The 57,671-nt window shown below is 35.8% G+C and carries 44 protein-coding genes, 1 tRNA gene and 1 pseudogene (1 of these 46 only partly in view); 35 read left to right on the plus strand and 11 right to left on the minus strand.

Annotated elements, in window-relative coordinates; translation table 11 throughout:
• Window positions 1-35 precede the first annotated feature (35 nt).
• From BUA72_RS09215 to BUA72_RS09340, 25 genes and pseudogenes are all read left to right on the plus strand, one after another.
• Window positions 36-386, plus strand: a complete 351-nt coding sequence (locus BUA72_RS09215; protein ID WP_072922700.1) for a plasmid mobilization relaxosome protein MobC — start codon at window positions 36-38, stop codon at window positions 384-386.
• The gene (locus BUA72_RS09220) at window positions 383-1,906 is read left to right on the plus strand and encodes a relaxase/mobilization nuclease domain-containing protein (protein ID WP_072922701.1); all 1,524 of its coding nucleotides are present in this window, start codon (window positions 383-385) and stop codon (window positions 1,904-1,906) included. Before BUA72_RS09215 ends, BUA72_RS09220 begins: the two co-directional genes overlap by 4 nt.
• Window positions 1,907-1,996: 90 nt before the next feature.
• Complete coding sequence (locus tag BUA72_RS09225) at window positions 1,997-2,653, plus strand: ParA family protein (RefSeq protein WP_072923144.1); 657 nt, start codon at window positions 1,997-1,999, stop codon at window positions 2,651-2,653.
• 37 nt (window positions 2,654-2,690) lie between these two features.
• A complete protein-coding gene (locus tag BUA72_RS09230; RefSeq protein ID WP_072922702.1) occupies window positions 2,691-3,227 on the plus strand; it encodes a hypothetical protein in 537 nt (178 codons plus the stop codon).
• Between the two features lie 118 nt (window positions 3,228-3,345).
• Window positions 3,346-3,666 (plus strand): DUF4134 domain-containing protein, encoded by a 321-nt coding sequence (locus BUA72_RS09235; protein ID WP_072922703.1) that lies wholly within the window; start codon window positions 3,346-3,348, stop codon window positions 3,664-3,666.
• A 3-nt stretch (window positions 3,667-3,669) separates the two neighbouring features.
• Window positions 3,670-3,984: a DUF4133 domain-containing protein gene (locus tag BUA72_RS09240; RefSeq protein WP_072922704.1), complete on the plus strand. Its 315-nt coding sequence runs from the start codon at window positions 3,670-3,672 to the stop codon at window positions 3,982-3,984.
• Window positions 3,956-7,036, plus strand: coding sequence for a TraG family conjugative transposon ATPase (locus BUA72_RS09245; protein ID WP_072922705.1), 3,081 nt, complete (start codon window positions 3,956-3,958; stop codon window positions 7,034-7,036). Before BUA72_RS09240 ends, BUA72_RS09245 begins: the two co-directional genes overlap by 29 nt.
• A complete protein-coding gene (locus BUA72_RS09250; protein ID WP_072922706.1) occupies window positions 7,023-7,676 on the plus strand; it encodes a hypothetical protein in 654 nt (217 codons plus the stop codon). The genes BUA72_RS09245 and BUA72_RS09250 overlap by 14 nt, the downstream gene beginning before the upstream one ends.
• Window positions 7,677-7,729: 53 nt before the next feature.
• Window positions 7,730-8,410: a hypothetical protein gene (locus tag BUA72_RS09255; protein WP_072922707.1), complete on the plus strand. Its 681-nt coding sequence runs from the start codon at window positions 7,730-7,732 to the stop codon at window positions 8,408-8,410.
• Window positions 8,411-8,416: 6 nt separating this feature from the next.
• A complete protein-coding gene (locus BUA72_RS09260) occupies window positions 8,417-9,082 on the plus strand; it encodes a hypothetical protein (protein ID WP_072922708.1) in 666 nt (221 codons plus the stop codon).
• 4 nt (window positions 9,083-9,086) lie between these two features.
• Window positions 9,087-9,917 (plus strand): hypothetical protein, encoded by an 831-nt coding sequence (locus BUA72_RS09265; protein WP_083544168.1) that lies wholly within the window; start codon window positions 9,087-9,089, stop codon window positions 9,915-9,917.
• Window position 9,918: 1 nt separating this feature from the next.
• Window positions 9,919-11,166 (plus strand): type IV secretion system protein, encoded by a 1,248-nt coding sequence (locus BUA72_RS09270; protein WP_072922709.1) that lies wholly within the window; start codon window positions 9,919-9,921, stop codon window positions 11,164-11,166.
• Between the two features lie 22 nt (window positions 11,167-11,188).
• Window positions 11,189-11,803 carry a conjugative transposon protein TraK gene (traK, locus tag BUA72_RS09275; protein ID WP_072922710.1) on the plus strand — a complete coding sequence of 205 codons (615 nt, stop codon included), beginning with the start codon at window positions 11,189-11,191 and terminating at the stop codon, window positions 11,801-11,803.
• Window positions 11,804-11,805: 2 nt separating this feature from the next.
• Window positions 11,806-12,159 (plus strand): hypothetical protein, encoded by a 354-nt coding sequence (locus tag BUA72_RS09280; protein ID WP_072922711.1) that lies wholly within the window; start codon window positions 11,806-11,808, stop codon window positions 12,157-12,159.
• 34 nt (window positions 12,160-12,193) lie between these two features.
• Window positions 12,194-13,408 (plus strand): conjugative transposon protein TraM, encoded by a 1,215-nt coding sequence (traM, locus tag BUA72_RS09285; protein ID WP_072923146.1) that lies wholly within the window; start codon window positions 12,194-12,196, stop codon window positions 13,406-13,408.
• A 4-nt stretch (window positions 13,409-13,412) separates the two neighbouring features.
• Entirely contained in the window at window positions 13,413-14,282 is an 870-nt protein-coding gene (gene traN, locus BUA72_RS09290) for a conjugative transposon protein TraN (protein ID WP_072922712.1), read from the plus strand.
• 12 nt (window positions 14,283-14,294) lie between these two features.
• The gene (locus BUA72_RS09295; protein WP_072922713.1) at window positions 14,295-14,657 is read left to right on the plus strand and encodes a hypothetical protein; all 363 of its coding nucleotides are present in this window, start codon (window positions 14,295-14,297) and stop codon (window positions 14,655-14,657) included.
• Entirely contained in the window at window positions 14,657-16,645 is a 1,989-nt protein-coding gene (locus tag BUA72_RS09300) for a type IV secretory system conjugative DNA transfer family protein (RefSeq protein ID WP_072922714.1), read from the plus strand. The genes BUA72_RS09295 and BUA72_RS09300 overlap by 1 nt, the downstream gene beginning before the upstream one ends.
• Before the next feature lie 4 nt (window positions 16,646-16,649).
• Window positions 16,650-17,534, plus strand: a complete 885-nt coding sequence (locus tag BUA72_RS09305) for a M23 family metallopeptidase (RefSeq protein ID WP_072922715.1) — start codon at window positions 16,650-16,652, stop codon at window positions 17,532-17,534.
• Between the two features lie 11 nt (window positions 17,535-17,545).
• Window positions 17,546-18,256 carry a hypothetical protein gene (locus BUA72_RS09310; protein ID WP_072922716.1) on the plus strand — a complete coding sequence of 237 codons (711 nt, stop codon included), beginning with the start codon at window positions 17,546-17,548 and terminating at the stop codon, window positions 18,254-18,256.
• A 69-nt stretch (window positions 18,257-18,325) separates the two neighbouring features.
• Window positions 18,326-20,296, plus strand: a complete 1,971-nt coding sequence (locus tag BUA72_RS24615) for a hypothetical protein (protein WP_228407856.1) — start codon at window positions 18,326-18,328, stop codon at window positions 20,294-20,296.
• A 71-nt stretch (window positions 20,297-20,367) separates the two neighbouring features.
• Complete coding sequence (locus BUA72_RS09320; RefSeq protein ID WP_072922717.1) at window positions 20,368-21,048, plus strand: hypothetical protein; 681 nt, start codon at window positions 20,368-20,370, stop codon at window positions 21,046-21,048.
• A pseudogene (locus tag BUA72_RS24820) lies at window positions 21,041-25,410 on the plus strand (helicase-related protein). The gene BUA72_RS09320 and the pseudogene BUA72_RS24820 overlap by 8 nt, the downstream one beginning before the upstream one ends.
• Window positions 25,411-25,513: 103 nt before the next feature.
• Complete coding sequence (locus BUA72_RS09335; RefSeq protein WP_072922720.1) at window positions 25,514-27,421, plus strand: ATP-dependent nuclease; 1,908 nt, start codon at window positions 25,514-25,516, stop codon at window positions 27,419-27,421.
• Complete coding sequence (locus BUA72_RS09340; protein WP_083544169.1) at window positions 27,402-29,408, plus strand: UvrD-helicase domain-containing protein; 2,007 nt, start codon at window positions 27,402-27,404, stop codon at window positions 29,406-29,408. The genes BUA72_RS09335 and BUA72_RS09340 overlap by 20 nt, the downstream gene beginning before the upstream one ends.
• 185 nt (window positions 29,409-29,593) lie before the next feature.
• Here the strand turns inward: BUA72_RS09340 and BUA72_RS09345 are convergent, their stop codons facing one another.
• Window positions 29,594-30,409 (minus strand): HNH endonuclease, encoded by an 816-nt coding sequence (locus tag BUA72_RS09345; RefSeq protein WP_072922721.1) that lies wholly within the window; start codon window positions 30,407-30,409, stop codon window positions 29,594-29,596.
• Between the two features lie 470 nt (window positions 30,410-30,879).
• On the opposite strand from BUA72_RS09345, the gene avs1a reads away from it, so the two are divergent.
• From avs1a to BUA72_RS09370, 5 genes are all read left to right on the plus strand, one after another.
• Window positions 30,880-32,076 carry an AVAST type 1 anti-phage system MBL fold metallo-hydrolase Avs1a gene (gene avs1a / locus BUA72_RS09350; protein ID WP_072922722.1) on the plus strand — a complete coding sequence of 399 codons (1,197 nt, stop codon included), beginning with the start codon at window positions 30,880-30,882 and terminating at the stop codon, window positions 32,074-32,076.
• Window positions 32,073-37,913 (plus strand): serine protease, encoded by a 5,841-nt coding sequence (locus BUA72_RS09355; RefSeq protein ID WP_072922723.1) that lies wholly within the window; start codon window positions 32,073-32,075, stop codon window positions 37,911-37,913. Before avs1a ends, BUA72_RS09355 begins: the two co-directional genes overlap by 4 nt.
• Complete coding sequence (gene avs1c / locus BUA72_RS09360; RefSeq protein ID WP_072922724.1) at window positions 37,897-38,139, plus strand: AVAST type 1 anti-phage system protein Avs1c; 243 nt, start codon at window positions 37,897-37,899, stop codon at window positions 38,137-38,139. Before BUA72_RS09355 ends, avs1c begins: the two co-directional genes overlap by 17 nt.
• Window positions 38,129-38,347, plus strand: coding sequence for a hypothetical protein (locus BUA72_RS09365; RefSeq protein ID WP_072922725.1), 219 nt, complete (start codon window positions 38,129-38,131; stop codon window positions 38,345-38,347). Before avs1c ends, BUA72_RS09365 begins: the two co-directional genes overlap by 11 nt.
• A 513-nt stretch (window positions 38,348-38,860) precedes the next feature.
• Window positions 38,861-38,934: transfer RNA gene (locus tag BUA72_RS09370), tRNA-Asp, on the plus strand.
• A 118-nt stretch (window positions 38,935-39,052) separates the two neighbouring features.
• On the opposite strand, the gene BUA72_RS24430 is transcribed toward BUA72_RS09370, so the two are convergent.
• Complete coding sequence (locus BUA72_RS24430; protein WP_175548874.1) at window positions 39,053-39,586, minus strand: helix-turn-helix domain-containing protein; 534 nt, start codon at window positions 39,584-39,586, stop codon at window positions 39,053-39,055.
• 666 nt (window positions 39,587-40,252) lie between these two features.
• Between BUA72_RS24430 and BUA72_RS09380 the strand changes: the two genes are divergently transcribed.
• Both BUA72_RS09380 and BUA72_RS09385 read left to right on the plus strand, forming a co-directional pair.
• On the plus strand, window positions 40,253-42,382 hold the full coding sequence (locus BUA72_RS09380) for a fibrinogen-like YCDxxxxGGGW domain-containing protein (RefSeq protein ID WP_072922726.1): 2,130 nt from the start codon (window positions 40,253-40,255) through the stop codon (window positions 42,380-42,382).
• A 116-nt stretch (window positions 42,383-42,498) separates the two neighbouring features.
• Window positions 42,499-42,936 carry a hypothetical protein gene (locus BUA72_RS09385; protein WP_047456272.1) on the plus strand — a complete coding sequence of 146 codons (438 nt, stop codon included), beginning with the start codon at window positions 42,499-42,501 and terminating at the stop codon, window positions 42,934-42,936.
• 450 nt (window positions 42,937-43,386) lie between these two features.
• Here the strand turns inward: BUA72_RS09385 and BUA72_RS09395 are convergent, their stop codons facing one another.
• Window positions 43,387-44,067, minus strand: a complete 681-nt coding sequence (locus tag BUA72_RS09395) for an aspartate/glutamate racemase family protein (protein ID WP_072922727.1) — start codon at window positions 44,065-44,067, stop codon at window positions 43,387-43,389.
• A gap of 311 nt (window positions 44,068-44,378) precedes the next feature.
• On the opposite strand from BUA72_RS09395, the gene BUA72_RS09400 reads away from it, so the two are divergent.
• Window positions 44,379-44,795, plus strand: coding sequence for a hypothetical protein (locus BUA72_RS09400; RefSeq protein ID WP_072922728.1), 417 nt, complete (start codon window positions 44,379-44,381; stop codon window positions 44,793-44,795).
• Between the two features lie 115 nt (window positions 44,796-44,910).
• On the opposite strand, the gene BUA72_RS09405 is transcribed toward BUA72_RS09400, so the two are convergent.
• The 8 genes from BUA72_RS09405 to BUA72_RS09440 all read right to left on the minus strand — a co-directional run bounded on the left by BUA72_RS09405 (window position 44,911) and on the right by BUA72_RS09440 (window position 55,704).
• Window positions 44,911-46,215, minus strand: coding sequence for an HlyD family secretion protein (locus tag BUA72_RS09405; protein WP_072922729.1), 1,305 nt, complete (start codon window positions 46,213-46,215; stop codon window positions 44,911-44,913).
• Window position 46,216: 1 nt separating this feature from the next.
• Complete coding sequence (locus tag BUA72_RS09410) at window positions 46,217-48,418, minus strand: peptidase domain-containing ABC transporter (protein WP_072923148.1); 2,202 nt, start codon at window positions 48,416-48,418, stop codon at window positions 46,217-46,219.
• Window position 48,419: 1 nt separating this feature from the next.
• Window positions 48,420-49,265, minus strand: a complete 846-nt coding sequence (locus BUA72_RS09415; RefSeq protein WP_175548875.1) for a thiopeptide-type bacteriocin biosynthesis protein — start codon at window positions 49,263-49,265, stop codon at window positions 48,420-48,422.
• Between the two features lie 5 nt (window positions 49,266-49,270).
• Window positions 49,271-51,475 (minus strand): lantibiotic dehydratase family protein, encoded by a 2,205-nt coding sequence (locus tag BUA72_RS09420; protein ID WP_072922731.1) that lies wholly within the window; start codon window positions 51,473-51,475, stop codon window positions 49,271-49,273.
• Window positions 51,444-52,334, minus strand: coding sequence for a CPBP family intramembrane glutamic endopeptidase (locus BUA72_RS09425; RefSeq protein WP_072922732.1), 891 nt, complete (start codon window positions 52,332-52,334; stop codon window positions 51,444-51,446). The genes BUA72_RS09420 and BUA72_RS09425 overlap by 32 nt, the downstream gene beginning before the upstream one ends.
• An 8-nt stretch (window positions 52,335-52,342) precedes the next feature.
• A complete protein-coding gene (locus tag BUA72_RS09430) occupies window positions 52,343-53,479 on the minus strand; it encodes a quinone oxidoreductase family protein (RefSeq protein WP_072922733.1) in 1,137 nt (378 codons plus the stop codon).
• 58 nt (window positions 53,480-53,537) lie between these two features.
• Entirely contained in the window at window positions 53,538-53,741 is a 204-nt protein-coding gene (locus BUA72_RS09435; protein ID WP_072922734.1) for a class I lanthipeptide, read from the minus strand.
• Between the two features lie 265 nt (window positions 53,742-54,006).
• Window positions 54,007-55,704, minus strand: a complete 1,698-nt coding sequence (locus BUA72_RS09440) for a helix-turn-helix domain-containing protein (RefSeq protein WP_175548876.1) — start codon at window positions 55,702-55,704, stop codon at window positions 54,007-54,009.
• 225 nt (window positions 55,705-55,929) lie between these two features.
• On the opposite strand from BUA72_RS09440, the gene BUA72_RS09445 reads away from it, so the two are divergent.
• Both BUA72_RS09445 and BUA72_RS09450 read left to right on the plus strand, forming a co-directional pair.
• A complete protein-coding gene (locus BUA72_RS09445; protein ID WP_034730035.1) occupies window positions 55,930-56,112 on the plus strand; it encodes a hypothetical protein in 183 nt (60 codons plus the stop codon).
• A gap of 52 nt (window positions 56,113-56,164) precedes the next feature.
• Window positions 56,165-57,671 carry the 5' portion of a prolyl oligopeptidase family serine peptidase gene (locus BUA72_RS09450; RefSeq protein ID WP_072922736.1) on the plus strand. The gene runs 680 nt beyond the window's last position, so only the first 1,507 of its 2,187 coding nucleotides appear in the window; the start codon lies at window positions 56,165-56,167; the stop codon falls past the right edge of the window.

The raw sequence follows: 57,671 nt of genomic DNA on the forward strand, positions 1-57,671 counted from the left end.
TTATTTATCATAGGAAAAATTGAAAATGGAAAAAGATGGAAAAGGAAGTACGGATTTACATCAGAATTCAAAAATCCAGAAAAGAAAACTGGAAAAAAATCTGCTCAGAAAAGCAGATCTCTTTAACCAGCTTGATTATCCATTCGGTAGAGAAAAGGATTCTGGATGATGAAAGACGAAAAGTACTTGCTTTCATTGAAAAGCAAGACAACATCTTTATCAAGATAGAAACCAACATCAACCAGGTTGCAAGAATTGTAAATGGTCAAAAGTTTATTTCCGAAAAAGAATTGAAGGATTTCCTGAGTAAACTTTCCGAAATCGAAAAGCTGAAGGGGGAACAGAATCTGATTTTCTCCAGGATTTATTCAATGCTTGGAAAATGATTGTCAAGATCATGGAACCTGCGGGTTCCGGCTTTCCCGGAGTACAGTATAATGATAAGAAAGTAGAGAAAGGGGACGGTGAGCTGATGCTGATGAAAAATTTTCCTTCCTTCATTAACGAAAATAGCAGTCAACAGGAAGTTCGGAATTATTTAAAATCCATATCAAAGAATGAAAGGGTAAAAAAGCCTCAGTTTCATGCTGCTATTTCCACGAAGTTTCGGGAACATACCAAAGAAGAGCTCACAAAGATTGCAGAAAATTTTATGGATGATCTGGGGTACGGAAAGCAGCCCTTTATTGTGGTGTTCCATAATGATACAGAAAATCATCATGCCCATATTGTTTCTACCCGTGTCAGTAAACAGACCGGTAAGAAAATCAATGACAGTTATGAAAAGCTTAAAGCACAGAAAGCATTAAGCAGAGTCATGGAAAAGCTGTATGGATTAAGTACACAGGAGCAAATAGAAAAATTACTGAGCTACCGATACAGCTCTTTAAAGCAACTGGAACTGCTTTTGGAAAGAAACGGATTCCGGCTTTCTCAGAATAAGAATGATGAGGGCGCTTTGGATATCCTAAAAAACGGCGCTTGGGAAAAAACTATTAATGCAACCCAGCTGGGCTTCAGCAGTCATAAAAATGATTCCAGAGCATGGCAGTTAAAAGCAATTTTTTTAAAATACAAAGAACTGTACTCTTGCAAGGTGTTCAGGATTGAAAACCGCAGGGCTCAGGAAGGCGTGTTGCCAGAGGAAAAGCACAACGAGAACCGGAAGCCGAAAATTGAATTCGAGAGTGAACTTCAGAAAAAGTTGCGGGATGTTTTCGGGGTGGATGTGGTATTTCACTACAAAGAAAGCGAACCACCTCTAACAGAGGATAGCAATAAGAAAACCGGAAGCGGCACTGCCGCCGCCCGACCTTTCGGATATACCTTGATTGACCATAAGACAGGATCGGTGTATAAAGGAAGTGAGATTATGAAAATGAATGAATTGTTTGAGTTCACTTCCGATATCATAGACAAAAGGCTTTTTGAAAGTTTAAAGGATTACAATATAGTAGATGAAGCTTCCAAACAAGTTCTGATAGAATATGTAAAACGCCAAAACCCTGACCATGCACCAAAATATTTTATGCTTTTTGAAACTAAAAAAAGGAAGAATAAAGAAATATTTGGCTCGGTCAGGAGCGAAGTTAAGCAATATCTCAAAACACAGAACCCAAAAAACGTTCACATTATAAGATCTGGAGAGGGTAAATATTATGCTGTCCACTCAAAATTGCACTATGTAGGAGAGCTGGAACAGCTGATCGGCGAAAAAGATTATCAAAAGTTCCTAAATCCGGCTGAAAACCAGCAGCAAGTTTCAGTAATCCAAAATGAAAGACTTTCAAAAGAACTGAACAGAAGCATCAATGATTTGATTTTTCAATTCAGTAAATCCTCAGGAGGAACTGGAAAAGACCCCGGAGAAGATGCGCTTAAAAAAAGAAGAAAAAAGAGAAAATAGAGTTAATGGTTATCAGTTTGATCGCCAATAAAAAAATTAACCAGCACCTTTAAAATGGATAACCATTACCCAACAGCTAACAATCAAACTATGATTATCACCTTTGCCACCCAAAAGGGCGGAGCGGGAAAGACCACGCTTGCCATTGCATTTGCCAATTACCTTACCGAGGTTTCCCAAAGAAAAATCAAGGCGTATGATTTTGACTTTCAGAAATCCTTTTTCAATAAATGGAAAGAGGACGAATATTCAGAGCTGCCCAAGCTTTATGAAGTGGAACTCATCGGAGATGATGAAGAAGAAGACCAGCCTTTTGCAGATTTGGAAAAAATTATTGGTCTTAAGGAAAGCGAAGCAATATACCTGTTTGATTTAGCAGGTACACTCGATCAGAAATACAGTGACCTATTGATTTACAGTGATTTTATCATCATTCCTTTCGAATACTCCGATGTATCGGTAAAATCAACCCTGGTATTCAAGAACCTGCTTGGTTTACTCGAAAGCGAAGCAGAGCGGATCTTTATCCGTTCCAAATATGACAAGGGCTATAAATACCTCAACCAAAAGGAAATGGATATCGAGATATCAAAATACGGAACCTTGATTGAAAGCCCTGTATACAAAAGAAACTGCTTGCAAACGATTAATACGAGGAAGCTTACCTACGAGCAGCGATATGCGATAAAAAAGCCATTCAATGAAATCATTGAACAAATAAGTGAAGCATTACAAATTACCTTTTAAGGCTGATTCCAAAGAAAAACAAAATAAAAAATGAAATATGATAAAGTATTCACTCATCCTGTTAGCAGCTTATTTCCTGTATTATGCCGGAAATATCCTGTACGACCTTTTCTTAAAAAAAGAAAAGATCACACACGTCGATCTGACCGAAGAATTTTCACTTAGTGACTTTTCAAGAACTAATGAACATCTTCCAATCCCAATCGGAATTGAAGATGTTGAAAATGTCAGTACGCCCAAATCTTTTTTGAAAAAAGAACTTCATTTCCCAAAACAATCGTCAACTGATCAGCAGCCGGATTTGGAGGAGCTGAGAAGACGATTTGAAGCGGAGCAGGATATTGGCGATATGCCTGTACCAGTGAACGATACCAAAGCAGCACCGGTAGAAGAGAGCCCTTCCGACAACACAAGCCATCCTCAGGATATGCCTGGCAAAGCAGAAGAGCATTTCAATGGTGAAAAGACTGAGCCTAAAAAATCCCATTGGAAGGAGCTCCTGAATTTATCGGAGACCACCGTTCAAATGGTCGCTAACTACGATGGGCAAAAGGTTTACCATTCCATCATTTAAACAGTAATAAACACTTCAAAATTACCCCATCTCATCCTATCAATTGATACGGATAGCATACCCCTTAAGCCAATTTCTAAACACAAAAATCTAATTCTAACCATAAATATTAATCATTATGAACCACAATTTTAAAAGCCGTCAGGCTGTAAAAAAGATATTGCCCGCTTGTATGATTCTCCTCGCTGTCACACCCGCATTTGCCCAGGGCGGAGCAACAGCCATCTCCAATGCGGCAAGTGATATTAAGGACTATTGGGATCCCATCAAACTGATTTTGAAAGCCGTGGGTGGACTGGTCGGCTTCATCGGAGGTCTCAGAGTATATAACAAATGGACTAATGGAGATCAGGATGTCAACAAAGAAATCCTTGGTTATGGGGGAGCCATGATCTTTCTGATTGTCGTTCCGGAATTCGTAACCGCTTTCTTTGCTTAAGTTATGGGATTCTATCTCTACAAGGGGCTCAAAAAACCCCTTGTATTCTTCGGACTCAAGGGAAAATACATTTTTTATGCCGTGGGTGTTATCGGAGGCGGAGTCATTGCAGCACTCATATTATCCAGGTTCGGATTATTAGGCTCTTTACTAGGGCTTGCAGTCACCGGAGGCGGTGTATATCTCATTTTCAAAAGACAGGACACCCATGGTCTGTATGACAAGACTAAAAATTTCGATCAGATTTTCATTTTCCCTAAAAGGTTGAACAGCAAAAGATTTTTAAAGCATGGCAACAAAAAAAAAACAAGCATTTAGTATTCCTTTCATCGGCTATGATTATGGAAAAGATCAGCATTGGGATTTTGATGTCCTTTTCGGGCAGTATGGAAATCCCATCATTGGTATCAGAATCAGAAATATCGTTGAACAGTATTCAGCAGACCCGGATTATTATCTCCATTTTCATACGGTTTTGAATCAGGTCGTGTCCATCATCGGGGAGGGGAGAATTGTTCAGAAGTTAGATATTTTCTCAAAAAAGAAATATTCAGCCGAGCTTTCCAAGGAATTCCTACAACAGAAATATTCTGAGCATTTTGACGGAAGGCTTTTTAAAACCATTGAAACGGTATTACTGTTTACAGATATTATTGATGATAAGCTGAAAAAGAAAAATAAATACTACAATTTCTCTGCAAAGAGCTATAAAGAACTTAGGGACAAATGTCAGAAGGTGTTTATGCTTTTGAGGCAAAGTGACTGTGAGGCGGAGTTCTTATTCGAGAAAGATTTTGAGTATTATATATCCGGAGCTTTATCGATGCAGTTTTCGGGTACCCCGACTTTTGACAATATCAGAAGTACCAATGAATATCTACAGATCGGAAACCGCTTTGTTAAAAATATCTCTTATGTCGATGTTGAAAATATTGATCTGCCTTCCGAAATAGAACCTTATTCCATCCTGGGAGGTAACGGAGCCGCAGCCGAAACGGCAGTAGATAATTTTACCTTTATTAATGAACTGGAAGATTATGAAACCATTATCTACAACCAGGTCATTACCATTCCACATCAAGCTTGGCAGCAAAGGGAATTGGACAAGAAGAAGAAAAAGCACGAAGGAGCAGCGAACAATTCCCCTTCCAATGCCATTATTGCCGAAGAGATTCAGAGTCTCCTTCATCATATCGCCATAGACGGACAGTTGATTGTCAATGCCCATTTTTCCCTAATATTTTCAACAAACACTCTGGAAGAAATGGAAGGGACACAGTCCCTGATTGAAAATAAGCTGTTTACCAAGGGGATCATAGTTTCAAGAAATGCCTATAACCAGTTGGAGCTATTTCGGGCAGCCCTACCGGGTAACGCCACAGAACTCAGGGAGTATGATCTGTTTATGACGACGAGCGAAGCGGCGTTATGTTTTTTTTTTAAAGAAAGCTACCCCGTGAACGAAGAAAGTGGCTTCTACCTCAGATTTACCGACCGGCAGGGCGTTCCCCTAAAAGTAGATCCCTCGGATTTACCGATGAAAACCGGAAGAATCAATAACCGTAACAAGTTTGTGCTGGGTCCCAGCGGTTCAGGCAAGAGCTTTTTAATGAATAACATCGTGGAACAATATCTCACCTACAATTATGATGTCGTGATCGTGGATACCGGAGACTCTTACTCAGGAACCTGTAGGTACAAAGGTGGAAGATACATCCAGTATACGGAAGAAAAACCCATTACGATGAATCCTTTCCTGATGGATAAAAAAGAATTCAATATTGAAAAAATAGAGTTTTTAACCAACCTGATCTTTTTGATCTGGCAAGGTCCTGATGCGACGATGTCCTCAGCACAAAAATCCATATTGGATAATGTCCTGATGTCTTATTATCACGGGTATTTTAATTCTGGAACGAAGTGGTACGAAAATAAAACCTCGGAAGAACTCATTCTCTATTTAAGTAAATATAATATTCATGAAGAAGATGTTTATGCAGTATACGAAAAGGAATCTAAGGGGCAGTATACCTATTATGATATTCTGGGAATTGCCTTCGATGCCGGCTTTGATGAAGTGAAAGAAGCCTTTAGAAAACTCGCTATTGAATACCATCCCGATAAAAATCTGAATAATCCTGATTATGACAACGAGAAATTCTATACAATCTATGAGGCTTATGAAACCCTGAGTGATCAGGGAAAACGTAAAGCCTATAATGAAACCCAGCTGATACTCATTCAGGCTAATGAAATCATACAGCAGCCCAAAGATGCTGCAGAGTGGGATGAAGCATTTAGGAAATCCATTATCAAAAAAATTAAGGAGCTCGAAGAAAAATTAGAAGTAAAAGAACTTTCCTTCAATGGGTTCTATGAGTACTGTGACAAATTTCTCCCTATTTATCTGGGTAATAAAAAGCATAAAATCACGGAAAGGGAATTTAACCTAAGAACATTCCTGTTCGTACTGAAGGATTTTTACAAAGGCGGAAGATACGGGACCACCCTCAATGAAAGTGCTGACAATACCTTATTCAATGAGCCCTTCATTGTATTCGAGATTGATAATGTCAAGGATAACCCAAAACTTTTTCCCATTGTGACACTCATCATTATGGATACGTTCATCCAGAAGATGAGACTGAGGAAAGATCGTCGAAAAGCTCTTATAATAGAGGAAGCGTGGAAAGCCATTGCTTCAAAATTAATGGGTGGATATATTTTATATCTCTACAAAACCGTAAGGAAATTCTGGGGCGAAGCGGTAGTGGTTACCCAGGAACTGGACGATATTATTGGAAATGCTGTAGTAAAGGACAGCATCATCAATAATTCCGATACGTTTATCCTTCTGGATCAGACCAAATTTAAGGACAACTTTGACCGGATAGCCGCTCTGCTTTCCTTGAATAAAGTAGAGCAAAACAAGATCTTCACGATCAATAACTTAAATAATAAGTTCGGGCGAAGCCGCTTCAAAGAATTTTATCTCAAACGGGGTTCTAAAGGAGAAGTATACGGCAACGAAGTGGCCCTTGAGCAATATTTAACCTACACCACGGAAAAGCCTGAAAAGTCGGCTGTTGAATATTACGTACAAGAGTACGGGAACTATGATAGAGCCTTAGAAATCTTTGTAGAACAGGTGAAAAGCTTCGGGGATGATATGGGAAGCATGGTCTCCTTAGTGAACCTCTATCAAAAACCCTTGGACTCAAAAGTCCTTGCGTTCTACCACGGATTTAAGAACCGGAAGGCGAACCTTGGTAAAAATATCTTCAAAACCATCACACAGGAATTAGAAGATCATAACATCAGTCTTTCGGAATTAATTAACAGACAAGCCTATACCTATGAAAAAGTTTAGTTTATTTTTTTTAGGATTTGGAAGTTTAGTATATGCCCAAAACACCTACATAGACCCTACCGTAACGGCAGCGATGATCCTGTATTCAGAAAACCTGAAAGCCAAGCAGAATGAAGTCATAAATGAAACTTCCAAGCTGAAAGATGCTCAGACTTGGGTAGGAACCCAGATGGTAGCCGCCAATGATATCCAGAATAAAATACTCAAAGGCTTAAAAGAAGTTTCCGGAACCCTGCAAAACGGAATTCAGGTAAAAGAAATTTATACTGAGCTCAATAAATGCTACGGGTATTCTTCTGACGTTGTCCAATTGGCATCACAACATCCCCAGTATGCGATTTTCGGGGCTAAAGCCTCGCAAAAAACGTATGAGCAAAGCCTGAAAATCGTAACGGATGTATCGGACATCCTGGCTTCAGGAGAGCTGAACCTTGCCACAGCGGGAGATCGCTATAAGATACTGCATAACATTTCCGGAAACGTAAAAAATCTAAAGCTGTGGCTATTGGCAATAAAACTGAGACTTGAAAAAGCCAACAGACTGGGATTCTGGAATTCCATTAATCCCTTTGCGGGGTATATCAATACGGATAAAGCTATTGTTGAAGACATTATGAACCGATATAAACGCAATTTTTAATTTTTTTTAAGATGAAATCGAGGGACGAGATTCGCCGACCTAATGGAGGCAAAATGAAAATTTTTCTAAGCTTATTGATCCCGGCAGTTTATGTGGTATTAATTTCTTCAGGAGGAGGATCCACACCCGCCTGGCAAAAAGAAAATGTTTCCTTTCCGATGATGGATTTGGAAATCAATGCCACGATGAAGGAGCATAATAGGCAAAAGGAAATGAGGCAAAACCAGACGCTGAATGCAGGTATTGAGACCGCCAACAGAAGCCAGTGGAACGACTTCAAAGACAAAGTTACCAAGATTCAGGATCGATTACGTATCGTATCATTTGCTATCCAGGCAATTCCAACAGGAGTGGCGATGAGCCGTGAGATTGGTAAGATCACTCAAAACCAGGCTGTCATTATTGACGAAATTGAAACTGCGCCTTACTCCATTGCAGCGGTCCTGCCTTCCGGAGTACAGTATGTGGATGATTTACAAATGGTACTCCGCTTAATCACCGGAATTATCCTCTCTTATGGAGCCATCAACCAAATGGAAAAATCGGAACGTAAAATTTTATTGGATTATGCACTGGGTGAAGTCAAAACCCTAAGCAGAAATTCCACCCATATGCTGTTGAAAATACGGGATATTAAAACTAAAGTACTGCGCAATAAAAGGGCTTTCCAGTATTACGTCAACAGGGATAAACAAGTGGTGGAAAACATTATGAAGAACATTAAATCCTTTTAATAAAAAATGAAAAAGATAGTAACCTTCGGAATTGTAGTGTTTTATACGGTTTCCGTAAAAAGCCAGCAGATCGTGATCAATGATAAATTGTTGTCCCAGATTACCGTCAATCATGGGGTTCGTTTAGGGAGCGAACAAGCCTTTTTGGACTCTTATGAAAAACAAAATGAACTGTATAACGAGATCAAAAATAAAACCGCTCAGGTGATTGCCATTCAGGAGTATATCTATCAGCAGCTTAAAAATGTCAATTCAGCCCTGACCCAAAGTAAAAAGCTCATCTATCTCTATCAGTATCTGGGAAAAATCGTAAGCAACTCCAATACCATGCTGGATTTATCCATGCAACATCCGGAATATGCCGTACTGGTTTCAAAATATTATGCAGCCATAGGACAGCAAACACTGAAGCTCCAGCAGGAGATCACACAGGATATTCTGAATGAAAACAAGGATTTTCTGATGGATGCTATGGATCGGGAGATGCTTATTGAGAAGGTATTGACAAGGGTCAGGAATATCAACGGCAATATTCTCTATATCATTTTACGGTTAGAGAATGCAAAGAAAATCCCTTATCTCTATCAAGTGCCTGTCCTTAGGAATTACATCAATATCGATAGAGCTATTGTGGGAGACATTATTCAGAAATACAAATACATTTTTAACTAAAATAATGGAACATTTATTCATAAAATTAATCAGGCTGCAATTTCTGCTTGTCGTCACTGTCGCATCCGCACAATTGAGTGTAAAACGGCTCAATGATCCTGCCATCGTTGCCCAGCACAAGCGAATGGTCTTTGAAAGCTGGGGAGACTGGCGCCCTTATCCCAAATATTTCCTGGGAGTCCAGACCAATTTTACCTACGCCACGGTGTGGGGGATGTGGGCTCCCAAAATTAACAGGGATTATAAGGATGGAGATGACATAAGACCCTTAAAACCCACAGGAATACAGAATCAGCGATTTGCCCAATTGAAGTACGAAGAAGAAGAAGCCAAAAAAATAAAAGCAGCTTCCGATACCATCTATAAAAGGAATGTCCAGGATTTTGCCCATTGGACCTCTGCTACCGTAGATGCAGATCCGCTTTGGCTCTTGTATTACAAGCGCATGTTAAAGCCGATTACTGAATTCCCTGATACCCCTCAAAATTTTATGGAATGGCGACTTAAAGATCAAGAGACCTACGAAACGCTTACTACTATAGGAACCTTAAAAAGGCTTCAGCAGGATCTGGATCTCATTAAAGAAAAATATACGATGTCCCGGTCTATGGATATGCCTAGGGGAAAACGTTTCCTGATGTACCACGAAACCCTTTTGCGTTGGAGAAAATTCGCTCAGGAGTTAAGGAAACATAATAACAAGACGACCCTTCTTCTTGATTATAAAAATATCCTGAAAAATCATTCTCCTTATGCTTTGCCTACAGCCTGGAGTCCGTCGTCGGACGGACAGGTCGTTCAAAATATTATGAATCAATACAAACACCGATATTAAAATGAATAAAACACTCACTTTATGCTGGTGTCTCCTGACACTTTTATTGCCGGTAATGGGCTTTGCCCAGACCGATGGTGATTACAGCAATTTACTTCAGTTCCTGAAAGGTGACGGAGCTTTTGAGAAATGGTTCATGGAGGTTTTTACCAAACTGGACACCAGTGTTCAGGATAGTGCTAATGATGCTGCATTGGTCGGAAAAGCCATAGGTGGATTAGGGGCTTTGATGTATCTAGGGTATATGGGATGGCAGATGGCTGCCGGAGACCGGGAATGGGAAATTACTCCTATGCTGAAACCTATTCTGATCGGATTTACCCTGATATACTGGACAGGTTTCGTCAATCTGATACAGGCTCCCTTTGAAGCCATTGCAGAGCCGGGAGTCAGCATTTTCAGTGATATAGAATCTGAGGTCAATGACCTTCGTGTTGAGAGGTTCAAAAAGCAGCAGCAATTATTGGATGCGATCATCAAACTGAAAGCAGATGAAGATGCCAAGCAGGAGGTCATTGAGAATACCGGAAAAGATGCCGATGATTCCTGGTTTGATATCAGCGATGGATTGGATAAACTCATCCAGCCTATCAAGGAATGGCAGATCAGGATGCAGTTCCAGATGCAAAAATTAGTAGCTGAAGTGATTGAGTTTATCTGCCTTTCCATTCTTAGAATTTGTGTCTACCTGATTTTCTTTATCCAGAAAATCTGGGCATACATCCTTATTATATTAGGCCCGATTACTGTGGGGATGGCACTGGTTCCCGGATTTGAAAATTCTTTCTACAGCTGGGTTTCCAAATTCATCAATATTAATCTGTACACTTTTGTGGCGTATATCATTATCAACATTGGGCAACAACTCATTGCTTCCGGCTATATGATGGAAATAGAAAGATATGACACGCTTTTAAGTAATGGAACGGTGACCAATTTAGATGCCCTAATGGTATATGTCAGCAATTCGGGAATGATTTATAACCAGCTTTTTACCTGCGTTGCCTATATCGTTACCGGAATCGGGGTTTTGATGACCCCTACCATTGCAGATACCATTGTGTCGGCAGGAGGAGCCGGAGCCATGACCAAGATGAAAAGTGCTGCGGGAAAAATGGTTAGCAGTGCAAAAACTGCTGTGCTGGCTACTAAAACAGGAGGAGCTTCTGTAGCCGCAACAGCCGCCAAATCTGCTGCGACAGGTTCTGCATCGGGAAGAGTTCAGCAGGCCATGAAAAATAAAAAATAATCTCAAAAAATATTACAATACAATGCTTATCAAAAATATAGAACAAAGGATAAAGGTGAATAAGATCGTTTCTCTGGCTGCTATCGCTTTTGCTGTTTTCATTGTTATCGGAGGCTTTTTCTTCGCCTATAAAATGATTGAAGATTCCAGAAAATCCATTTACATTCTGGATAATGGAGTTCCGGTTTTGGTGAGGCAAACCGATGTTTTACTTAACAGACCTGTTGAATACAAAGCCCAGATCGAACTTTTTCACAGGTTATTTTTCACATTGGCTCCTGATGATACCTATATCAAGGATAATATTCAGAAATCATTGTATCTCATCGATGATAGTGGAAAGAAAGAATATACCAACCTCAGGGAAAAAGGCTTCTATAATCAGATCATTGCCTCCAGTTCCATGGTCAGTATTCATACCGATTCGATTAAGCTTGATATGGAACAAAAGAAATTTGTTTTTTTCGGGAAACAGATGATTACAAGGAAATCATCCATTATTACCCGAAAGCTCATCACCGAAGGTTTCTTTGAGGACATCATCCGAAGTCCCAATAACCCACACGGGGTGATCCTCAAAAACTGGCGCATCCTTGATAATGAAGAAATTTCCAATCAAACCAAAAATTCGTACTAACAATGAACGCTTTTTTCAAACATGCCCGACAGAAATGCTTACAATGGATCGTCCATCATCCTAAAAAGTTTTTTACCTATTCGATGATTTTTTTGTCAGTGTCATTTGCAGGTTCCCTGATCTTGGGGATTTTCTTTCCCAAGGAAACCATATTTACCATTAAGCCACCTGTCCTTTACTCCAAAAGTCAGATGGCTCAGAACCCTACTGTAAACAACGAAAAAGAGATGAAAAAGATTGTAGAAGAGCTGGGTACTTTAAAGGTGAAGAGAGACCGGAAACAATTACAGAAAAGGGACAGCTTGAGGATTGAATATTTGTTTAACCAATACCAGCAATTAAAAAATGACCAGTAGCACCGGAGGCAATTTATCTAAAAATCAAAACTCAATGAAAAAACTTAATTTCAAACAGAAGAAATACATCCTGCCCCTTTTGGCATTGCCGTTTTTGCTGCTTTTTGTATATGTAGGAGCACAGTTTACGGGAGAAGAACAGCCCAAGGACAAGCCCAAAGAGCTTTCCCTTTCCCTCGGTGAGTCGCATGATTCCATTATGAGTAAAAATGATGCTTACGATGCATTTTTCAAAAAAGAGGATAACAGGACGATTCTCGAAGGGCTGGACAAAGAAAAGGACAGTTTGTTAAACTACGAAGACCAGCTGTCATTAGTGCAAAAGAGAAAAATCGATTCGCTCAAAGCAGTATCGGGAAGACAAAACGGGTACCAGTCGAAAGGAAATCTATCTTCTTACTATAACCCGAAACAAGGGCAGAATGATGACAGGGATTACAAAAGGTCTTCGGAAATTATCCGGATGCTGAACGATAAATCTTACGGCAAACCGGAAAGTGACTATGCTTCAGAGAATCCAAAAGTAAACCATCAAAATAAAGAGCAAACCCTTGATCCGGTCAAATATCTGAAACAGCAGATGCTGGTAATGGATTCTTTGGAAAAAGCAAGAGACCCCGAGTACCAAAGTAAACTGGCAGCAGAGGAAAAACTCAAAGCCAATAAAGAAAAAATGGAAGAATTCCTCAATTCAACCTTCAATGTCAGCAAATCAGGTATCAATAGCGAGTTCAATGCCTTTTACAAAGAAAAGGAAAACAGCTTTATCAAAGCGGTCATTGATGAAAATAATAAAGGGTATTTGGGGAGCCGGATCCGGCTAAGATTATTGGAAGACATTTTTGTGGGGAACAAAAAGCTCAGCAAAGGTTCCATTCTCTATGGCCAGATTTCAGGATTTGCGATGCAAAGGGTTAATCTCAGTATCGTATCTGTATTCACCAAAGGAGAAATCTATCCGGTCAACTTATCGGTTTACGATGTCGACGGCATGAAAGGATTGTATGTTCCGGAGAGTATTTTCCGGGAGATGATCCGGGAGATGGGAAGCAACTCCGTACAGGGAACGCAGATGGATATGGGCGGACAGGGATTTTTTACCAGCATCGGCTCTAAATTATTTACATCCACATCCAAGTCTATTGCTAACCTGATTAAAACCAACAAAGCCAAATTGAAGTACAACTCTTATGTATTTCTTATTAACGAAGAACAATTGAAAGATTCACAAAACCACCAAAAAAAATAAAGAAATGAAAGCCATATTGTATACTTTATTGATTTTCATCACTCAGCTTTTTACTGCACAAACAGCTACTAAAGAACAACTCATTTCGGATTTGCCGGAACTCGAAATTACCGAAGGTATCAGTCTTCATATCATTTCTCCGGAGCCCATTCAATATGTGGATCTGTCGACTAAACAGCTCACCGGGGATTTACCTTCGACCCAGATTGCCCGGATTAAAATTGGCGATAAGCCCGAAAGCACCGAAAAAGAAAAAATCAAAAATTTATTTTCGTATTCCAACGGAGATCAAATCGGGGTAATCACGGTGGTAGGTCAGTCCTTTATTGCCCAATACAAAGCCGTTTACAGAAATCCTGAAAACCTGAATACTGTTACCAATATCCATATCCAGTCGGAAGAAATGCAGCCCATAGAATTTGATAAGATGGCATTCTCCAATCTTGAGCTGAGAAAATTTGCGATGGACATCATCAGGAAAAAATCAGAAAAAAATCCGATCCGGGAAGAAAAAAAATTGGGGCTTAGTGTTCAGCTCAATAATGTCTATGTCATCAGTGACTATATATTCCTGGATATGACCTTTAAAAATAATTCCAACTTAAGTTATGACATCGAAGCTTTGAAATTCTCTGTAGAGGATAAAAGAATCCATAAGGCGACCAACAACCAGAGCATTGAAATGACCCCGCTGTTTCAACTGAACCCTCAAAAGCATTTCAGGAAGAATTTCCGGAGTATCTATGTGTTCAAAAAATTCACGTACCCGAACTCTAAAGTGATGATGATCCGCCTGATAGAAGAGCAGCTCTCTGGAAGAACCATCGAGATGAAGGTCAATTATTCTGATATTTTAAAAGCCGATACTTTTTAAACTATTAATACAATGGACAATTTTAAAATTATCGCCATTATAGTTTTTGGACTCATGCTAATTGCAATTATCTATTATTCTGTTTGTATAAGCATTTTTGAAAAAAAGCGGAAAGAACTTATAAAAGATTATGAACAATTATTAATCCTTAAAGACTGGTATGAGAAAATACCTGAAGAGGCAAATCGATCATATATTTTAGAAAGGATTGAAAAGAGAGGACGTCAATTAATTGACCAATTGAATCTGTTAAATGCCAATCTTGTTAAAATACAGGAAGATCATGAAAAATTACAGCAACAGCAACAGAAGCTGCACAACAAGCTATTGGAGGAGCATAAACTACTGAATGAATACTTTGAAAATTATTCCTAATGCAAGAGCAACAACATCAGATCAAAATTTACGGATTCCTGCAAAAGGCGGTATATGCCGTTGTGGCGCTGGATTGTATATCACTCTTTTATCTACAAGCCAATATTCCGGTGGTATCTAACTTACTGAAGAATTTTTCTAAGATGAGTTTCATTTATCCTCCTGTCAATGCCAAACTGGCGACACTTCTATTGATAGGGTTAGTGGCGATTGGAACAAAAGCTAAGAAAAAGAAAGACCTTAATATCACTATGGAAATAGTCGTTCCTATGATATTGGGATTAGTGATGATGTTTTCCTCTTTGGTTTTGGAGGATGAAGCCGGAAACCCTTCACTCCCTAAAATCTTTCCGGGAATGAATCTCTATCAGGTGGTTTATGCTTTTCTTTCGTTTTTTGGGGCGGTTATCCTTCAGATGGGTGCTGATAGTATCTCCAAGCTAATACAGCAGAAAATGGGTAAGGATCGATGGAATGTAGAAGAAGAGTCTTTTGACCAGAACCAGGAACTTGTAAATACCGATACCTCTATCAATATCCCATATATTTTCAGATATAATAATAAAATCTATAAAGGATATATCAACATTGACCCTTTTCGAGGTACCATGGTAATTGGAGTTCCAGGTTCAGGAAAATCGTTTGGTGTGATTAATCCTGCCATTCGGCAGATGATTGCCAAAGGTTTTTGTCTTTGTATTTACGATTTTAAATTCCCTGATCTGGCTCAGATTGCCTATTATCATTACTTACTGAAAAAAAGTAAAGAGTCCGATTATAATTATAGTTTCCACGTGATCAATTTGAATGAAGTTGAGAAATCCAGAAGAGTCAATCCGTTTAAAAAAGAATATGTGAAAACATTAGCCGAAGCACAGGAAATGGCTGAAGCTATGGTGTCTTCTCTACAAAAAGGCAGTACCAGTTCCGGAGGTGGATCAGAAGCGTTCTTTACCCAGTCCGCGATTAATTTCCTTTCATCCTGCATTTATTTTTTTGCGACCCACGAAAACGGAAAGTATTCGGATCTGCCCCACATCCTTTCCTTTATGAACCGTAGTTATAAGGAAATTTTTGATACACTTTTTGGACATGAAGAACTGTATTCTTTATTATCACCTTTTAAATCAGCCTATGATAACAAGGCTTTTGACCAATTGGAAGGGCAGGTAGGAACATTAAAGATTTTCCTGTCCCGACTGGCTACCAAAGAAAGTTTTTGGGTGTTTTCAGGGGATGAAGTGGAACTTAAAATCACAGACCGGAACAATCCTTCCATTATTATTTTAGCATCAGACCCGGGAACTCAGGATATCAACTCCGCTTTGTATTCTTCGGTGCTCAACAGGACTTTACGTTTAATTAACTCTAAAAATAATCTCCCCGGAGGAATCATTGCCGATGAGTTTCCTACGATTTACATTCATAAGATTGATAATGTCGTGGCTACTGCAAGGAGCAACAGGGTTGCCGTTTTGCTCGGACTTCAAGAGCTTCCACAGCTACGCCAGTTTTATAAAAAAGAAGTGGCGGATACCATTTCTGCCATTGCCGGAAATATCCTGTCCGGCTCTGCAAGAGATAAAAACACGCTCGACTGGCTTGAAAAACTGTTTGGAAAAATAAAGCAGAAGTCGTATTCCCAATCCATCTCCCAGCAAGGTACGACGACTAGCATCAATGAAAAAATGGATCATATGATTCCCTCCGGAAAAATTGCGGCACTCAAAACCGGAGAAATGGTAGGAATGATCGCCCAGGGAGAAGAAAATGATACCGAAGAATACAAAACCTCCGCTGTGAACGGTAAAATCAACCTGGATATGAAAAGTATTAAAAAAGAGGAGGCGGAACTTCCGCCCATGCCAGCCTATTATTCTTTTGTGGATAAGGCAGGAGTTAACCGCAAAGAAGAAGTCTTAATGACCAACTTCAGGAAAATCAATAAGGAAGTAGAATTAATCATCCGCGAATCAGTAAAAGCATAATCTTATGAAGAGTAAAATAATAAGTATCCGAATTTATAGGATGATAGTCCCGATGTTTCTGTTAGTAAGCAGTTTTACGTTTGCCCAATTTAATACCTTAATGCCTGCCCAGCCCCAAAAGCCCGAAAGTCAAGCTCGTATTGAAACTATAAAAGAAAAGGGTTCTCCTGAACAAAAAAACGAAAAAAATTTCTGGAAAAAAATCTTCAATACAACGACAAAGTCGGATTTAAAGAATGAATTGGATTCCTTGAAAGCTCTGATGAAAGACTATAGCCAAGTGAATAATGACAGAAAAGCACGATACGAAAAAATGAAAGATTCTTTACTATTGGCCACTCAGCCTAGAGCCGAACAGAAAAAGGATGTTTTAAAAAATCAAAGTTCTCAGGCTTTACATGATTTTATGGAGGAGCCTAAAGAATCTTTATCAAAAATTGTAATGCCTCTGGCGGGTAAAATGACAGTCACATCTCCCTACGGGACACGACTCCATCCCATTTTCGGAAGCAGGAAAATGCACAATGGCATTGACCTAAAAGCGTATTATGAAAATGTATATGCAGTAATGGACGGAATCATAACGGCTGTGGGCTGGGATTCCAAAGGAGGGGGCAATTTTATCAAAGTAAGACATTTTAACCGCTTTGAAACGGCTTATCTGCATCTGTCCGAAATTTATTATAGAGTTGGAGAAATGGTAAAAGCCAGATTTATCCTTGGAAGAACCGGAAATACCGGAAATTCTACAGGGCCTCACCTGCATTTTTCGGTGAAAGAATTCGGAAATAGCATCAACCCCACTCATTTTTTAAATGATTTAATAAGAGCCACTCACCTCATGGCAACCTATCATAATACCGGTACAGCCTCATACAAACCCTACTAAATAAATTAAAAATGAAAAACAGCAATTTACCCACAGACGAACTGAAAAAATATGGAATTATTGGTGAAGACCATACATTTTCTAAAAAACTAAGCGCAGAAGATATTCAGAAATTCTTGCAGGGATACACCATTGTCGCTGACAACGATAAGAACAGGGCAACTTTTCAGCTCACGGATAATAATACCAGGCTGAAAGTTATCTTCTTGGAAAGGGATCAAAGTCTACCGGAAATTCTTAAAAACAGTGAAAAGAGAATCGAATATTCTGATATAAGGGAATTCTCAAATAAATTGGCACCGGAGCTTCCGGCGATGGAAAAGAAAGCTTTTATTTTCGATCAGGAAACCGGCAAAGTAGCCGAGTTTGATTTCATCAGGCATACAACGGAGTTGACTGCTATTATTGCTGATCTAAGAGATGCAACTGAAACGGGGCGATATAAAAATGAATTACTAAAGCTTAAAGCATTCATCCAGGATAAATTGGAAGCGGAACTTCCGCCGGAGACAGCTAAAGAAATTATCAGTGATTTGAATATTATCTCTAAAGAGATAGGTACCGTTGATGGAATTCTCACTCAACAGCATGATAATTCTCAAAAACAAGAGAAATCTGATATCCAGTTAAATATAAACGACCCTGATCTTTATCAGGATGCCAACCGAATGAGAGAAGAAGAGGAGCAGGAGCAAGAAGAAAAGCGAAGGTTTAGAAGATAAATCCTATGGATCAATTTAATATACCTGTCTCAGCACAAAGTATAAATAACCTCAAAGTAAAATTTAAAAATGGATTTATTTGAAGATTATGAGCTCCTTCCGGAAGAATTGAAGGCGGTCTGCGATAAATGGCAGGGAAAAGAAGAGCATGGGGGACTTGGATATAATGATTGTAAAAATTTTCAGAAAGAATGTGAAGCTATCGGCTATACGTTTGATTACGGACTGGATGCGGTACCTATTGATTTACGCCCCACCAGTTTAGAACAACAACTACAAGACCATATCATTAACAATCAAGATCCAGACATTATGGGAAGAACAAATGATTTAAGCTGGTATGATAAGAATATTACTCCTATAACCCGGGCTTATAAAGATTTTGTAAAAGAAAAAGAAAATACCTCACCTGAACATTTTTTTCAGGATGGCGAAAGAATCTTTACGGCAAGAGAAATCAAGTTTTTAGAGATTCTTGAGTATAAAAGTTCTAAAAATAAGGCGAATGCTTTTTCTCCTGAAAGGAGCGAATCAGTAACCGGTGAAGAAAAAACAAAAGATATCAGGAATGAACCTGTTAAAGATAATCTAAGCTTTGATCCTGATACTCGAAATGTTATGCAAGAGAATTTAGGTAGTGCAGAGAACAGAGAATCGAATCTTGATGAACTCAAAGATATGCTTACTCAATATTATGAAAATGAGCAGGAAAGTATGTTTGATTTTACCCATCCGAAATCTATTAAGACGTTGGAACTGGCATTATTTCTTCAAAATGCAGATGAACCGTTAAAGAAAGAAGTTCTGACATACATTTTTACAGAACCGCCACTACAGCCTGATTTTTACGACTTCAGGGATGATTCTTATGATAGGGGAGAATCTTCTTATGAGAAAGCAAAAGAATCCTATGAGTTAAAGATAGAAAAATATAACCTTTTTTTAGAAAATGCTTATTCAGTTTTTGATCAGTACTATTTTGATATTCATATGATCCATGAATCTAATGTTGAAAGAGCACCGGATGCATTCAAAGTCTTACTGTATGACCTTTCGACTCGATTTTCAGATGAAGTTAAAGCAAGAATTGAAATCATTCATACAGATCAATCTGCAATTCATGTTAAAAGCGACTGGAAACAGATTACTGAAGAAATACAGGCTCTTCACAGAGAACGAAATTATGAATTATTAGCAGATAATTTTTCCACAGCAAAAAAAATAGAACTCAAGATAAATAGCCTTGAAAATCAAATTACAAATCGTAACAATCAAAATCCCAACATTATGGAAACAACAAAAGAATTCGACCAGTTACAGTACTTAAAAGATCAATTGAAATACCTTGGTTTTGGAGAAGATGAAAAGCTTCACAAAGATCTGGAAAAAGGTATTAAGTCTACCAAACCGCAGTTTGAAATTAAGACGGCTTCCGACAAAGCACTGCCCGGAAATACGGTTGACTTTATTTTAAAATTCAATAAAAGCGAAAATGGGGGTGTTTTTTTTAATTCTTACCAGGCAACGCTGAAAAATGAAAAAAACGAAAGTTTTTCCCACAATTTTTATGTCAGCAAAGAAAGCACCTTTACTGCTAAAGAGGCTGTTAATCTTCTGGAAGGGCGTTCTGTGAAAATAGAATTTCACAATCCGAAAACAGAACAGATGGAACCTGCCTTTGTTAAGCTCGATTTCAAAGAGCCCAAAACCGAAAAAGGAAATTATAATTTCCAGAATTTTTATAAAAACTACGGTATTGATACCGCTGAAATTGTAGAAAAGTCCAATTTGGTATTTGCTCAACCTGAATATAAGGAGAATACGATAAAATCTTTGGAAAAAGGAAATATCGTGAAAGTGAAATTTGAGGTGGAAGACGGGGTGATAGAAGGCAAAGCAGTGCTGAACCCTCAATACAAAAATCTTAACCTGTATGATATGGATATGAACAGAATCAATACCAACAAGCCTTTACAGGGTTTGGAAAATGACAATGAGCATGAGAAAGCCAATGTAAGAGAGCAAAGTATTAAACGATAAAATTATACCTATTCACTATCCGAAAGCGGTAAGTCTGATAATGATTTGCCGCTTTTTTAAAATCTACCCATATGAAAATAAATTTAATACTGCCATACCTGCTTTTTCTTTTCATCGCCAGTTCCTGCCATAAAGAAATCAAATCTGAGAAAGGCGGAATTGATTTGATTTCCAACGTCTATTTTGATGCGTCCAAAGGACTGGATAAAATGCAGAGTTTTCACGTATCGAAAATAAGTTATTCTCACGATCAGCTTATAGAACAGGTTCCTGATCTTTCATTTCCCGAGATTAATAAACAGGTGTATTACATCAGAGATTCACTCTGTTATCCAATTGACCCCATGGAGCGTAATCTCATCTTTTCTGATCTTTCCAAAAAACAGCAACCTTTTCTGGTTTGGAATAAGAAAGAAGGGGCTGTGTTTTCAAAAGAATGGATTCCCAACTACAGGAACAGGAGAAACCTGCCAGACACGGTCTTATTCCATAAGAAATACAAACGCTTTGAGATCAATTCTCCCTGGACGTATACAAGATTCTATATGTATCCAACGGATACCATTTTACCTTATTCACTGTACAGACACGCTGAAAAGGACTATCACGGACGGTTGGAACGTATTGATTCCTACAATAAAAAGGATGACGTTTTTGTAACGCTCCAATTACTGCCCAGAAAAAACTGGGATAATGCTGCCAAAGAACTATTTGAATTTAATCATTTTGTAAAAAAACGGGAAAGTGAGTGAAAATAGGTTAGTATATAACAATGATGATATTTCCGTAATAGAGGGGAATAAAAATGAACTGATTGTTTTTAACAGCAGTAAGGACAGGCATTCATTCCTGGAACTGCTGAAATTAAATAATCAGAATAATAATAGAACCCTTGTTGCACTCCATTCCGCTACAAATACCAAAAAGTTTATTAACAGGTATCAGAATTATGAGGGGAAAATATTCCTTTGCCTGAATGGTGACAGAACAGGAAGTATGATGACACTGAAAATCCTTACCGAACTGAATGAGAAAAATATAAAGGACATCCGTCCCTTATATGGAATCTCAGAAAGTGGTAATCAAAGCCTAAGTGAGTATTTAGAAAACAAACTAGGTCTTCAAAATAAAAATACTATTTTAGTCGAACCAAAAAATTCAGAAGATGCAAGCCTTAGTAATAAACGAAACGGAATTTCCAACACTCAGCACGTGGGATCCGAACTTTCTGAACGAAATTCTGGAAAGCCTCTCCAAAGCAGCCAATCCGGGCAAAACGGAAATCACCCGGGAGGACAAGCTATGGGCAGCCACCATGCTGGAAATGGATTTGAAGGCACAAAGTGGAGCGATTTGGGAAGCGGAACAAGAGGAAGATCCACAAACGGAGCACAACCGCAAAATGATGAAGACAATGAAGGAAGAAAACATTCCGTGGGCGGAATCGTATCCGGGAGAGCTTTATCCAATCGAACAGGATCAGGATTAGATTTATCCCATAAAAATAATGAGGATGTAGATATTCTCATTTCAAAATATAGAGGTCAGAAGCTGACTAGTGAGCAAGTTGCGGAAGTGGTTTCCGCAGCTTGCTTTGTTTCGGGGGATCACAAAATTTCTCTGAAAGAAAGTTTTAACCCCACAGATGAACTGAAAGATATTTGTAGTCAGTTCAAAAGTGGTGGAACAGCGAAGGTAGGCAGGGGAATTTTAGATGAATACTACACCGATTCAAGGATTGTAGATGCTGTCAGCAATTTAATTAAAGACCGATTTAAAAATCGTCAGGAAATTTCGGTATTGGAACCCAGCGTAGGAACAGGAAACTTTCTCTATGCGGCAAAACAGCTGGGGATTAAAACCAACCTTACGGCTCTTGAAATCAACGAGACCACAGCAAAAATTGCCAAAATCCTTCATCCCGAAGCTGATATCCATCTGCGTTCCTTTGAAACTGAATTTATTGATGAGAAAGGTCATAAAAAAGAATTTTCCGAAAAATATCATCTGGTTATTGGTAATCCTCCCTATGGTGATCATCGGGGATTGTACAAAGGGTTGGGCGAAGAGCCGAAAATCTCAAAATATGAAGATTATTTTGTTAAACGCTCTTTAGATTCCTTAAAGCCCAGTGGGATTCTGGCAATGGTGCTTCCTTCAGGTTGGCTCAGCCGCCAAAGTCAATTAAAAAATGCTGAATTGATAGAGGGATTCCGTTTGCCCAGCGGTGCTTTTGCCGGAACTGCAATTGGTACGGATATTATTATTCTTAGAAAAGACCCTCATAAAATTTCCACGGATATTTCCAATTATTTTGAAATTAATCCTGAGAAAATTCTGGGTGAAACCCGGCAAAAAACCAACCGTTTCGGGCGTCAGGAAAACTATGTTTACGGAAACTTAGAGGAGGCTTTATTAAAAATTGAGCAGCTGAGGGGCAAAAAAGAAACCGAAAGAATCGGAAATCTTTTTGAAGATTTATTCCTGGAAGCTGACGAAGAACCTGAAATCATCTTAAAAAATAAGGACTCAGAGACTCAATCGGAAAGAATTATTGATTCTGAACCTGGTGAAGTAAACCTTACTGAAGTCCGGGGAAAAGTTGAACAGGTACTTTCATTTCTCAATGCTGTAAAATTCAAATCTCCGGCCATTGTAAAGGAGATTGAGAAGTACTCGAAAATTCAGTCCCAAATTGACAGTGAACCAAAGAAGTTCGATCAAAACCGAATTGAAATTCTCCAAAAAGCGGAGAAAATCCTTCAGTCTCAAAATGAAAAAAATACAGAGTATAGAATTCAGGCCCTGCCTGAGCTTAAAAAAGGAGTTCTGAAATACCAATTCCTCAAAGCCGACGATATTGTAAATACGTCGCTTCAAAACAGTGCTGAGCTTTCTAAAGAGCAGATTGAATCTTTCAGAGATACGGAATATGATGGTTGGCTTCATAATTCTGAAAATCACAAACCTTTTGCCAATTATATAGATGGAAAATGGGTACACGATTTTTATTATGCCGAAGGAAATATTTATGCTAAAATTGAGCAGCTGGAGAAGGACTTTGCAGATAAATATTCTAATGGCGGAACCGAAAACCAATATGAGAAGCAAAAAGCCTTATTAGAAAGTGTTTTGCCCAAGCCAAAATCTCTTGATGAAATTCTTATATTTCAGAAAGTGAACTGAAAAGTGTTAACTCCATTAGCGAAAGGGATTTTCAGAAAGAACTGGAGAAAGAAAAAGAGATGGAGGGAAAAATGAAGCGTGGTAAAATTTATGATTGGGAAGATTTTGGCTTTGATCATCTCACTTATGATGAAGTACATAATGCCAACCATATCGTCGGTAAGGTTAGGGTAGAAGATCGAAGATTTGCTTCGGATTTCAGAAGCCAAAACCAGCAGACCTCAAAACTGGGAATCAATACCTGGATGGCGGCACAATACATTCAGGATAAGAATGATGGGAGGAATGTGACACTGCTTTCCGCTACCCCTTTCACCAATAAACCTTTGGAATATTATTCCATTTTATCCCTAATTGCTAATAAACGACTGGAAGAGTCCGGATATTTCAATGTCAATACATTTTTTGAAACCTTTATGGAAGCCGATAATGATATGGAGATTGATGCCAAAGGTGATGTGAAATTCAAAGCCAATGTCCGGAGGTTTAAGAATAATTCTCTTTTCCAACAATTGCTTTCCGAATTCATTGATATCAAGGGGGAAGAAGACAATCCCGAACTGAAACGACCTAACAAAATCAACAAGGAATATAAAATTGAACAAAATGATCTGACGAAAGAGCAATATGATTTGCTTAATGAAAGCTTTAGTGAAACGGAAAAAGGAGCAATTCTTACCCATATTCTCAATGCCCGATTGATTGCCATTTCTCCATATCTGTCGATTTATTATGATGGAGAAGAACCTTCTGTACAGGAATTTATAGAGAATTCCCCGAAGCTGAAACAGACGATGGATCTGATCCGACAGAATAAAAAAGACATTCCGGATTCAGGACAAATTATTTATTCAGAATTAGCCGTTGCAAAATTTCCAAAGCTGAAAGAATATCTTGTACGGGAAGTTGGCTATAATCCCGAAGAAATTGGGATTATTACCGGAGCGACAAGTAAACCCAACAGGTTAAAGATCCAGGATGATTTCAATTCCGGAAAAATAAAAGTAATCATCGGTAGTGAAGCCATTCAGGAAGGCATGAACCTTCAGGAGAACACGACGGACATATATCTACTTTCTCTACCTTATAATTTTACATCGCTTAGGCAGATAGAAGGTCGGGCATGGAGACAAGGAAATAAAAATGAAAATGTCCGTGTCAATTTTATGCTGACCAATGACAGCATCGATGTTTTTATGCTTCAAAAATTGCAATCGAAACAGGCAAGATATTTGGAAGCGATGAAAAAAGGAGCTGATGTTTTGGATATTTCTGACATCAGTACTCAGGAATTAAAAACAGCCATTATCACCAACCCGGAAACAAGAGCCAATATTGAGATTGAACTGATGAAAAAGCGGATTGAAAATGAGAAAAACCGTTTTCTTGCAGACAGAGCATTTGTATTAAGGAAGTACGAGGATTTTATCAAAGTTCAGGAGGGCGTGACTAAAGCAGAGTACAGTTATAACAGGATTTTAGGGCATTCTAAAGAAGAAGGAGAGGACTTAGAATATTGGAAAAATCAGCTTCCATCTTATCAGAAAACGATTGATCTTGCAAAAGAGGAAGTTCAAAAAGCAATCCAATATTTGGCTGAAAAAGGGGTGAATGTCGCAGAAATTGAAAAACAAACCAAAGCTACTGAAGATAAAATAGCCGAACTGGATGAAAAATTAGAAAACCTTCCGGATGTGAAAGATAATTTAATCGCCCAATATAAGATAGAAAAAGAAGAGCAGCTTAAAATTAATAAGCATAAAGATCATGTGAGAGAAAGAGCAGATGAGAATAAGGCTTTATATAAGACTTTAGAGAAAGTGGATTCTATTGAAAGTGTGGATTTTAAAAATTCTTTAAATTTAACATCAAATCAAGAAAATAATATGAATTTGGATAATATGTCGGCTACAAGTAGGAAAAGGTAAACTGAAATATTTTAATTATAAGACTAATCATATATTTTAGGTTTGATAATTCTATAGTTTTTGATATATTAGATTTAACTATATAATAATTGGAAATTATACAATGTATTTACAAAATCTCAAACTCTGGAATTTTAGAAAATTTGGTACTAATGGAACTTTTAGTATCAATAATCCAAATCTAAATTTAGATTTTACAAAAGGGCTAAATGTTCTAATAGGAGAAAATGATTCGGGAAAAACAGCAGTTATAGATGCAATTAAACTTTCTCTAAAAACACACGCATCGGAATGGATTAAACCAGAAAGAGATGATTTTTTTGAGGCATCAGAAAAATTTAGAATAGAATTGTTATTTAAAGATCTATCTCTAGAGGAAGCCAAAAATTTTACCGAGTGGCTTTCTTGGGAAGGAGAAGGAGATAATTCAGAGCCTATACTTATTGTATATTTTGAGGCAACAAAAATTAATGAAAAGATTGTAACCTATGACCTTAAAGCAGGGTTACCAGAAGATGGATATTCATTAAATTCCGACGCAAAAGAATTTCTAAAAGCAACATATCTTAAACCTTTACGAGATGCTAAGTCAGAATTAATTCCCAAAAAAGCCTCTCGCTTGTCACAAATTTTTGAGAAGCATGAAGCATTTAAAGATAAAGATAGAGATCATCTTTTAATAGATATCTTTAAAGATTTTAATAAAAGTATTGCCCTCTATTTTAAAGGCTTGGAAAGTGATGAGACAACACAACTAAATGACTTAAAAGGAAAAGAATTAAAAGATGAGATAGATAGATATCTAAAATCCTTTTATGATAATACTAAAGAAACTGATATAAAAGTTACAGAAGCAAAGTTGAGAAATATATTAGAAAAATTAGAATTATTAGTAAAGGATGAGATAAATGTAGGATTAGGAACATTAAATAGACTTTTTATGTCTTCCGAATTAGTACATCTTAATAAACTGAATTGGGATGGTATAAGATTGGGCTTAGTTGAAGAATTAGAAGCACATTTGCATCCTCAGGCTCAAATGCAAATTATAGAGTCATTACAACAATATACTGATATACAACTTATTTTAACAACCCATAGCCCTAACTTAGCATCAAAAGTAAAACTTGAAAATCTAATTATTTGTACTAAAAATTATGCTTTTCCCTTGGGTGAAAAATATACTAGACTCAAAAAATCTGATTATCCATTCCTTGAAAGATTCTTAGACGTGACCAAATCCAATCTTTTCTTTGCAAAAGGATTGATATTTGTCGAAGGTATTTCGGAAGAGATTATTATCCCAGCTTTGGCTGATAAATTATTTGAATTAAATGAAATAAACAATAATCTAACATCTGCTTCTGTATCTGTGATTCCAATTGGTAATACTGCATTTTTAAGATACTCTAAAATATTCTTAAGAAGTAGAGAGCCTCAAGTAGACATTCCCATTAGTATTGTAAATGATTTGGATTTACGCCCTATAAAATATGCCGAAAAATATAATATTCCTCAAAATAAAAGAAGAGCAAATAATATTATTACCGAATATAATTTAGATGATTTTAAAGATCAAAAAAGATCGAACATAGAATCTCAATCTATCAGAGCTTTTATTAGTAATTTTTGGACATTAGAATATTGTATTGCTCTACACCCCATTTTAAGAAAAATACTTTTCAAATCAATTGTGCAATGTATTGAAGAAGTGCGAGCAGATAATTACAAGGGAATTAAAGAAAGTAAGAAGGGAATAAAACCAATATCAGAGCTTGATTATGAAACAAAATGGGAGAACTTTATTTTGAATAAAAATAATGAAGAAATTGCTTTTGATATAATGTATCATTTTATTGTTGATGAAAAGAAAATTTCTAAATCAATGATAGCAATGTATTTTTCTCAATTTTTAAAAACAGATATTGTTTCTAGAGGAGAGATTTTTTTACAAGATAATCCTATTCAATATTTAATAGATGCAATAAAATATGCCACAAGAAATGTTTAATGTTTCCATTGATGATATTAGATATACTGAGAGTATTTTACTTCCGGAAGGAAAGACGTTTAATGAAGAAAGAGTTTCTTTTATAAGAAATTTTGAAACAATAGATCTTCAAGCTGTTCCTGGTAGTGGTAAAACAACCGCTCTTCTTGCTAAATTATTAATTTTAGAAACAAAATTACCCTTGTCGAATAATAAAGGTGTTCTAATCCTTTCACATACAAATACTGCAATTGATGAAATAAGAGATAAAATCGGAAGATATTGTCCTAAATTATTCTCTTATCCGAATTTTATAGGAACTATTCAAAGTTTTGTAGATCAATTTTTAGCAATTCCTTACTATCATATTCAATACGGTAGAAAGATAAATAGAATTGATAATGAAATTTATAATGAAACAATAAATAAATTTTTAAATGTAAATCTAAACGGATTTACCATTCAAGAAGCTAATAATGCAAAATATTTCATCCGCTTTAATGAAGGGCTCCTCTATAAATATAGACTATTATTTGAAGACGGTTCATTGAAAATATTAAGTGGATTAAACAAACCAGTCCTTACAATTTCCAAACCAAGAAGAGGACAAAATTGGCAGGATTTCAGCACAGAGGAAAAAAGTAAAGTTGAACAATGGATGATTTCATTAAAAACAAAAATCCTTGCTAAAGGGATTTTACATTTCGATGATGCCTATCTACTTGCAGAAATTTACCTACATAAATATCCTAAAATAAAAAGTATTTTACAACAACGATTCAATTTTATTTTTGTAGATGAAATGCAGGATGTAGATATACATCAATATAATCTGCTTGAAAAAATTTTTTACGATAACAATAATAGCCTTTCAAAATATCAGAGAATTGGAGATAAAAATCAAGCAATTTATACTGGAGAAGTTTCTTTAGAAGATATTTGGACTCTTAGAGATAATGGAAGGACTAAAAATATAAATGGGAGCCAGCGATTATCTAGAAATATTGCAGAATTAGTTAATTGTTTTGCATTAAGTAGAGAAGGAAATTTTAATGTTGAAGGAAAAAACGATACCTGCAATCTTAAACCTCATCTTTTAGTTTTCAATATTGAAAATATACAACAAGTAATTACTAGATTCTCAGAACTTATACAGACATATATTACTTCAGGAGAAATTTTGTTACATCCTAAAAATAAATATAAAGTTTTAGGATGGACAAAAGAGAAAACAAATGATATAAATAAATTGGCTATTAAAAGTTATTTTGAAGATTTAATAACTGAAAACACAATACAAAAGATTGATTATGAAAATTTAGATTCTTATTTGATTCTCTTTAATAAGGAAAAGAAAACTCTTGAGCCAATAAGAAAAAGTATATTAAATGCTTTTATTAAAATTTTGAGATTAGAAGGAGCATACTTTTCTAAAAGTGAACTTCTAAATTATATTGAGATCAATTATTATGAAGAATATATATCCTTAAAAAGATATTTATACAATTGGAGCATCAGTATTGTAAAAGGAAAATTTGTTGAGGTTTACACCTCAATAAAGACATATATTCCAGATTTCTTGGCCCTGTTTAATAAATCTATACAGGCATCTAATGACTTCATATATAATACCTCTACAATTGCTAATGATCAAGGTCGCCCAAATACTCAACAGAATACTAATTTTAATAATAAACTAAATCTCCATGGATTTGACATAGACATTTCAACTATTCACTCCGTAAAGGGAGAAACACATACAGCTACATTATACCTTGAAACATTTTATCAAAATGGAAATAACAATTATGAAAGTCAAAGATTGTCTGACCAATTCAAGTTTATAAATTTCAATAAAACACAAAAATACCACAAACAATCCTCTAAAATGGCATATGTTGGTTTCTCGAGACCTACAAATTTATTGTGCTTTGCAGTATGTAGAGAAAGGTTTGACTCTCATCTTAATAGTATTGATAGAGAAAAATGGACAATAATTGAAATATAATAGAAGTATAATAGTGCTAGAAATTATTGCAATTTTTGATGATCAGGAGATTTTGGAAATAGATGTAAATTTATAAAGAGTTTTGATTAGGACAAGCAAGATGCTAGCCTCGCGGGGGCTAAAAAATTAAGAATTTGAATAGTTATTTTATAGTTTAATAAAGAGATCGGCATTGCTTCCTTAATTTATGTAATTTTGATTTTAAAATCATGATAGTCTCCCCTATTAGAAATAGATAGGTTTCGTGAAACAGTGAAAGTATGAGTGTGGTCAAAATTACAAATACCCATTCCCGGTTCTGGAACAGTCTGTTTAGTAATTGTGTCCCAAATAGGTGATGAACGTATAATATTTACTTTACCATTACATCCTGCAAAAATACAATCTCCTTCATATATTATTTCGATTTGTTTTTGTTTGATTTCTTTTATCGCTTTTACTATTAAAAGTGAGCTGAATACAATTAGGCTCACGCATAGAAAGAACGGTGTGTCAAATTTTTTAGCATCTATATAAATTATATAAAGGAAAAATAAAATGATCATTATTGTAGAGAAAAGAATGGATAAATACGATTTTAAAGGATTAAATCTTTTTTCAATAGGATAATAGGTAATATGCGGATATTTTGCAAATTTACCTTTTCCTATAGGGAAGGGATGGTAAGTTCCGTTCAATGTATCTCTAATATGTTTTTCATGATTTTCTTTTATTGCTTGAAGTTCTTCCAAAGAAAAATATTTAGTTTCTTCATGACATGTAGGATGTAAAAGAAAATGATTTTCATACCTGTCTTTTTCTTCTAAAGAAATTTCTCTATAGCTAGGTAAGCTTTTATCACTTCTGGCTATAACATGTGCTTGATGTACAGTGTATGTCAAATTTTCCATATCTATAAATGGTCTTTTACAATAAGCACAAATACCACCAGATAATCCCCAAAGAAGTTTTAAATCTCTGTGTGGAAGTTTTTTTCTGTGAACCTTTTTATTTTTTTGCATAGATATTAAAATGTATATTTCGATAATAAATCGAAATATACACTTAAATTGTTAACAAAATTACAGCCGAGACGAAGGTGTTTTTATGATAGTTACTATGTAGATAAAAATGATAGATTCAAGTTGCTGGGACAGTATGAATTTTTTATGTTTAGCTATTGGCGGGAGGTAAATTCAATTTTTTCACTACAAATATTAATATTTGCTACCCTGATATTTACACTTATTGTTTAAAAAATTGTAATTTTAGATATAAAGATTTTGTAAAAGAAAGTACTGAATCTACATATCACTTATGGGAAAAGAATAAATTGTTGATTATCAATAATTCCTTAGTTCTTAATAATTTTAAAAATAGTTTTGTATTTAGTAGCTAAGCAGAATCCGATCGGATTAGAATTACAAAACAGAGTTATTGAGTAAGATTTACTTTTTCATAAATCAGCTAAAACTCGTAGTTTTAAAATATAATGAACATTAGTGTTAAGGCATATCCTGCAAAAGATGGAGATTGTCTGTTGGTATGCTTTTTTGGTCCCGATGATACGCATCAAACTTATATCCTGATCGACAGTGGATATAATGATACCGTTACGAATCATCTGATGAAAGACTTGGAAAAAATTAATAGAGAAGGTCATGTATTAGAAAAGTTTATTATTACACATATAGATAAAGATCATATACAGGGAGCAGTCGAATTTCTTAGGCGTAATAATTCTTCTAAAATCATTGATATTAATCAAATTTGGCATAATACCTATCGACATCTTTTTAATGCAGAACCTGATCCTACAGAAATAAGTGATGATAAGATTCTTCAGCAAATTATCAGACGAGGTTATGCAAAAGATAAAGGCAAGAAAGAATCTAAAATTATCAGCGCAGCACAAGGTACAACGGTTGGTGCTTTAATCTTAAAAGGAGGGTATCATTGGAATACGGACTTTAATCAGCTTGCTGTTTCGGTAAACAATGAAAAACAAATTAAAGTCAACGATGATGCATCATTTTACCTTCTGTCACCTAATAATGATAAGCTGGACAAACTCAAAAAATTGTGGGCTAACGAGGTGAAAAAATTTGATGTCAATTATACTCAAGGAAGCTCATCATTTTATGATGACGCATTTGAGATGCTTTTATCTTGGGAAAAAGAACAAGCGGAGTTATTTCCTAAGCAAATTTCAAAAAAGAAACTGACAATTGAAGAATTGCTTGAGAAAAATTATCATGCTGATAATACGGCTTCCAATGGTAGTTCTATAGCCTTTGTACTTCAAATTAAAGAAAGAAAATTATTGTTTTTAGCTGATGCCCATCCTGATATAATTGTTAGGTCTCTGGAAGAGTTTCAAAGCGAAGGAATCATCATATTTGATTTAATTAAAGTTTCACACCATGGTAGTTTTAGAAATATTAGTTGTGAGCTTTTGAATAAAATAGACTCAGAGTTATATTTAATATCTACAAATGGAGGACGGCATAATCATCCTGATAAAGAGACACTTGCTCATATCGTTACAAGGAAAACAAAATTTAAAAGACAATTATTTTTCAATTATAAAACTGAGAATTCGATTTTTTTCGAAAATGAAGATTGGATGCTTAAATATAATTATTCAATCCATTACCTTGAAGACACATTTTATACAATTACTTTATGATAGAAAGAATTTTACACCCTCAAGAAATAGAAGCAGCAACATTTCAAATCAATTCTGAAAGTAGTTCAAGTTCTGCATTTTTTGTAGGAACAACTGGTGCAGAAAAAGTATTAATCACATGTAATCATTCTCTCCCAGAAAATGAAAATATTAATGTTATAATCAATGATTCGGAAATTTCTGCGAGCATAATTGAAAGGATTCCGGAATGTGATGTTGCTTTAATAAAGCTTAATTCAGAAGTAACAAATGTTAGTTTTCTACCTATAAAGAGTGTTGATATACCTTATAACCAAAGATGGCAGTCTTACGGGTTTCCAAAAATTAGAGTTAACTCTGGAGGAAGTTATAATGGAATTGTTTCCAGAATTGATAATTCCAAACAAAATGCTTGGGATGTTGATCTTCAATGTGACCAATATAAAGATTTAGATGATTTTGAAGGTCTATCGGGAGCTCCGCTGATTATAGATGGATATGTGACGGGAGTTATCGGTTATGACAATGTAGGAACTCTCGGTGCCACCAGCATTAAAAGAATTACCGAATGTTTAGAGAGAAATAACGTTTTATTTACTACCGTCAATGAAATATCAATACCTCAGTTGTTAAAAAATGATGTTGCCAAAAGTAAACCTAACGTGAATGTAATTGATAATATTAATGAAGTTATTCAAAAGGAGCCAAAACAAAATTTCTATTTACTAACCGGAAATCCCGGATCTGGAAAAACGACGATAGCAGCACAATTGAAATTGCAAGATGATAATTACATTGTACTCGATCGCTTTTTTGTAAAAGTTCCTGAAAATGAAGAGTATCCTACACAGATTAGAGCAACACCTGATTTTTTTATAAGATGGATTGAGGAAGTATGCCATCGTTCCCTGTATAACACAGTTCCTCCTAAACCATCACAAGATGACTCACAAAGTGGTAGAATATTTAATATTCATCAAGCGATAAAAAAACTATCTAATAATTTTCAACAACAAGGAAAAACAGCATTCTTAATTGTAGATGGCTTAGATGATGTGACCGCAGATAAAATTGAAGAATATCTGTCTGTGTTACCTCAGCCTCTCCCTTCAAATTTTAAGATTATTTTTTCTTGTGTGTCATGTAAAACACTTCCCAATTCTTACCAAGCACTGATAAATACAAATAATGAAATAAAGATTACCCCGCTGCCAATTGATGCTACAGAAAAGTTTGTGTCGGAAGAATTAAAAGGCAAAAATTTATCAACAACTCAGATAAATGAACTTGCGGAAAAGTCAGAAGGTCATCCACTGTACCTCAGATATTTGATTAGCTATATTTTGGAGACAGATGACCTTACTGAGATTGATGATTGGATTAATAAAATTCCGGTTATTAGTGGTGAGATTGAAAATTATTACAGCAGAGTATGGCAGGATATTTATGACCAGACGGACGAAGTGTGGCTTGCCGCTACTTTGGCGAGGCTGAGAGTTTCTATTGATAAAGAATTTCTGAAGGAAACTGTACCTGATTCTACTAAGCATCATTTTTTGAAAAGTTTCCAAAAAATTCAACATTTACTGCGGAATGAAGAATCAATAAGTATTTACCATACTTCTTTTTCAGATTATATCAATGAAAGATCTAAAGATATCGAAGTACAGATACATGAAAATATAGGGAATTTTATACTCAAAAATCCTCATACCCACTTTGGAATTTCTGAAAGAGTATATCATTTAGCAAATGCAGGTGATGACAGTAAAATAAATGCAATTGAACAATGTAGTCAAGATTGGATTGATGAATGTGCTGTGAACAGCGTAAATCCGGACATAGTGTTATCTGATGTTAAAAAAATCGTTGGAATTGCGGCGGATTTCGGTTTAATACATAAAGTTATTTCCTTACTGCTATTATCACAAAGGTTAAACTTCAGATACAATACATTATTTCGTGAGAATGCAATATTTCTTGTAAACGCTTTGCTTGCTCTCGGTAGGCCGGAAGAAGCGATTCGCTATGTTGTCAGGAACAAAACGTTGACCGTATCAGATGGTGATGGGCTTTATTTACTACAGAAATTTTTTGAATATGATGCGGAGAAGGAAGGAGAAATTTTACTAAATACGATCAAGCGGACTTGTGATGATATTATTGCAAAAGGTTTTGATATGGAGTCATTTAATCGTTATATAAGACTGAAATTTCCTGCAATTACATTATCATCGAATTTAGATACTGAGGAAGCATTCCGTGAATTTGGACATTTTCAGAAAGTGGCAATTAATATAATTGAAAATTCTGGAAATTCGAAAGAAGTCATTCATGCGTTTAAGGACGAAATAGGATCTGAGAATACTGGATATTTAATTTGGAGGTTCGGTGCACAGCCTTATTCGAAAAAATTAGAAGGTACACGGTTTAATTTTGATAATAAAGTCAGTGGATTCTTGGCGCTAAGTATCTACCATGCTTTTGAATTTCAATATAAGAGTCCCGACAGAAGAGAAATGGATAACCTTCCATTGTGGATAGAAGATTTGGAATATGTAGCAGAAAAATATGGTTTTCATTCTGATTATCATTTTTATTTATTATCTGCTCTGGCAGGGAGGTCGAGTAAATTAGAACTTATAGGAAGAATTCATAATGAATTATTTCCGAACCCATATTTCTTGAATATAAGAAAAGAAAATGGAGTAGATCTAGCCCCTAAAAATATCCATCATTTTATCATTTACCACGAAAGTCTTGGTTTTTTGAATAATGATAATCTATTTCCTGAGTTTTCGACGTATGGATTTTATTGTGATTGGGAAGAAAACGTGAACGCAGTATTTGGATATTTATGCTTCTTATCCGGTAAAGTAAAACGTTCTATAGTAGAGAAGAAAGCAAATGAAATAAAATTACTGGAAGAAAAGCTAGATGAACTAATAGATAGGTTGATTCCGGACTTACGAAATAGAGTTTTTTGGCAGAGAAGTTACTCCTTGCCTGAAAAACTATTTCCTACAATATTTAAAAAAATTACAAATCTATTAATCGATGCATTTCCTTATAAAATTTCAGAATTTGTTGAAAAAATATTGCAAAAAAAACACTATCAGTTAGGTTTATACACTGAAGGGTACATTGAAAGTTTATTTGTTATTTCTCGTGAGTTAGCAAGAGATGGGGATCATGATGTATCATCATTTAAAGTAGTAAAAGTACTGGAAGAACATATTTTAATGACGGTTGAAAACCGATGGGAGCGGAATGAATATTTGTTGAGACTTATTGAACTATACGCTATTTTACAGAGTGACGATAAGGCAAAATCTGTGTTTAAAGAAATGATAAGTACATCTATGGGTCCTACCTGGTATAAGGAAGATCAATTGGGTATCATTAATACAACCGTATCTAATATTGTTCCTCACAATGGAGATATGTCATATTTGAAAAATTTTGCCGCGCATCTGGATTATGCATCAGGAGAGATGACTTTTCAAAGATATATTAAGCAGCAACAGGAACAATTTGTGGGCGATCTAACTAAAATTGGACTTTTAAAACAAGCTGTGGAATATATTAAATATCTAATATTACCAGATTACAGTACTGTTATCAATAATGCCGAATCATTTAATGTAGATATGCCGGAAACAGGAGAAGGTTATATATTGGGTGCAAACGCAATCGAAGAACAGAGTGCAGTGCTGGCATTAATACAAAATATAGATCCCGAAAACTCTTTAATTGTCTGGGCACTTAGTGAGTTATGCATTTTAGGAGCAGACTATCATCTAGCAGATTATGCAAAAGAGCATGCAAAGATTATAAATAATTTTGAGAATTCTGATTCTTCCAGATTAGATACTATTTTTAGAAGATGGTCTAAATTCATTGTGTCTGAATTTAATGGTGAATATCGTAGTGAATATCTTGAAGAATTTTTTGGTAATATAAGTTCAACAAACCATGTGCTTGCTAAAAAATATTTAGAGGAAGTCGGTATGACAAATTTGGAATCAAACACGGAACATATTGATACAGATACAAGACCTAAGGAAAATACTGATGATCCTCTGAACGCTTTAGTTGTAGCTAAAAATAATGCGCAGCAAAAACTTGATACCGAAAATAAAAGTGAGGCAAGAAAAATAATCACTAATGCTTTAGAGGATATTCAAAATCAAAAATACGGTGTTTGGGCATATAATTATTCTCATAAAATAACTGATCTTAAAAATCTATACACTCAGAGTTATAACAGTTCTCCTGAACTGATAAAAAGTTTGAAAAATCTTATTCTTAATGAACCTTATTATGATGAATGGATTATAGCTGACCACATAATAAAATTTCTTCAAAACAGTGAAGATGAAAATGAAAAAAAATTAATACTTCAGGCTGTTAATGAGCACCTCAGTTTAATGATAAAAACTCCGCAGCAGTATTACAATAGATATGATTGGATGACCACTCTATCTCAGGGAAAATCTGATCTAAAAAAAGAGGAAGTACTATTGGGCTTGTTAATTTGGTTTTTAAATCATCCATCACTGACTGTGAAAAATCGAGTAATTGAAATCTTAACTTGGTTGGGAAGTGTTATTCCTGAAAAAGTTGTCGGAGGGCTGATTGATGAAATAATATCTGGTGGATATAAAATTTCGAAAGAACTTTCGGCTTCCGTAATTCATCAGTTATCCAATTTAAATCCAGCCGGATTTTCTCAAGAATTTAAATCGGCATTAGAAAATAATTTAGAGGTATTGTTGAAGCAGGAGCATTTTATGATAAAAAACTCACTGTTAGACGCTATGATTGAACAACAAAATTTGGGCATTTCGGACTTTGAAGATATGATTAAGTTACTTGAAGATACTTTTGTCAAGAGTCCTACTGGCAGTGGAGAAATATTTTTCGATGAAATTTATTTACAGCCTATAGATGAATTTTTATACGACCTTAATGACTTAGGAATACTAACCAAAGAGTTTGCAGAGAAACTTATTTCAAATATTGAAAATCTACTACCCTTACCTATAAAAGATTGCCAAAAAGCAAGCGGATATATTGATAGAAGCTTCAACAATCATAATAATATTCCGTTAGTATCTGATTTTGAAACTTTATTAAAATATGCATTGAATATTGCGGTATACTCTTGTACAGTCTTGAAATCAAGAAAAGAGGTCGCGAATATCTTACGATTCTATCAGCCTATATTTCCAGAGAATAGATTAAATGCAGATTTCAGAAATTATAACGAGTCCTTTGAAAATGAGATAAAGCACTTATTTGAGACAGGCCAGCTTAATTTTGAAAAATTAAAAATCAATGGAGAAATCCCTTTAAGCTATCATAGTGTGATCAAAGATGAAATAAAGAGAAATAAGCAGGAAATAATTGATGTCGTTGGCTATCTGGTGCCATTATCTGAAGTTGGCCTAAGAGCATCAACATATCCTTGGCCATCTTTTTTAGAAAATGAATATCCTATAGATATTCCTAAAAGTGGAAATGGAAAAATAGTCCCATTGTTTATTAAATGCGATGATGCAGGGAATGTTACGGGAAGTGATTTAGTTCCCGCAGTTTTAAATGAAACGGTGATTGATATCTTACCAGATTTACAGAATGATATAAAATCAAAATTTTGGAGAGTTGGAAGAAATTGGGGAAATAATAACAAAGGAATTTCTTCTAATATCGGATATTTCTCAACTATCCCTCTTGATAAAATTGATAATATCAAACTTCAATATAAAGTAGTACTGAGAATATTTTATGGATATAATTCTTACATGGTCGATATATCCGAACAAAAAATATTAAATTATGATTACCCCAGATAATAGAAAACAATTTGAGCGACATATTCACATTTTAGCTGAATCCATTGAACAGGGAACATTTAAATCTCTTCCAGATCATAAAATAATAATGAGTTTGCTGAAGACTAAAAAGCTTCCCAATAAGAGAGTAAATTTTATCACTGTAGATGAACGGTCAAGATTATTGGCAAACTCATTAGCTAATTTTGACAGACCAGAATTTAAAAATAGTAGAGATGCCAGATAATAGAAGAGAATTGGAAAGAAATTTAAGTTTGCTTTTAGAAAAGAAAGTTAATGTAACTAATTTTAAGATGTTAAATGCGGCTGAAAAAGCAAGGTATGCACCTAATGGAAGAATGAATCTTAGAACAATCACACAAAGTATTGCATTAACAGCAAACACAACTGCTAGGATGGCGGAGGAAAAAGATAACTATACTGAAGATTTATAAAGTAATCTGTAATACACAAAATTATATCAATTTTAGTAAGTATTCCGACACGGTTAATTACTAATTACATGGTATGTTGAGTATTTTTATTAGGATGGCAACTTGAATGTACTAAATTAAAATTTTACTATTTATCAACCAATAAACTAGATTACCAAGCAAGTGATATTTTAGCTTTTTGATGCTGTTCATTCAAATATATCATGGACATTTTAATTATAGTGATCATTATTTTTTTTAAATAAAAAATAGAGAAAGTAATTTTTGTCTTTGATAGTCTGTGTTTTAATAAAATCTAGCAGTCAAAAAGAGTCTTTTTTTTGTAAAAACTAAAAAAAAGCATATATTTGCACCAGTTAAAAACAAACGCTCCTAATCTTATTAAAAAAGTGACCTATTCGGTGACCTACAAAATAAGAGAACAGCATAAAGCTTATGGATAGGACTTTTTCTAAAAAAGTACAAGTCCCGTCCGGATCGCAGAAGTTTTCATCAATTTACTTTAAAAAAATTGATCCGGTAGTTCAGCTGGTTAGAATGCCGCCCTGTCACGGCGGAGGTCGCGGGTTCGAGTCCCGTCCGGATCGCAAATCTTTAAACCCCCTTCAATTATTTGAAGGGGGTTTTTGTTTTTATAACTTTATATATGAATTTCTTAGAATGAAGGTTTATTGTTTTCAGGAAATAGTATCAGAAATACTTCTATCATTCATCTTCTTCTTTTATGTTAAGCTTCATATATTTTGCGGGACTTATTCCTTCAAACTGCTTAAATACCCTGTTAAAAGTAGATTGGCTTGTGAACCCTGCTTCCGTGTAAATGTATACTAATGTAAAATGTTTTGATTTCTCTTCTTTCATCAGTTCTTTAACATATTTTATTCTGTACGAGTTGAGATAGTTATTAAAATTAGCGTAGCCCTTAAGTTTGATGGCTTTTGATATATAGGTATTATTTGAATTTATTTGCGTAGCTAAATTGGATATAGTTAAATCACTATTTTTAAAAGGTTTATTAGTCTCCATGAATACTGAAATATCATTAAATAAGTCTTTATACTTTTCCAGGTCTTTTTGGAGAGATTTATTTATTATCCTATCTCTGTCTTTATTCTGTTTTTCGGCAGGGAAGAATAAAGGTGTTTTCAGTTTATCAAGATAGTAAAGTAATAGTACAAATACAGATATATTACAAATTACTACAAGAATATCAGATGTCAAAAGTTGTTTTCTGGTCATGTACACTTCCTGATAATTTATTTTTTCTGCTAAAACAATAATGATAATGACATATAGAAAAAGACCGATTGTGTATCTAATCATCATTCTTACTGAAAAGAATATATATACAACAAAAGGAATCGGTAATATCCACATGTAGGAAATGAAGGAATAGTGCCAGAAAATAATAAAATAGGGTGAAATATACAAGGGTGCAAGTATAAGCCAACAATGCACTGCAGTTTCTACATTATAATTTCTGCTGGTTATCAGTATACTGTAAAAAATACAAAATAGTCCTGCTGCTATATAACAAATGATAAATTTGTTGAGATTGATTGATAAATAAAAACATGCGAATATCAAACAAAACAGCACTATGAGATATAAGTACTTTCTTATTAGCTCTCTTTTTATCAAATCATGTTCCATATTTTGCGCTTACTGTATAGTAGTTAAATGCAAATATAGTTTACTTAACTAATTTTTTTTTAATAGATGTTTACCATTTTCGATATTTTTTACTAATGTTGAATATGACTAGTTTAAATTATTGATTGTTAGGTTTTTATTAAATGTTAATCATATGTAGGATGTGGCTTATTTTTGAAAATTCTGGATATAGTATTCCTCTACCTTTGACATTATTCAAACAACGCTTAACAGCTATTTAAATGTCAACTTATGAAAAAAAAATTATTTTTCCCATTTTTGATGGTATGTTCGAATTTATTTTTCGGACAGGTGGGTATTAATACCAGTACACCGAAAGCAACTTTAGATATAGTGGCTAATACCAATAATAGTCCTATAGGAGTTCTTCCTCCTCGCTTGTCGGGAGATCAGCTGCAGGGAATGGATTCTTATTACAATGATGATCAAAAAGGAGCTATTGTATTTGTTACTGATGCAGTAAGCTCGCCATCTCCAAAAACTAAAAATATATCCACCGCAGGATACTATTATTATGATGCTATTCTATCCCAGTGGATAGCTTTGGGAAGTGGTTCGGAGCCTTGGAAAAATACGGATGGGCAAGGAGCTGTTTCAAATACAGAGCCTATCTACCATATGGGACAGGTATCTATCGGGTCATCTTTAGCAGATACCAATGCCGTATTGGATATCAGCTCCAATGCAAAAGGTATACTCTTACCAAGGATGTCAAGTTCAAACAGGAATGCTATTTCAACTCCGGCAGCTAACGGGCTGCTAATCTACAATACAACGACTAACTGTCTGAATTATTTTGACGGAAATGCTAGTAAATGGCTCAGTTTATGCGGTTCTTTTGAGCCTGCAACCTTTGGGCTGCTGGATTGTAGTAGTCCGACCGGACCGTCAGGTACCTATACGCAGGGAACGATATTAGACGCCGTAAACAATACCTATACCATAAAAGTAAACGTTACAAGTGTCGGTAATTATCAGATCCTAGCCACCACAGGAAATGGATACTCCTTCAGTAAATCAGGGACCTTTACAGAAACAGGTATTTTTGATGTAGTATTGGCTGGACAAGGGAGCCCTATAACAGGTCCTTCAAATAATAGCCCCTCAATCACCTTTAATGGTGTAAATGTAGCTCCTGCATGTACACTGCCGGTAATACATGTCAATGGTTCGACAACATTATTTTCTATCAACTGTTCAGGCAGCACTGTTCATGGAATCTACAGACAGGGAATCGCCTTGGATGCTACGAATTATATTGATATTCCTGTTACTGGTGTTACGACACCAGGTAATATTATAGTGGAAACCTCCTTAATCAATGGGGTGAAATTTTCATCAGGAACTATTGCAATAGGAGCTTCCACAAACAGCATAAGACTTTATGGTCAGGGTACTCCTGCCATTGTAGCGAATAATAGCTCATATAGTTTTACTATCCCAGGATCTGTGACATGTACCTTTACTATCAATGTGATTACAAGTGTGGGAACGTTTGTTAATCCGGCAGACAGATGTTACCAGATTTTACAATTGAATCCGGCAGCAGCAGACGGAGAGTATTTTATTAAAGGTTTGAACGGAACAGCTACCAAGACTTATTGTGACATGACCAATGGAGGCTACACCTTAATTCAATCATATTCTGAAAAAGCAGCCTTTGTAGATGATACCAATTTTCTGATCAATAACTCTCAAAATCTGAATGTTAATGATAACAGAAATTATACTGCAGCAACAGGACTGTCCGGTATTGTAACTTATAAAAATTATTTGTTACCTGTTGCTGTACGACAAAATATAAGAAGTAATGCGACAAAAAATCAATACAGGGTAAGAATTGTGAATGATGTGGCTAATGTAGCTAATAATACAGACTCATGGGCTAATAATAACTATGTAGTAATTGATTTTAATATTCCTACTTCAGGTGCTTATGACATGATTGGGGGAATATTTGCTGATTTTCCTTATGTGAAAGTTTCAGGGAAGATTTTTGGAAAGAATTATAGTATGGATGGAACAATCAATGGTAACTATGTTTCATTTGATGGGCAGGCATGGAATTATGCAAGACTTTATAATGCAGGATATGCTAAAGTGATTAGTCATCAGAATGCCCCTCCAAGTTATGCTTTTTCTTATACAGCAAGTAATGGGGCAACCATCAATACAAATTTAACGGCACTTGATGATATTTGGGGGAACTATGGTGATAGTACTTTCAATCATCATATCGGAAAATGCGGAAATGCCGCATCTGATGATTATGCAGGGGTTACAGAATGTGTAGGAACTGGTAGAGCACCGCATTCGTTTAACAACGGTGAAGGAAGATATGTCCAGTGGTTTGTTAAATAAAAAATAATATTTGACGGCAATGCCTCTCAAGATTGTTCTTGTAACTTTTTCAGAATCATAGACTATTTTTAAGGAACAAAGATGCATTGCCGTTTTTTAATACTTCAATATCAGCCATGAATAATTTAAAATCTATCAATATCAGTCATTTAATAAAACAAAGGTTGGAAGAACTTGATATGGATATGGACAGAATTTGTAACTTTTTTAAATATGAAAGAGAAAAAGTTGAAGAGATTCTTCAGCAAGAGTCAATGGATACTGAGATTCTATTAAAATGGAGCAAACTCTTAGAATATGATTTTTTTCGCATTTATACACAACACCTAATACTTTATGCGCCTCAAAGCAAAATAAGTAGTGGGAAATTGACTAAAAACAGAAAAACTTTACTCCCTACATTCAGGAAAAATATTTATACCAAAGAAATAATAGATTTTATTCTGGAAGAAGTTGATAAAAAAGAAAAAACAAAGCAGCAAATTATTGATGAATACAGAATACCTAAAACGACTTTATTCAAATGGATCGCAAAACACAAAGAAAATTTCTGACCCCAGATTATAAAAAAATTTATAGTGATATGATCACGAAAAAATTTCCGGATAAAAAAAAAAGTTGCGAAAAGATATTAAGTAAGCAAGAATTATCTGTAATGGATGTCATCGTTCTTAACTCTCTGATATTTGGAACTGTAGGTAATCAAAATTATGATTTCAATCAAAAGTGCCGTTCGTACGATAAAAAGACAATATTTTTCATTTTAGATTATCAAAAAAAAAAAAATTAAACAACACTCAGGTGGCTGCATACTTTAGATTAAGCAGAAATACCATAAGTGCATGGAAAAAATTATTTTATACAAATGAATAGTGTTTAATGTGTTGGTTTTTTAGTTGGATATGAAGATTCTACCATAAAGTAGATTCCAGCTGTATTTCATTTTTTTTAACCCGTTCAACTGTTTGAAGGGGTTTCTTGTTGATGTGAATTTTCTTTAAATTTTACGAAACAATATATTCCACAATAGCCTCGCAATGTATTTTTGTAGTATCAAAGACAGGAACGGTAAAATCATCCTGACTGATAAGCATAGGGATTTCCGTGCAGCCCAGAATAATACATTCAGCACCACGGTTGATCATTTCTTCTGCAATGGAAATATAATTGATTTTAGTTTCAGGATTAATGAATCCTACTCCCAGTTCATCCTTTACGGTATGCTGTATATAGTCCCTCGTTTCCTGATTTTCCGGGATCAGCACTTCAAGGCTGTATTCTTCAAGTTTATTTTTGTAGAAATCCATTTCCATCGTAAACTTTGTTCCGATTAAGCCAACTTTTGTAAGCCCGGCTTTCTGTATGGCTTTTGCGGTTTCTGTACCTATATGGATAATCGGAAGTTGTACAGAGGCCTGAAGCTCGTCTGCGAACAGATGGGCTGTATTGGCACAAAGCACAATGCTGTCTGCTCCGGTGTTTTTAAGGTGATTGCAGGCGTTTAATAATAATTCGAAGGAATTCGTCCATCCTTTAGCCTGAAGGTCTCCAAAATTCAGGGAATAGATCATGCATTCCGCAGCATTCAGTCCTCCCAGTCTTGCATTGACCCCTTCATTGATGAATTGATAATAATCCAATGTAGATACCCAGCTTATTCCGCCTACCAGTCCTATTTTTTTCATACGTTTTATTATTGACTACAGAAGACAAATCTAGATAAAAGTTTTGATGGATCCTGCCTATCTGTTGGAATATTATCGGTTTCAATGGTTGATGTATGGGTAGAAACTCGTAAGCCGGTCAGTACATAACTAAAGGCTGCTCAGGTGTCAATATTCAGTGAGTAGGAATTTTGGTTAAACACAGGTTCAGTTTTTTCCGGGTATATGTTTGTTAAAAGGAGTATATTCTATCGCTATTTTTGTCAGATCGTTCAGACGAATGATTTATTCACGGTTTATTGCTACATTAGTGAAATTCATAAACAGATTCAATGTCACAGAGAAAATTTATTCTGCTTTCCATTCTTAAAACATGGTTTATTGCTACAATAGTTTCGACGGTTATTCTGCTTATTTACATGATGATCACCGAAGTTCCGCGTGATCATGAACATCCCAGAAACTGTGATATGAGTGGGATTGCCTATGGTCTTTTGATTCTCTGGATTCTGTCTTTGTCGATGGTTTCTTTCAGCAGTCTTTTTTCTTTGTTAAAAAAATTTCGGGGAAAAATAAAAAGGTGGCTGTGCTGGTTTCTGCTTCCTATATTGATCACCGGATACTTTTTCATTGAAATTTCCGGTGGAAAGATGGATGGCCAAGGAGCTGTGTTTTTGTTGATCTCCAATCTTCCCTGGTTTCTTCTGTGGGGAGTTTATTATTCTAAGTTTAATTCTATACTCAAATGATCTTGTCAGCAAGTCTTCTGAATGTTAGGCTAAGGAAATTATCGGTTTCTGAAGGCATAATTACGGCTTAATACTGAATGCTGCATTTTTCATATCTGATCTGAACCTTAAAGAATTATGCATGAGCGCCTAATAATTCTCTGATCTGGTAGAGGAATCTTTCAATCAGTCTTAAATCTTTTGTGATGATTTCAGCGGTACCTTTCAGTTCTCTGTTAAGAGGCAGTACTTTGTTAAATGAAGTAGAAAGCTTTTTTGGGAGTCTGATCTCTGCGTAATAATTCCCTTCCTTATCCGGAACTGACGATATGTTTTGCACTCTTCCTTCCACGATTCCGAATTCCTGAAAAGGATAATTATCAAGTTTTATCAGCACTTTCTGACCAGGCTTTACTTTACCTGAGTTGGTTGATGGTATCATTAATCTGCCAATCATTGTTTCGTGCTCTTCAGGCATGATGGAAACAAGGATTTCTCCGGCTTTTACAAACTGGTATTTTCCCAAATGTTGCTGAAAGCTTACGGTTCCGTTAGTAGAAGAAATGAATACATAATTTTGTTCCCATTCTTTCAGTGATTTTCTTAACTGCTCAAACAGCTGCGTGGTCCGGGAAGAAAAGGTGATTTTATCTTTTTCTGCATTGATTGATGTTCCGCTTTTTGTTTTATGAATTCCTGAGATTCCTTCCTGAAGCTGTGAAATGGACAGATTAATATTTTCAACATTCTGTTTTGCCTGCAAAAGGTTTATTCTTTGCTGATCCATTTCTGAGGTAGAAATAACGCCCTGATTATAAAGCTGCCGGGAACGGTCAAATTCTTTTTTGGACAAATCGTATTTAGCCTGCTCCATCTGCTTTTGTTGCTGAAAAGACTGAATTCTGCTATTGGATTCCAAAAGGCTACGCTCGGCTGAAACATTTTCTGGTGCATAAGGTTGCAGACGGGTATAGAGCTGTTCATCTGTCAGAGCCTGTGCAAATGTATTATAATCTGCCTGAACTTCACCAAGATTGAGCCCTGATGCTTCTTTCAACGGGAAGTTTTGCAGTTGTGTGTGTTCTACAGTACCTGTGATATCAATAAGTCTTAAAACATCCTGATAACGGGCAGTAGATTGCAGAACCAAAAGAAGCTGACCTTTTTTCACTTCTTCATGGTCCTTCACTAAGATGGCTTCTATTTTACTGTTTACCCTTGATTCTATTTTTTCGGGTGGATTCTGGGTGGAAATGATAGCCTGAGAGGAAACAAATTCAGGATACCGGATGATATAACTCATCAGAAGGATGAACAGTAAAATAATTAAAATAATGGTATTACCCCTTCGGATCATCCAATGCGGCGCACCTGTTAGAATATCCTGAACACCCTCAGAACGTAATTCTATCTCATCTAAAACGTCTGTCTTTAGCTTCATTTTAATTTCCAAGTTCTAACTGATTTTTTACTAATCGGTAATATTCTCCCTTCCGGGCAACAAGTTCTGTATGATTTCCTTCTTCCACTACCTTTCCCTGATCCAGTACAATTATTTTATCGGCATGCTTTACTGTTGATAATCGGTGAGCAATGACAACAGCTGTTTTACCCCTGAAAAACTGTTCCATATTTTCCATAATCACTTTTTCGTTATTGGCATCCAGAGCACTGGTAGCCTCGTCGAAAAATATGTATTGCGGAGATTTGTATACTGCACGGGCAATGAACAGGCGCTGTTTCTGGCCACCGCTTATCCCTATACCTTCATTCCCAATCTTGGTGTTATAACTCAGGGGGAGACTTTCTATAAATTCTTTGATATTGGACATCTCAACTGCTTTACGAAGTTTTTGTTTGTCTACGTAATCTTCTCCAACCGCAATGTTGTTGGCAATCGTATCATTGAATATATAGCCTTCCTGCATGACCACACCACAATGGCCCCGCCAGAATCTTGGTGAAATATTCTTCAGTGGAATGCTGCCTATTCTTAATTCTCCTTCCTGAGGTTCATAGAATTTCATAAGGAGTTTTAGCAAAGTTGTTTTTCCGCTTCCGCTGGCCCCTACAATAGCTGTTGTTTTTTGATGGGGAATGGTAAGGTTAAGATGTTCGAAAATATAAGTACTGGAACCCGTATACCGGAAAGAGAGGTCTCTGAGTTCTATATTCTGCTCAGGAATTTCTGCGACATAGTGTTCATCCGTATTTTCTTCATCATCCTTATCGTGAATTTCTCCCAAGCGTTCCAATGAGATTTTCGCATCCTGGGTCTGTCTGATAAAATCGATGAGCTGCATCAGGGGACCATTCAGCTGGCCAATAATGTATTGTACCGAAAGCATCATCCCTAAAGTGAGGTTTCCCTCTAATACGAGCTTTGCAGAAAGGAAGCTTACCAGAATGTCTTTCATCTGATTAATAAAATTTCCTCCCACAGATTGCCATTGCTCCAATGAAAGAGATTTTATCTGGATTTTAAAAAGTTTTACCTGTAAAAATTCCCAGCCCCAGCGTTTTTGTTTTTCGGCATTATGCATTTTAATTTCCTGCATTCCATTGACGAGTTCTATCACTTTGCTTTGTTCCTGAGAAATCTGGGAGAATTTTTTATAATCAAGCTCTTTCCTTTTTTTTAGAAAGAAGGTAATCCATCCGATATACAGTGCGGCACCCAGTAAGTAAATAATAAACAGTCTGTAATCATATAGAAGCAGGACTATGCTAAACACAATAAGGTTTACCAGTGAAAAAAGGGTATTTAATGATGCACTGGTCAAAAGCTGTTCTATCCTGTGATGATCATTGATTCTCTGCATGATATCTCCAGTCATACGGGTGTCAAAAAAACTGATGGGCAGTTTCATGAGCTTAATAAAGAAGTCGGAGATAATAGAGATGTTGATGCGGGCAGAGAGATGGAGCATGATCCAGCTGCGTATGACTTCTATTCCCATTCTTCCTACAAAAAGCATGATTTGTGCTATGAGAACCAGATAAATGAAATTGAGATCATTATTCTGAATACCTATGTCTACAATGCTCTGGGTAAGGTATGGGAAAATAAGTGAAAGCAAGCTGCTGACCAACAGTCCAAGACTAAGCTGGAAAATCAGTTTTTTATACTTAAAAAGATATTGTGAAAGAAATGCAAAACTGGCTTTACTTTTCGCATCATCCCATTCTGTCTGGTAAAATGCAGGCGTAGTTTCCAAAAGGAGTGCAATACCTTCTGCTGTTACTGAATTTGCTTTTTCTCCAATCCAGAGTTTGATGAACTCTTCAAGGGTATAGGTAATTAAGCCATAGCTTGGATCAGAAATATAAAGGGTATACTTGTTTTTATTTTTTTCTATCTTATAGAGGACGACATAATGATTTTTATTCCAATGAATAATGCAGGGTAAAGTAACTTCGGAGACAAGATCTTCAAAGTTTATTTTTACACCCATGGTACGAAACCCGAGGGTTTCTGCAGCATCGCTAAGTCCAAAGAGACTGCTGCCTTCACGGGTTGTTTCGGCAAAGCCACGTATCTGCTGTAACGGAATGCTTTTTCCATAATATTTGCTGACAATCCGTAAGCATGTAGGGCCGCAGTCTTTTGCGTCCGGCTGTTTATAGAAGGGAAAGGTGCTCAATTTACAGATACTTTTGTTTTCCTGTTTCTGATCTGTAATATTTCCATAGAAAATGATACAGAACGAATTCATTTTCTCTTGGTGAGCTTCTGAAAATTCTGTTGCAGGACATATGAATTAAACTGGTTAAAATATTCATCGTATCATTTTCAGACAAATGATTTTTGATTTCCAGAATGCTGCTTTTCATGCCTGTATAGCGATGCCCACTGCAGGTAGTGAAAAATGGATCAGACATGGCATTTTGAATCTTGTCTTTAGAGGCTCTGTATTTGAAATCCAATTCTTTAGACATGTATTTGTTGATCTGGAATTCTTTACTGAAAGAATCGTTTAAAATGGTTGATAGGCGCAATTTATCATCAAGATTAAACCCGAAATTGGAAAGCAGTGCATCTATAGAATGAATGGCAAAAAGCCACCTTTCATCTTCATTGAGATCCTGCTCGTAAAAAAAGTGCAGATAATTAACGACCATGATGCTGTCCTGAGAGAAGATGTTTTCAGCAAATGGCATGCAGCGGTTATAATACCTTTCCAGCTCTCTTTCATAAGTATCGGTCTGTACTTTATAGATAACTTTTCTTTCTACCAGAGGATGGATAAGCTCGTGGAAGCCGATGATCAGGTCACCTAATTTACTTTTGTCTTCCACAAGAAACCGGAGCCTCAAATGATAACCTCCTTCACTGTATCGGATATAGAAGAATTGACTGACAGAATCTGTTAAATGCTTTTTAACAAATGGCAGAATGAAATCCGTCAATACCAAATCCGAATTAAATTCCCCTAAGAATAATTTATAGTATAACCAATCGTCTCCTAAAAAAAAACTTCTCTTAATCATTGTATTTACTGCTTTTGGCATAAAGAAAAAATAAACTCATTACAATAGTCTTCGCCCTTCTCATTTTTGACGATGGAATTGTATTCGCTGTATAAATATTCCTCGAGAACCAGATCTCTCTTTTTTTGAAGAATGTCGATAAAAAGGTTTTGGTAGACAGGATTTTCAAGGTTGAAATACAGCTTGTTGTCAGCCTCTACAAGCACCATTTCTGCGGGCATCTTGATTTCACTTCGCCATTTTTTCAGTTCGTCTGCCAGGTTTTCCTTATCCTTGAAACGGGTGATCAGATTGGGTTTCAGATACCAGCAGGCTTTGGAGATAATTATATTTTTGTACTCTATTCTCGGGTAGAAGACAAAGCTTCTGGACAATGCGCCCCAATCGAAGTTTAAAAACATGCGCGTATTCTGATACTGGATATCGCATAAGAAACGGTATATCGAAAGCAGAAACGGATTGGTGTAGTTATGTGCATTGGTGAGCATTGGGATCACATACTTATTCAGTTTTTTCGATTTTAAAACAATCCTGTCCTCAATCAGTCTTACATAGAGATCATCGAGGGAGATCTGACATGAAGGGTCAATATTGGACTTGGCCAGATAAGGAATTTCGTATTTTCTCAGTGCCGGTCTCAGCAGGATATTGCCCACTCTGGATTCCGGTAAATGGGTGATTTCTGCAAATACCACCTGATCATTCAGATATTGGTCTTCTTTATCTATTATTTCTGAACAGAGATCATATACGTCTTTATTGGAATTGGAAAATCTCATTAATAGATTGGCTGCTGAAGAGCCCATGCATCCGGATATATGAATCACAGGCTTCTGATCTTTCTCATAAATTTCTGTAGAAACCGACATTGTTTTAGGGAGATCATCCCAGGTATCGCTAAGCTGTTTCAGATCCTCATCATTGATATGGATGCTGTATGATCCGGAGAGATAAGTTTCAGACAGTTTATACAGAAAAGAATTGGCGATGCCGTCCTGAGGTGATGCCCCGTTGGCATTCCTGTCCATTTTGAAATGAAGCCCTTTGAGAAGCGGGGATTCCGTTTTATTCTGAGACATGCCATAAGGAATACCCGTATCACTGTCGAGAACTTCAAGAATAGGAACTTCCTGATCCTGAAATCTTGTATAAAATGTGTTTTTAAATTGATCCAGAGATGGGTTGGATGTCTTTTTTCCTAATTTATTTAAGATTTTTACCCCTGCCATCAGATCTTTTTTTAATGATGCGGAAAGGGTGTTTTGTATTAAGTTGGTATTGAGATTGGACTGGAATAGATTCTTATCATCTACCATTTTGATTTCGGTAGAGTGCAAGGCTGTGCCTACCTGTTCATATTTTTCTATATTATCTGTTTTTCCGGGAGTATCTACGGCAGATAAAGTATTTTTTATTTCATTCAGGAATGTATACAGTGAGTGTAATTCCGGAATGTCTTTAATTTTTCCCAGAATAAAATCCAGAATGTCATCCCCTGTGGTATAAGGTTCCAGTTCACTGATCAGGATCTGAGAGTCTATCAGTTCGTTGATGAAATCATTAGAGTCGTCTTCTTCGAATCCTTCTGCAACAAGCATTTCTACCAATGATGTGAAAGGTGTACCGTCTTTGGTCTTTTCCAGAATAGCCTGAAGGATATCCGATGTTTCTATAGAGGTAAGAAGATGGTTTCTTATCCCGCTGATGTATTTATACTCAATGTATTTAAGAGTGTCGGTATAGGTATAATGGCTGATGGAAGTATTGGGGAAATATTGTAGATACTTTCTGACTTCTTTATTTTGATTAATGATCTGGATCACCGAAAACAGAATATTCATATCCAGCTGAACATGATTTTTGAAATCATTGATCTGGCCCACAACCGTTTTGCTTTCTTCTCCTGTGAACGTACCTACGCTGATTCCTGCAAAAAGGCCGAAAGGAGTACACCGGGTACTCATTCTGGAGAAATATTTTAAGATAGAAAAATAGGCTTTCGGATCTAATTTATTTTTTGTATTTCTAAAACTGATCAGGGTATTATAGAAATCTCTGGAAGCGATGTACAGAGCTTCCATAAAGACAGGATTGTCTGTAAGACGTTCAAGATCATCAAAAGAGACGGTCTTGAAAAATTCAGCATTACAACTTAATAGAGGAGTTCTGAGTGCATATTTATCCAGAATTCCGTAGGTTATCTTTTCCATTGATAAAAAAATCTGTTAAAAAAACTATGAGTATCGTGATACACATGATCACTCCAACTCCATTAAAAAGGTCATTCCCGTTCTGTATGATCATTTTTTCGCTGAATACAGCGGCATACGCATTAAAGCTGCCATGCAGGATTCCTATGAGGTATAAGCTGTTGCTCTTTTTTAAAATATAGGAAAAGTAAAAAGATACGATGATGCATAGCACACACATGGTAATGATTCCCCAGAAGGGATGAGACGGGTAGTTGTGCCCGTTGAAAATAAGAGGAGCATGCCACAATCCCCAAATCACACCTATGATGATATTTTTTTTGAAAAAAGGAAATGAAAGGTGCTTTTCCATAAAGCCTCTCCAGCCAATTTCTTCTCCCAAAGCAATCAGTCCGTTCAGGGTAATTCCGCTGAGGGTGTTGATGATAAAAAATACCAAGAGAAGAATAGGTATAGACAAAGCCCTTGATTCAGGAAGTATATCCTTAAACTGAGGGACAATAAGATCCAGATCTAAAAGCTTTCCAAACCCGGGAACCTGAAAAACATTTCCGATGAGGTACTGAAAAATGATATAAACAACAGGGATCACTAAATTGAAAATAACAAGATATTTCAACAGCATCCTGATTCTTATCTTCTTTAAAGACAGATTATAGTACCGTATAAAAGTCTTTACATCTTTTTTTTCGATGATAAAAGCAACAATAGCGGGAGTGATCATCAGAATAACCGAAAAAAAGATCTGAATGAGCATTGCATTGTGCTGAAATGTATCTTTCAATACATAGATGAGCCCTCCGGCAATCATTGAAATAAGGTATACGGCTGCTACAAATAATTTAACTTTTTTATTCATATTAAAATTTAAACATAAGAAAACACAACTTTACCCATTCTGTTTGAAGAATTATAAGTTTTTTCAAAGAAACTGATTTCTTCCCCAATAGTGAAAACTTCGTCTATTAAAATATCAAATTTACCTTCTTCATAATGCTTTACAGCCATGTTGAAATCTTCCTCCAGCCCTATACAATTCCCTATGATTGAAATATTTTTTGCCAAAACCTGCATGATGATATCTTTCATAAGGCCAGGTCTTTCGTGGTGTGAACGTACAGAGAAATCAGCGTACTGGTCATACAGCCCGCAGGTAACGTATTTGGAGTCATAATCCATAAATTTCAGAACCCTTTCCAAATAAATATCAGACATAGGATCAATGACGGCATTGAACAAACCGTTCTGTCTGGTAAAATTTACCAAAGCTTGCCCTTCTTCAGGCTTAGCTTCATAACGGTCTACTACAAACACTTTTTTCACGCCGTAATTGTACAGAATATCATGATCTTCATGCGAAGACGTGATGGCATATACTTCTACCGGAAAATTACGGAGAGCACTGATAACGGCTAAGGAAGTATTGGATCTGGCTGATGTCACCAAAACTCTGGCATTAGGAAAAACAATCTTCCGGATCATGGAGTAGGTGGTAAATGCGGCAATAGGAAATGCTGCTGCCACCGCATCAGGCATTGAATCTGGAATTTTTACCAGTTTATTTTCTTTGAAATCGTCTATCCTTCTGGAGGCATGGTTGGATGGAATACCACCCACATATCCTTTTGTATACGATGGATACGCAATATTGGGAATAACACGGTCGCCAATTTTGAGCCCTGTAACGTTTTTACCAATTTCTATCACTTCCCCAACGAACTCTGAGCCCATATAGGAAAAAGTAATTTCATCATCAGCTTCCATATCCTGGACCTCTTTATTGTAGTGCAAAATAAGAGTTTTATCCCTGTAATTACACGAAAATGCCGTTTTTCTCACCACTACACGGTCGTCATCATTGATTACGTTAGAGATGCTCAAATCATTTTCAGTAACCAAACCGATATTCACCGTACTTTTTTCTAAATTAAAATGACCGCAGTGCTTGATCTCGTCAATTTCTTCAATATATTCTTTACTTCCTATTATTGATAAACTTTCCATATACAACTATTAAAAAACAGCGTCCCTGTGAAGAGACGCATGTATTAAAAACTTTAAATTATAAACACCACCATCCAGAGAACTGAAGAGTCTTGCTTTTAGACTTAGAGTAAGAAATGCTTAGAGAAACGCTCACAGAAAGGCTTTCCATCTCTTGAGATGCATCGATACCTCCACCTTTGATAGTTTCCATTTCTCTTTGGTTAAGGTTAGTGATAGTTTTCTTTTTTAGTTGCGGTAATTGCTTTTTTTGTAATTTCATTGTTGTAATTTTAAAACGGTTAAAACTTTACTTTGTCATTGATTCCCTGACATCGGGATTTTGCTGATCAGCAAAGCAGTGTCTGATTTTTGCACTGTACACATACAAAAATTTTTCATCGCTTTTGTGGCGGCAAAGATGTGGGAAATTGAAAGGACAATCCAAATACAATACTCATAGATTCATGAAATTAAGAGTGTAATTTCATGAATCTATTAATTGTATTGTATTGAAAAATAATGTTTTAGTTTGTTTTCGTTGCTCTTTAGCTCTCTGATTTTTCAATTTCTTTCAGATAGATAGAAAGTGGAGTTCCGGTTCTCTTTTTGAATGCTAAAGTGAATGCCTGTTCATTATTATAGCCTAGTTCATCCGCAATAAACTGTATTTTGTAAGAACGGAATTTTCTGTCATTGGCCAGCCTTCTGATGGCATAGTCGATACGAAGGTCATTCAGATAACCCGCAAAATTTTTACCTTTATAGGTATTAATGGTTTCAGATAAATACTTAGAATTGGTTTTCACCCGCTTGGCAAGACTTCCCAAAGTAATTCCTTTATTCAGAAACTGATCTTTTGCTTCAAAGGCGGTAAGCTCTTTCAGAATATTCTGCACAACATCTTCAGAAATCGTATTGGCATTTCTTTCTTTCGGATCTTCGGACGGTAGCTCTACAATAATATTTTCTGGCTGAGGAGCGGGCGCAGGCTCATTTTTATTATTTTCCTGAACCTTCTGGATTAAATCCTGGGCAATTTGCCTGTGTTGTTTTTCTGCTTTTTTCGATTGATAGTACAAGTATATAAAAACCAGTAATACGGATAGTAAGCTTATAGAAGAAACATAGAAAATAATTTTTTTGTTTTCCAGCTCATGAGTGATGATTTCTTTTTCCTTTACCAGCTTAGGTTTTTCATATCGCCTTGGAAGTTCCCGCGAAATATACCTGAACTGAGAATCAAGAACCTTATCAATTTCTAAAAACCGTTCAATATAATAAAGCTGATTCTCTCTGTCTTTTTTTTCTTTGTAATATTCTATAATATATGGGTATACCATTCTCAGCTCTGGAAAAATATAGTTTTTTTCCTTAATATGGGCATCTAATAATTTAAAATTCTCTACCGCTTTTTCTTTGTTACCTAGCCCTACATAAGAGCTTACCAAATAATACAATGTATAGCTTTGGTTTCGGACATCATGAGTCGTGAAAAAATAATCCTTGCATTGCAGCAGATCATCAATAGCTTCCTGGTATTTTTTAAGCTTAAGATGGTAATACCCAGATTCAACTAAATAACCGTGATACTGATAGGTTCTCCCTGCTTCAGAAGTCAGATGTAAACCTTCTTTTATGAGTATATTGGCAGAATCCATTTTATTAAGATCGATATAGGTATCCGCCAAATTGACATGCATGTTATCATAATCTTTTTGATCCAGATAGTCCGTTTTATACAGATAATGCTTTAATGTATTGGCAGCGTCTCTGTAACGCCCGACATAATTGTTCAGGTAGGCAATATTAATTTCGGCAAAAGCGATCTGCCTTTTATTTCCTTTTTCCCTTGCGTGTTCAAGAGTGAGGACATAATTTCCCAATGCCGCTTTAACATTATAAAACTTGGAATACAAATTGCCACGGAGAAGATAAACTCTCGCCGGGTAAAATGGCTTTGTTGATTTCCGGGTAATAACCTGTAAGCTGTCTAAATATTTTAATGCATTGGGTAGGTTCTCATTAAAATGCATCATGACATAGCCTTCAGCCTTTTGTTCATCATCTTTTTCAAGATGGGCCTTATGAAGAAAATATCTGGAAATTAGTTGAGCATGGTCTGTCTGATTACTGTTATTATAATTGTAGAATTTCTGCTGCAGTTCCTGATATGAATATTTTTGCAGTGAATCAGGTCCTTTATTTTGTGAAAAAAATAAACTGTAAACTAAAATTAACAACATACAATACTTAAGCCTCATCATGGTTGTGTTTTTTTTGCAAAATTATTACATTTACATTATTCAAATAGGCATCAGCACTATAAATTTTAATTTAATTTTTAAGGCTTAATAATCAGCAAGATGGACCGTTTTTATGGTCTATAAATTCATGAATTTATCAATATTACTGTGATAAGACTCAAAAAAAAATATTTCCTTTGCGGTCTTAAATTAAAATTAAGCCTTATGAAAAAGCAAATTAAAAAAGAAAAAAAATTATCTTTAGAAAAATTACAGTTGGTAAAAATTAATAACCAAACCAAAATCTTTGGCGGAGGTGGAACCAGACCCACCAGAATCGACAGCTGCATTGATCCTGAAAACGGAAGCGGTAACCAGCAGGGAGGCGTTGGAGGTGTGGGATATTAATTACTGTAAATTTCTGTAATAAATCATTGCCCCATTTTAATTATTCTATATCATGTATTATAAGTTATTTCTATGTATTTTTTTATTTATCGTAGCTTTTTTTAAAGCTCAAAAAAATAATCAGGCAGTATCGGTACCTGTTACAGACGAATATTTTGGAGTGAAGATCGTAGATGATTACAGAAATTTAGAGAACCTAAAAGATCCGAATACATTGAATTGGATGAAATCCCAGACTGATTATTCCAACTCTGTTCTCAATACAATTCCAAAACGGAATTATTATGTAGAAAGACGCCTGGAGCTCGATAAGAAACAGGGGTATTCTACTTCAGACCTTAAAATTACACAAAACGATACTTATTTCTACCTGAAAAGGAATGCAGGTGAAAAAACGGCAAAAGCATATTACAGATCGGGTTTTGCAGGAAAAGAAGAATTATTGTATGATCCGGCTTTCTTTAAAACTAATAGCCATGAAAACACACATAATTATATAATTAATTTAATCAGTCCAAGCTGGGATGGTAGCAGGGTAGCGATTTCTTTAACCGAAAAAGGAAAAGAACTATCCGAAGTGATCATCATAGATGTAAAAACAAAATATATACATCCTGAGATCATTACCCATACCAATCCTTCCCGCATTGGCGGCATTAAATGGCTGGAAGACAACAGTGGTTTCTTCTATGTCTACTACCCGGTAATTGATATTAATTCAGATCAATTCAGAAAAGACACCCAATCTATACTATACAGGATAGGAGAGAATCCTGAAAAACTGGATGACGTTTTTTCCAACGCAAACAATTCAAGTCTAAAAATCAGCAGGGAGGAATTCCCTGCTGTATTGGCTTTTAATCCGGACGATAAATATTATATCGGAATACTGGTAGATGCAGAAGATTTTAGAAAAACATTTATCATTGATAAAAATGATTTGCTGAAAGGCGGAAAAAACTGGAAACTCCTCTACGATAAAGATAGTAAAGTAACTTACATGAGGCTTTCAGGAGACGAAATTTACTTTTTATCCGGATATAATACGCCTAATTACAAATTATGCAGAACGACCATTACTCAAAAGAATTTTAAAAATCCAGAAGTACTGATTCCCGAAAAAAAGGACGAAGTTATTACTGAATACGCCATTACAAAAGACGGAATTTTCTACACCGCTACCAAGAACGGAGTAGAAGCAAAGCTATATGTGTATAGAGATGGAAAAGAGACTTCTATAAAACCTCCTTACGCGTCAGGCAGCATAAGTTTACAGTCAAAAGGGAAAAATTCTTCAGACATCTGGATCAACTGTTCAGGGTGGGCGAACGAAAATCAACGCTTCAGATATAATTTGTCCACAAATACTTTTACAGCCGAAAATTTGGCTCCCATCACCGAATATCCTGATTTTAAAGATATCATAGCAGAAGAAACCGTGATCAAATCTTTTGACGGAGTGGAAGTGCCTTTGACTTTAATCTACAATAAGAATTTAAAAAGAGACGGCAAAAATCCTGTACTGATACAGAGTTATGGTGCATTTGGAACTTCCTTTT

The organism is Chryseobacterium sp. OV279, assembly GCF_900128945.1.
Classification (GTDB): Bacteria; Bacteroidota; Bacteroidia; order Flavobacteriales; family Weeksellaceae; genus Chryseobacterium.

Coding starts and splice junctions, on each gene's coding strand:
- BUA72_RS09300 (WP_072922714.1), top strand. CDS start 14,657: ATGCAAGAGCAACAACATCAGATCAAAATTTACGGATTCCTGCAAAAG.
- BUA72_RS09365 (WP_072922725.1), top strand. CDS start 38,129: ATGCCAGATAATAGAAGAGAATTGGAAAGAAATTTAAGTTTGCTTTTA.
- traM (WP_072923146.1), top strand. CDS start 12,194: ATGAAAAAACTTAATTTCAAACAGAAGAAATACATCCTGCCCCTTTTG.
- BUA72_RS09245 (WP_072922705.1), top strand. CDS start 3,956: ATGGCAACAAAAAAAAAACAAGCATTTAGTATTCCTTTCATCGGCTAT.
- BUA72_RS24615 (WP_228407856.1), top strand. CDS start 18,326: ATGGATTTATTTGAAGATTATGAGCTCCTTCCGGAAGAATTGAAGGCG.
- BUA72_RS24430 (WP_175548874.1), bottom strand. CDS start 39,586: ATGACCAGAAAACAACTTTTGACATCTGATATTCTTGTAGTAATTTGT.
- BUA72_RS09255 (WP_072922707.1), top strand. CDS start 7,730: ATGAAAATTTTTCTAAGCTTATTGATCCCGGCAGTTTATGTGGTATTA.
- BUA72_RS09430 (WP_072922733.1), bottom strand. CDS start 53,479: ATGGAAAGTTTATCAATAATAGGAAGTAAAGAATATATTGAAGAAATT.
- BUA72_RS09265 (WP_083544168.1), top strand. CDS start 9,087: ATGGAACATTTATTCATAAAATTAATCAGGCTGCAATTTCTGCTTGTC.
- BUA72_RS09295 (WP_072922713.1), top strand. CDS start 14,295: ATGGACAATTTTAAAATTATCGCCATTATAGTTTTTGGACTCATGCTA.
- BUA72_RS09250 (WP_072922706.1), top strand. CDS start 7,023: ATGAAAAAGTTTAGTTTATTTTTTTTAGGATTTGGAAGTTTAGTATAT.
- BUA72_RS09270 (WP_072922709.1), top strand. CDS start 9,919: ATGAATAAAACACTCACTTTATGCTGGTGTCTCCTGACACTTTTATTG.
- BUA72_RS09395 (WP_072922727.1), bottom strand. CDS start 44,067: ATGAAAAAAATAGGACTGGTAGGCGGAATAAGCTGGGTATCTACATTG.
- BUA72_RS09320 (WP_072922717.1), top strand. CDS start 20,368: ATGAAAATAAATTTAATACTGCCATACCTGCTTTTTCTTTTCATCGCC.
- BUA72_RS09310 (WP_072922716.1), top strand. CDS start 17,546: ATGAAAAACAGCAATTTACCCACAGACGAACTGAAAAAATATGGAATT.
- BUA72_RS09440 (WP_175548876.1), bottom strand. CDS start 55,704: ATGTTGTTAATTTTAGTTTACAGTTTATTTTTTTCACAAAATAAAGGA.
- BUA72_RS09230 (WP_072922702.1), top strand. CDS start 2,691: ATGATAAAGTATTCACTCATCCTGTTAGCAGCTTATTTCCTGTATTAT.
- BUA72_RS09235 (WP_072922703.1), top strand. CDS start 3,346: ATGAACCACAATTTTAAAAGCCGTCAGGCTGTAAAAAAGATATTGCCC.
- BUA72_RS09345 (WP_072922721.1), bottom strand. CDS start 30,409: ATGCAAAAAAATAAAAAGGTTCACAGAAAAAAACTTCCACACAGAGAT.
- BUA72_RS09415 (WP_175548875.1), bottom strand. CDS start 49,265: ATGATTAAGAGAAGTTTTTTTTTAGGAGACGATTGGTTATACTATAAA.
- BUA72_RS09280 (WP_072922711.1), top strand. CDS start 11,806: ATGAACGCTTTTTTCAAACATGCCCGACAGAAATGCTTACAATGGATC.
- traK (WP_072922710.1), top strand. CDS start 11,189: ATGCTTATCAAAAATATAGAACAAAGGATAAAGGTGAATAAGATCGTT.
- BUA72_RS09405 (WP_072922729.1), bottom strand. CDS start 46,215: ATGAAGCTAAAGACAGACGTTTTAGATGAGATAGAATTACGTTCTGAG.
- BUA72_RS09340 (WP_083544169.1), top strand. CDS start 27,402: ATGCCACAAGAAATGTTTAATGTTTCCATTGATGATATTAGATATACT.
- BUA72_RS09445 (WP_034730035.1), top strand. CDS start 55,930: ATGAAAAAGCAAATTAAAAAAGAAAAAAAATTATCTTTAGAAAAATTA.
- BUA72_RS09435 (WP_072922734.1), bottom strand. CDS start 53,741: ATGAAATTACAAAAAAAGCAATTACCGCAACTAAAAAAGAAAACTATC.
- BUA72_RS09355 (WP_072922723.1), top strand. CDS start 32,073: ATGATAGAAAGAATTTTACACCCTCAAGAAATAGAAGCAGCAACATTT.
- BUA72_RS09305 (WP_072922715.1), top strand. CDS start 16,650: ATGAAGAGTAAAATAATAAGTATCCGAATTTATAGGATGATAGTCCCG.
- traN (WP_072922712.1), top strand. CDS start 13,413: ATGAAAGCCATATTGTATACTTTATTGATTTTCATCACTCAGCTTTTT.
- avs1a (WP_072922722.1), top strand. CDS start 30,880: ATGAACATTAGTGTTAAGGCATATCCTGCAAAAGATGGAGATTGTCTG.
- BUA72_RS09240 (WP_072922704.1), top strand. CDS start 3,670: ATGGGATTCTATCTCTACAAGGGGCTCAAAAAACCCCTTGTATTCTTC.
- BUA72_RS09380 (WP_072922726.1), top strand. CDS start 40,253: ATGAAAAAAAAATTATTTTTCCCATTTTTGATGGTATGTTCGAATTTA.
- BUA72_RS09425 (WP_072922732.1), bottom strand. CDS start 52,334: ATGAATAAAAAAGTTAAATTATTTGTAGCAGCCGTATACCTTATTTCA.
- BUA72_RS09400 (WP_072922728.1), top strand. CDS start 44,379: ATGTCACAGAGAAAATTTATTCTGCTTTCCATTCTTAAAACATGGTTT.
- avs1c (WP_072922724.1), top strand. CDS start 37,897: ATGATTACCCCAGATAATAGAAAACAATTTGAGCGACATATTCACATT.
- BUA72_RS09420 (WP_072922731.1), bottom strand. CDS start 51,475: ATGGAAAAGATAACCTACGGAATTCTGGATAAATATGCACTCAGAACT.
- BUA72_RS09220 (WP_072922701.1), top strand. CDS start 383: ATGATTGTCAAGATCATGGAACCTGCGGGTTCCGGCTTTCCCGGAGTA.
- BUA72_RS09385 (WP_047456272.1), top strand. CDS start 42,499: ATGAATAATTTAAAATCTATCAATATCAGTCATTTAATAAAACAAAGG.
- BUA72_RS09260 (WP_072922708.1), top strand. CDS start 8,417: ATGAAAAAGATAGTAACCTTCGGAATTGTAGTGTTTTATACGGTTTCC.
- BUA72_RS09225 (WP_072923144.1), top strand. CDS start 1,997: ATGATTATCACCTTTGCCACCCAAAAGGGCGGAGCGGGAAAGACCACG.
- BUA72_RS09335 (WP_072922720.1), top strand. CDS start 25,514: ATGTATTTACAAAATCTCAAACTCTGGAATTTTAGAAAATTTGGTACT.
- BUA72_RS09215 (WP_072922700.1), top strand. CDS start 36: ATGGAAAAGGAAGTACGGATTTACATCAGAATTCAAAAATCCAGAAAA.